We start from the raw sequence: 55,027 nt of genomic DNA on the forward strand, positions 1-55,027 counted from the left end.
TCTTTGGAAATGGACTTCACCGCCTCGTCACGGCTGACACGGCGGGTATCCAGCCCCCGCGACAAATGCCAAAGCCGGTCACCCATACTGCCGAAACGCGCCGACAGGTCCACCCGGTCCCAACGCTTGAGGTCCGCAATCGTCCGTATCCCCGCCTTTTCCAGCGCCGCCCGCGTGGCGGTTCCCACCCCCCACAGGATCGACACGGGCTTGTCGTGCAAAAAGGCCTCAGTCTCCTCCTTGCCGATCACGGAAAAACCCCGCGGTTTATCAAGGTCGGATGCGATCTTGGCCAGGAACTTGTTATGCGATAACCCGATTGATCCGGTGATGCCCAAACGCTCCTCCATCTCCTTGACCAGACGGGCCAACAAGACCGCAGGTGGCGCGCCATGCAGCCGCGCGGTGCCTGTCAGATCCAGAAACGCCTCATCCAGCGACAAGGGTTCAATCGCGGGGGTCAGCGCCTCCATCATCGCGCGGATCTCGCGGGACACGGCGACATATTCGGCCATGCGCGGCTTGACCACCACCGCCTCGGGGCACAGCTTTAGCGCCTGAAACATCGGCATGGCCGAGCGGACCCCCTTGATTCGCGCGATATAGCAACATGTAGACACAACCCCCCGCGTGCCGCCGCCAACGATTAGCGGCTGGTCACGGTATTCGGGATGGTCACGTTTTTCCACGCTCGCATAAAACGCATCACAATCCATATGGGCAATGGAAAGCTGATCAAGCTCGGCGTGGGAAATTATTCTTGGCGAGCGGCACGCCGGGCAACGTTTCAGGCCCGGGCCACCACCGGACACAAAAGGACTAAGACAGGTGCGACAAAGGGCAGGCATAAAAAGTGCATAGCATCCCGGTATCCGCGGGGGAATAGGATGCAAATGCACAGCCACCGCATTTTGGATGCGGCATCCGGAAACGTCTCCGCGAATCCGTTTTACCGGCCCTGCCCGCGAGGCAAAAAAACCGGCCTATCAGTCGACGCAACTATCGTAAAAATTGTGCAAAATCCGTCCTTTTGGGCACCAAACACCGCCTTGATCGCCATATAACGCCCGACCAGCGCTAGGAGTGTTGCCAATTTGACGAAACCGCGCCCGCGTAATCCAGTTTTTTACGTCCCAGATTGCATTTCTTTGCGCAAGCTGGTTAGAAAACAGCACGAGGTATAGTCTTGGGTGCGCATTATCTTCCTCTGAAAATGTGATGGCGCGCGAAAACTGGAGGTTACTATGAAGAAACTTGCACTCGCAGCGGCTCTGACCGTTGCTGCATCGACTGCTTTTGCTGGTGGCATGGCTGAACCGATGATGGAACCAGCTGTTGTTGAAGCGGCGACTTCGTCGTCCGCTGGCGGCATCGTCGTTCCTTTGCTGCTCCTGCTCGTTGTAGCAGCTGCTGCATCGAACTAATCCTTCTTGGATTGGAACGAATTAGGACGGTAGGGTTAAACCTACCGTCCTTTTTTTATGCACGGATCATTTCACCCAGCCCGCAAGGTTTTCGCGGATGATTGTGACCAGCGCGTCGATATGCGCAGCGTCATCATTGAGGCAGGGGATATAAGTAAATGTCTCGCCGCCCGCATGTTCAAAGGCCTCACAGATTTCGCCGTTGATCTCTTCCAGCGTTTCGATGCAATCGGCCGAAAAAGCAGGTGCCACCACGGCGATGTTCTTTTTGCCTTGCTTGGCAAGTTCGGCCACATGCTCCACCGTATAGGGCTTGAGCCATTCCTCGCGGCCAAACACCGATTGGAAGGTCGTATCGATCGCGTCCTTGTCCCAGCCCAGCCGTTCGCGCAGCAACCGCGTGGTTTTGGCGCATTGGCAATGATAGGGGTCGCCCTCCATCAAATAGCGGATCGGCATCCCGTGATAGCTGGCGACCAGCACATCGGGCTTTTGCGGCATCGCGGCATAGGCCCGCTCCACCGATCCGGCCAGCGCCTCGATATATTTGGGATGGTCGAAATACTCTGGCACGATGCGCGCGGCGGGTTGGCGCTTTTCCTTCATCAGGGCCGCGAAAAATGCGTCATTTGCCGTGGCCGAAGTGGCCCCCGCGTAATGGGGATAAAGCGGAAAGAACAGGATCTTCTCACATCCGGCCGCGACCATCGCCTTGACCTTTGATTCGGTCGACGGGTTGCCATAGCGCATGCTGAAATCCACCAGCACCTCCCCGCCATAAGCCGCCTGCAACGCATCGCTGATCTTGGCCGTCTGGTCCTTGGTGATCGTCAGCAGCGGGCTTTCGTTTTTCTCATGGTTCCAGATCAGCTTGTAATTCGCCCCCGAGGCAAAGGGCCGTTTGGTCAGGATCACCAGTTGCAACAGCGGCTGCCAAAGCCAGTCAGAAATGTCGACGACACGTTTGTCCGACAGAAACTCGTTCAAATAACGCCGCATGGACCAATAATCATAGCCGTCAGGCGTGCCGAGGTTGGCAACCAGAACGCCAATTTTGGGCGCTTTGACCTTTGGGTGATCGGCCGGTGCATGGGCCAGTCGCCCTTGGCCGGGCGTAATATCAGGTTGGCTATACGGTGCATCCGGCATCATTCGCTCCTTATTCTTTGTCACGGCAGATAACGCTTAAAAGCGTGGGGTCAAGTTTCGTCCTTGGTTGCGGGCAATATGATTTCCGGCGCGTTCAACACATCTGCAAGGCGGTGTGTCGCAGAACCGGGCCGCAGCGGCTTTTGCTGGCTTTCATGCGGGGACCAGCCGGTCAGAAAAACCATCTCGAAACTTGCGGCAATACGGCCGCCTTCCACACCAAAGCTGCGGGCATAACGTTCTGCGGCATCCTCAAAAACCTTGCGGCGTGTGGGCCTGCGGAGGCGGGCGTCCAATGCGCTGGCCTCACCCATTGCGCGCAGATCGGTCATCAGGTGCCACATATCGCGGTAATGGACCGTGCGGGTAAAGCTGTCAGCGACCGGCAAGGCAAAGCCCGCACGCTGCAACAGCCCGCCCAGATCCCGAATTTCCCCCATCGGCAACACGCGTGGCGAAAGCCCGCCTGTCACGGCGGCCTCAGCCTCGGCCAGACAGGCGCGCAATTCATGCAGGGTTTGCCCGCCAAAGAACGCCGCCAGAAAAAGGCCATCGGCCCGCAAGGCGCGTTTGCATTGGATAATCTGCCCCACCGGATCGTTCGCCCAATGCAACGCCATCGCATGGATCACCAGATCATGGGCGCCCGGCTCCAGCGCCAACATTCCCTCATCGGCCACGATATCTGCCTCGGGGAAGGCTTCGCGCCACAGATCGGGAAAACCTGTGACGATCGCCAGCTTCGTAAAGGTTCTGTTAACCTCTATGAGTCTTTCCTTAACCTCGGCAATAATATCCTCGTGCAGGAACAGCGCGGGGGCGGGCAAGGCCATGGCGCGGGCGCGGTTTCGGGTCAGGGCGCGGGTATCGGTCAATCTGGGCGTTTTCATGCGCCGGACAATAGGAGGGATGCATGGGATTGCAAGCCGTGCTGCACGCAATTTACCCGCCGAAATGCCTTGGCTGCGGCGAATTGGTGACCTCTGATTTCGGTCTGTGCGGGAAATGCTGGCGCGAGACGCCTTTTATCGCAGGGCTGGTCTGTGACAGTTGCGGGCAACCTTTGATGGGTGAGGATGATGGCGGGGCGGTGCAATGCGACGAATGCATGACAGTGCCACGGCCCTGGTCGCAAGGGCGCGCGGCGCTGATGTACCAAGATAACGGGCGCAAAATCGTCTTACAGCTCAAACACGGCGACCGGCAGGATTTGGCCAGACCTGCGGGCGCATGGATGTTTCGTGCCGCCCGGCCGATATTGCGCCCCGATATGTTGGTGGCCCCGATCCCGCTGCACTGGTTTCGCCTGCTGCGCCGTCGCTATAATCAGTCGGCTTTGCTCAGCGCCACGGTCGCCAAGCTGGCCGGTCTGGACCACTGTCCCGACCTGTTGCAACGCCGCCGCTCTACGCCCACCCAAGGCGGGCGTGGACAGGCTGCACGGTTTGAAAACATGGAACATGCGATCACCCCCCATCCCCGCCGCATGGCAAAAATGCAGGGGCGGCATGTCTTGCTGGTCGACGATGTGTTCACCTCGGGCGCGACTTTGGCCGTCGCCGCCGATGCCTGTCTGGCGGCGGGCGCGTCGGATGTTTCGGTTCTGGTACTGGCACGCGTTGCGAAGGACGCCTAAATCCCTATAGTTGCGCTGTCACAAGGGAATGCGGAAATGAAACCTGTTGAAATCTATACCTCGCCTTTTTGCGGCTATTGCCACGCCGCCAAGCGCCTGCTTCAGGCCAAAGGTGCGGCGTTCACCGAACATGACGTTGCGCGGGATCCATCCTTGCGGGCGGTCATGATGAAACGGGCGAATGGCCGGCGCACGGTGCCGCAAATCTTTATCGGCGAAACCCATGTCGGCGGCAGCGATGAGTTGCACGCGATGGAAAAGGCGGGCAAACTTGATGCCCTTTTGGCCGATTAGATGCTGCGGGTCGGCCTTGTTCAGCTGAACGTCAGCGATGATCCGGTGGCAAATCTGCCGCAAACCGTGGCGATGGTCCGGCAGGCGGCGGCAGGCGGTGCGCAATTCGTGCTGACGCCGGAATGCACCAACGGGCTGTCTTCCAGCCGCCGTCATCAGGCGCAGGTGTTCCACCATGAAGCTGACGATCCGACTTTGACCGCACTGCGGGCCGAGGCTGCAGATCTGGGCGTTTGGCTGTTGATTGGGTCTTTGGCCTTGTTGACCGGCGATGCGGACGGGCGTTTTGCCAACCGCTCTTTCCTGATTGATCCGCAGGGCGAAATTGTCGCGCGCTATGACAAGGTGCATATGTTCGACGTGACGGTTTCCGCGACCGAAAGCTACCGCGAATCCGAAGGCTACCGTCCCGGTGATCGTGCTATTGTGGCGCAAACCCCGTTTGGCGCGTTGGGGATGAGCATCTGTTATGACGTGCGCTTTGCCTACCTCTATCGCCGACTGGCCCAAGCCGGTGCGCAGATTCTGACCGTCCCTGCCGCCTTCAATGACACCACCGGCGCCGCCCATTGGGAGGTGCTCTTGCGCGCCCGCGCGATTGAGACGGGCTGCTTTGTTCTGGCACCTGCACAAACCGGCCATCATCCGGAAACCGCTGGCGGCAAGGGACGGCGCACTTGGGGGCACAGCCTTGTCGTTGCCCCATGGGGGGAGGTGCTGGCCGATGCGGGCACCGAACCGGGCGTTTGCCTTGTCAATATCGACTTGGCGCAGGTGGAAAAGGCGCGCGCGCGTGTGCCCGCGCTAACCCATGATCGGTCGATTACCGGACCAAGCGGCCAAGAGGGCGGACATGTCTGACAAGGCCGAAGACCTCGCCGTCACCCTCTTCGGAGAGCTGTTCATGGCCGATCAGCTGGCGCGCAACCGCATCTCCAAGGTACTGCCGCGCGGGATGGAGCTTTCGCATTTCGCTGTGTTGAACCATTTGGCGCGGGTCAATGACGAACGCTCCCCCGCACAGCTGGCGCGGGCCTTTCACGTCACGCGCGGGGCGATGACCAACACGCTAAGCAAACTGGAATGGGCGGGGCATGTGCATATCCGGCCCGACTGGGATGACGCGCGGCGCAAGTTCGTCGCGATAAGCCCCTCTGGTCGGTCTGCCCGTAATGCCGCCGTACAGGCCGTAGCCCCCCTGATCGCAGAGTTTGTGACTGATCTGGGGGCCGAACGGGTCAAGGCGTTCATGCCGGTTCTGCGCGAATTGCGGGTCCGGCTTGAGGGGAATGAATAGCCCGCGATGTCAGTTCCGCTTTTGGTGATGGGGGCCACAGGCCGGATCGGCCGCGCCTTGCAAAGCGAGCAAGCGGCCCTGACGGGTCTGCGGCCCATCTGGCAATCACGCCGCCCCGCGCCGGGCTTTCAGGCATGGGATGTGCTTGCCGAACCCTGCCCGAAAGGGGTGGCGGGGGGAGCTGTGCTCTGCCTGTCCGGCATAATTCGCGGCACCAAGGCAGAGCTGGCCTTGAACGTCGACCTCGGCCTTGCCGCCTGTCGGGCCGCGATGGACCAAGGCGCGCGGCATGTATTTCTGGCATCCTCGGCGGCGGTCTATGGTGCCTCGGACGGGACATTGACTGAAGAGGCCCCACTGCGCCCTGCGGGGGCATATGGAGAGGCCAAGCAAGCGATGGAGAGGGCAGCCCGCGCAATGATGCCGGACCGGCTGACGATTCTGCGAATCGGCAATATCGCGGGGTTTGATGCGCTGTTGGGCGGAATGACATCGGGCAAGGCGGTGCGGCTCGACCCGGTTGCGGGGCAGCCGGGCGGGCCTGTCCGGTCCTACATCGGGCCGGTCACGCTGGTGCGGGTCTTGGCGAAATTGGCACAGATGGCCGCCTTGGGTCGTGATTTGCCACCCGTCCTGAACATTGCCGCAGGCCCCGTCGCCATGGGCGATTTACTGAATGCTGCAGGGGCCGAATGGGGATTTGGCCCGCCCAACCCCGATGTTATTGCGCGTGTCGAACTGGACATAACCCGACTGCTATCCTTAGTGGCTCTGCCCGCACCCCAAGCCACCGAAATGGTCGCGCAATGGAGGGGGTTACCCACATGAGGCCAAGCAAAAGGATTCTCGATCTTGTGCTGGTCGCGATGCTGTCGATAATCCTGATCCTGCCCTTTTCAATTCTGTTGGTTGTGATGCTGATCCGCGAAGGGCGACCCCTGTTTTATGTTGCCGAACGGATGCAGGCACCGGGGCAACCCTTTTTGCTGTGGAAGCTGCGCACGATGACAGTGGCGCAGGACGATTCCGGCGTATCCGGCGGGAACAAGCACGGCCGCATCACACCGCTTGGCGTTTTTATCCGGCGCGCGCGGATGGATGAGGTCCCCCAGCTCTGGAACGTGTTGAAGGGCGAGATGAGCCTTGTTGGCCCCCGCCCCCCCTTGCGCGATTATGTGGAACGCTTCCCCGATCTATACGCCGAGGTCCTCAAGAGCCCGACGGGGATCACCGGCCTTGCCAGCCTGCGTTTCCACGACCGCGAAGAGGCGCTTTTGGCCGCCTGCCGTGATGCTGCAGAAACCGACCGCGTTTATGCCACCCGCTGTGTGCCGCAAAAGGCGCGGCTGGACCTGATCTATCAGCGCAACTGGAGCCTTTGTTTCGATCTGGCGCTGATCTGGGAAACCGGCACCAGAATCCTGATCCGCCGTTTTTTCAAGGGTCGGCGTGATTAGCGCCGCTCCCGTATTTTCTCGCGCACCCGTTCCCAGCCCCCGGGGCTGACGACAAAGGACAACAAGAACCCCGCAAAAAATCCCGTCAGCTCTGCCACCCAGTCCCAGCCGCCGCCAAAGATCAGGCCGAACACCAACTGGATGGCCATTAACATGCCGATCAGCGAAAACGCGCGGTATTGGCTGGCCCCGCTGCCCGCAAGGTTGGTCCAGAGCAAAAAGGTGAACGCCCCGATCAACCCGTAGACCGCCGGATAGCCCCCGATCAGCGCTGCATGGATAAACGGCAGCGCCGTCATCATCCCCGCACCCGCAAGGGTCGCGCCGAAAAACACCACCAGCACGGCCCAGGGGCGAAACACCTCACCCACCATTTTGCCAAGGGCAAGCAGGAACACCACCACGAAAATCGCATGGGTAAAGCTGACATGCACAAGCGGATAGGTGACCAGCCGCATCAGATGCTCAAGCGGGTAATAGTTGTTGGCGATCATATCACGCATGAAATCGGGCGAGAAGGCAAAGCGCTGCACCGCATCCTGCCGCCAGCCGATACCTTGTGCCCCCCCCACGACCCCCGCAGAGGCAAGGTTCATCACCACCTCCATCGCGATTATCGGCAGCGCCAACAGCCACACAACAGCGGGCAACGGGTTGATCGGGGCGGCGTTCGGGTCTGTGTGCATTCTACCTCATATCCGGGGCAATGATTGACGCCCCTTTGCGCCAAGGGTAAGCGAGTTACAACGCAGTTTCCAGATGGAGTATTCCCATGGCCGAGCCGGTCCAAACGCCTCATGCCTTTCAACAGCGCATCTTCTCGGGGATCCAGCCTTCGGGCGGGTTGACCCTTGGCAATTATCTTGGCGCGCTAAAACGTTTTGCCGAAAAGCAGGATGAGGGGATCGAGACGGTTTACTGCCTTGTCGATATGCATGCGATCACCGTCTGGCAGGATCCGGCCCATTTGCGCCAGCAAACACGCGAGGCGGCGGCGGCCTTTATTGCTTCGGGGGTGGATCCGGTACGGTCGATCCTGTTCAACCAAAGTCAGGTCAGCGCACATGCCGAACTGGCCTGGATTTTCAACTGTGTGGCACGAATGGGCTGGATGGGTCGCATGACCCAGTGGAAGGATAAGACCGCGGGCAAGAACTCGGAAAATGCCTCGCTCGGGCTGTTTGCCTATCCGGCGCTGATGGCCGCCGATATTCTGGCCTATAAGGCGACGCATGTGCCGGTGGGTGAGGACCAGAAACAGCATCTGGAACTTTGCCGTGATATTGCGACCAAGTTCAACAATGACTTTGGCGTGGATTTCTTTCCCATCACCGAGCCGATGATCGAAGGGGCCGCAACACGTGTGATGAGCCTTCGCGATGGCAGCAAGAAGATGTCGAAATCCGACCCGTCGGACCAAAGCCGCATCAACCTGACCGATGACGCCGATATGATCGCGAAAAAGATCAAGAAGGCCAAGACCGACCCCGAGCCTTTGCCAAGCGAGATGGACGGCCTTGCGGACCGGCCCGAGGCGCGCAATCTGGTGAATATCTATGCGGCTTTGGCGGGTATTTCGGCCGAACAAGTCTTGGCCGATCACGGCGGCGCGCAATTTGGCAGCTTCAAACCCGCCTTGGCGGAGCTGGCCGTGTCCGTGATGTCGCCGATCACCACCGAAATGAACCGCCTGATGCAAGACCCGACCGAGATCGACCGGATTTTGGGAGAAGGCGCGCTGCGTGCCAATACCATCGCCCGCCCGATTGTTGATGAGGTTTATGATATCGTGGGGATGATCCGCTCGCGTCAGGTCTAAGCGCGGCCTTTACACCCCTGCCAAACCACCCTAAACCCCGCGCCTTTCAAGAGGCAAAGGGCGCAAGATGGAAATGGCAACGCAAGTCTGTGGTGTGGATTTCGGCACATCCAATTCCACCGTCTCTGTCATGGCGGGGGGCGCGTCGCAGCTGATCCCCCTTGAGGGATCGGCCATGACCATCCCCTCGGCCGTGTTCTGGGAAAGCGATGGCGGTGCGCCCGTCTTTGGCCGCACCGCTATGGCCGCCTATACGGACGGCGACGATGGCCGGTTGATGCGCGGGCTGAAATCGGCGCTCGGGTCGTCCCTGATCAACGAGAAAACCCGCGTGGGCAACCGCGCCCTGGCCTTTACCGATATTCTGGGCCGGTTTTTCGGCCATCTGCGCGCGCAACTGGATGCGGTGCAACCCGGCACGCGGCACGCCGTTCTGGGCCGCCCTGTGCATTTTGTCGACGACAATCCCGCAGGCGATCAGGCCGCCCAGGATGTGCTGGAAACCATCGCCCGCGCCAACGGGTTTGAGCATATCGCCTTTCAGTTCGAACCCGTCGCGGCGGCGCTGCACTACGAATCCACCGTTGCCGCCGAGGAGCTGGTTCTGATCGTCGATATCGGCGGCGGTACCTCGGATTTCTCGATCCTGCGGGTCTCGCCCGAGGGGCGCAACAAGCCCGACCGCGACGATGACATTCTGGCCAGCCACGGTATCCGCGTCGGCGGGACCGATTTCGACTGTCTGTTTTCACTGGCACAGGTGATGCCGCTGCTGGGTCTTGGGTCCTTGATCAACAAGGGCAAAACCCCGATGCCCCTGCACTACTACCATGATCTTGCGACATGGCACCGGATCAACTTTCTCTATGCCGGCCGCGCCCTGACCGAGATCAAACAGATCCGCTATGACGCCGCTGCGCCAGAACTTCTGGACCGGCTGCTCCATGTCATCGCCGAACGTCAGGGCCACGCCATCGCCATGGCGGTTGAGGCCGCCAAGATCGACCTGTCTGACACGCTGGCCACCCCGATCCACCTGCAACAGATCATCGGCACCGATGCGGGGGCAAGTCGGGGGATGTTTGATGCAGTGGTGGAAAAGCCGGTAACGCGAATCGCACAGGCCATTGATGTGGTGCTGGCACAGGCGGAAGTTGATGCAGGGCAGATCGGCACGGTGTTCATGACAGGTGGTTCTGCCAGCCTGCCGATTGTGCAGGCAGCAGTGCGCGCGCGGTTGCCTGATGTGCGGCTTGCCCTTGGCGATGTTTTGGGCAGCGTCGGCACCGGCCTTGCTCTTGATGCCGCACGCAGGTTCGCTTGACTGGACGCGATCCCGCGTTGCTGCTTTAACGGTCACAACATCGAAAGGGCATCCAATGGTAATCGGCACAAACATCCGCACCTATTTCAACGGCAAATGGCATGAGGGCGACATCCCCGTTATGCGCGCCGCCGATCACGGGATCTGGCAGGGGTCGTCAATCTTTGACGGGGCGCGGTTCTTTGATGGCGTGGCGCCGGATCTGGCCAACCATTGCGCCCGTGCCAACCGCTCTGCCAAGGCGCTGATGATCACACCCACTGTCGGGGATGACGAGATGGTGGCGATTGTCCGCGAGGGATTGCGCGCTTACGGGCCCTCACAGGCGGTTTATATCCGGCCGATGTATTGGGCACTGGACGGGTCTGATCTGGGGGTTGCTCCCAAAGAAGGCTCTACCGGCTTTGCGATCTCGCTGGAACAGGTGCCGATGCCCAGCTTTGACAATGCCACCACCTTGACCCGCACGCAGTTCCGCCGTCCGGTGCTGGAGGATAACGTCTGCAACGCCAAGGCGGGATGTCTTTATCCAAATAACGCGCGGATGCTGGTCGAGGCGAAATCCAAGGGCTTTGCCAATGCACTGGTGGCAGATGCGATGGGCAATGTGGCCGAAACTGCAACGGCTAATGTGTTCATGGTAAAAGATGGCGTGGCCTATACCCCGATTCCCAATGGCACCTTCCTGTCGGGCATCACCCGCGCGCGCCACATCGCCAACCTGCGCGCCGATGGCGTTGAGGTGGTGGAAACCGTGCTGACCTTTGATGATTTCCACGGCGCGGATGAGGTGTTCCTATCGGGCAATTTCGCCAAGGTGACACCCGTCAAAGCCTTTGACGACACCGCATATGAAACCGGTCCCGTCACCCGCCGCGCATGGCAGCTCTATATGGATTGGGCGCATAGCGACGGCAATTAACCTGCCCCCTCAGCTTCGGGCTTGTCAGCGATAGGGCAAATACTGCAATATCTGCGGGTAAATGCGGGGGACAAGATGCGCAAGTTTATGGTGGTGCTGGATGACAGCCGCGAATGTCTGAACGCGATGCGTTTTGCAGCGCTTAGGGCTGCGCGTACTGGTGCGGGGGTTCAGATCCTCTCCGTTATTCCGCCAGAAGAGTTTCAGCACTGGATGGGCGTTGCCGATCTGATGCGCGCCGAGGCCCGCGAACGGATCGAGGCACATTTCGAGGTATTCGCGAAATGGATGCGTGACAAACAGGGCGTGGACCCGGAACTGGTCATCCGCGAGGGCGACCCTTTGGCAGAGATTTTGGCCCAGATCAGTGATGACCCGGAAATCGGGGTTCTGGTGCTTGGCGCGGGGCATGATAAATCCGGCCCCGGCCCGTTGGTCTCGCAACTCAGCCGCAGCTCGGGCGGCTTGCCAGTGCCGATCACGATTGTACCGGGCGATATGTCCAAGGAACGGCTGGAAAGAATTACCTGAGCCCCCGACCAACATCGTAAGACCAACCCAAAAGATAGGTCCGCGGCAGCGCCGTTTCGGGGGGCTCGATGCCCCCTGAAACGGCTGTCCCCTTATTCGGCGTCGGTGTCCCAGCCGGAAATGGCCTTGGCTTCCAAAAACTCTTCCAGACCCCAGTGACCACCTTCGCGCGCACGGCCCGATGCCTTCACCCCACCAAAGGGCGCACCGGCCCCGCGGGACTGGCCGTTCATCTCAACCATGCCCGAACGCAGTTTACGCGCCAGGCGGTTGCGCCGCGCCCCATCCGAGGATTGAACATAGTTTGTCAGCCCGTAGGGCGTGTCATTGGCGATGCGAACACCGTCTTCCTCGGTCTCAAACGGGATGATCGACAACACAGGACCAAAGATTTCCTCACGCTCGATCGTCATCCCCGGTTTCACATCGGCAAAGACCGTCGGCCGCACATAAAACCCCTTGTTCATCCCCTCGGGCAAACCCGGCCCACCGGCCACCAGCCGCGCGCCCTCATCGATACCCTTCTGGATAAAGCCCTGGATCTGGTCCCACTGACGACGGTTCACCACCGGCCCGATGTGTTTGCCCTCTTCGGATGCAGGACCGACCTTGACGGCGTTGGCCACCTCGGTCGCGATCTCCACCGCCTTGTCGTAATAGCTGCGCTCCACCAGCATCCGGCTTGGCGCATTACACGACTGGCCAGAGTTGTTCATCATATGCAGAACACCGCGTTTCACGGCCGAGTCGTCAGCATCGGCAAAGATCAGGTTGGCACCCTTGCCCCCCAGTTCCAGCGTCACGCGCTTCATCGTTTCCGCCGCAGCGATCGAAATCGCACGCCCCGCGCGGGTCGATCCGGTAAAGGAGATCATCTCGATATCAGGGTGACTGGAGATCTGGCTACCCACACCCGCACCATCACCGTTCACAAGGTTGAACACGCCCGCAGGCACGCCCGCATCATGACAGAATTCGGCAAAGAGCATCGACGAAAGTGGGCTTTCCTCGGATGGTTTCAACACACAGGTACAGCCCGCCAAAAGCGCGGGAATCACCTTCAGGGTGACTTGGTTCATCGGCCAGTTCCAGGGCGTGATCAGACCAACGACGCCGATCGGCTCCATCGAGATCCGGTCATTCGGGGCATGGGGGCCAAGCGGACGGATCCATTCCATCTGGTCAAAAGCGGTCAGAAAATTCTGCGTGTGCCACGGCAAGGCCGGTGCCTGACTGCCGCGCGCCAGATCAATCGGGGCGCCCATCTCAAGGCTGATCGCCTGGGCCATTTCTTCAGCGCGGGCTTCATATTGTGCCAGAATGGCTGCCACCACCTTGCGCCGCTCGGCAGGCGGGGTAACCGACCAGCTTTCAAATGCGGTTTTCGCGGCGGCCACGGCGGCATCGGTATCGGCCTGCGCGCCCAGCGAGATTACGGCACAGGGTTCCTCGGTCGAGGGGTTGATCACTTCACAGTCATTCGGTCCCGAGGGGGCGACCCATGCGCCATTAATAAGAACTTGCGTTTATCGAGCATTACAGCCTCCTGAATTTCCTGCCATACCGTGGCACCGGAAATGCGCCGCCGCAAGCCTTGCGCAAAGGCGCGCCTCCTCACCAATCCGCGAGTTCCTGTTTCTTTTTATCGCGAGCAGCGCCTTGGGGGGTGTAAACATGCGTCCATTGGCATATGTCAAAGGGACCAAGGTCACAATTTGGAGAAATATATGTCTGTTCGTATCAACGATATCGCCCCCGATTTCACCGCCGACAGCACCGCCGGCAAGATCAGCTTTCATGACTGGATTGGTGACAGCTATGCCATCATCTTCAGCCACCCGCGCGATTTCACGCCGGTTTGCACCACCGAATTTGGTGCCGTGGCCCAGCTTGCAGGCGAGTTTGCCAAGCGTAACACCAAGGTTATGGGTGTCTCGGTCGATTCGGTCGAAGAGCATGTGAAATGGAAAAACGACATCGCCGCCGTTGCCGGTGCGCCTGCGGATTTCCCGATCATTGATGATACGTCGCTGGCCGTTTCCAAGGCATTCGACATGCTGCCCGCCGACTACTACTTGCCCGGCGCGGACCGCACGCCTGCCAATACCGCAACCGTGCGCGCCGTCTATATCATTGGGCCGGACAAGAAAATCCGCCTGACAATGACCTACCCCATGTCCGTTGGTCGCAACTTTGCCGAGATTCTACGCGCTTTGGACGCAGTTCAGGCCACCGATGGCGCCCCCATTGCCACGCCTGCCAACTGGTTGCCGGGTGAGGATGTGATCGTCGCCCTGTCGCTGGATGACAAGGCCGCCGAGGATAAGTTTGGCAAGCTTGACGTCAAGCTGCCTTACCTGCGCTACGCCAAAGCGCCGAAATAAGCGGTACGGCCCCCGCACAATTGGGGGCCGCACGTTTCGCTTTCCTTTTGCGCCAATTCCGCCTATATCCACGCGATCCCGAGCCGTTCGGGGCACCAAGGGCCTTGCTGGACGACATCCCGGCCTGTGCCGTCACAATTCATAATGGAGAACCCGATGTCGATTACGCCAGAAGAAAAAACCCGCCTGATCAAAGAATATGCAACCAAAGAAGGCGACACCGGCTCGCCCGAAGTACAGGTTGCCATTCTGACCTCGCGCATCACGACCTTGACCGAACACTTCAAGGGCCACAAAAAGGATAACCATTCCCGCCGTGGTCTGTTGATGATGGTTGCTCAGCGCCGCAAGCTGCTGGACTACACCAAAGCCAAGGACGAAGCACGCTATCAGTCGCTGATCAAGCGTTTGGGCATCCGCCGCTAAGGCCGGACCCACAAAAGACCGCAACGCCCGTGTCCCAGACGCGGGCGTTTTGCTTTGTGTCCGGCGGCTTCGGGAACGCAAACCTTGTTGGGGCGTTATACCGTCAACGAAACGGAATGGAGCATCACGATGACTGATCTGCAAAATGAATTCTGGGACCGGATAGAAGACGTGCGCACCGCGATGCTTGGCATCAAGGGCCAAGGCCGTTTGGTCGCGATGTCACCGCGGGTCGACGACGACCTGCCGGGGCATGTGTGGTTCATCACTGCCAAGGGCACCGATCTGGCCAAGGGTACGGCAAACGGCCCGTGCGACGCCCAGTTGGTGATTGCCAGCGACAGCGAAGGGCTTTACGCCGATATCGATGGCACGTTGTCCCATTCGGCCGACCGCGAAGCCTTGGACGAAACCTGGAGCTTTGTCGCCGACGCCTGGTTTGAGGGCGGCAAGGCCGACCCGGACGTTCAGCTTTTACGCTTCACCCCCCGCAGCGCAGAACTGTCTGTGACGACCACCAGCAGCCTGAGCTTTTTCTACGAGATGGCAAAGGCGCAGATGGCCGGCGAAAAGCCTGACCTTGGCGCACAGGGCGTGGTGACATTCTAGCCGTCAGGGGCCGCCCGGGGGCATCGCCACGGGCGGTCTTAGCGCACCACGAACACCGATATTGTAGCATGGGATGCAAGATACCCTGCATTTGAAGCAAAGAAATACTCGGCGAAACCCGGCACATGGCTGGCCATTACGATCAGATCTACCCCCAGCGTCTTGGCCGCGGTTTTCAGCAGATCATCAAGATCCACCGAAGGGTCATGGCTGATCTCGGCGTGCGGCTCCAAGGTAATGCCAAGTGCTGCGGAACGTTCACGCGCAAAAGCAGCCAGCTTTGCTGTAAACTCTGCGGGTGTGCGCGACACTTCGTTCGGCACTGTCTGGCCCACGCCAACAATGGTTACCTTGGCACCGTAAAGCTTGGCCATATCAGCCGCCACCGTCAAAGCTTTGTCGGTTTGGGCCACCTGCGCAAGGTTGACCGGAATCATTATGCTTGAATACATGCTGTTCTCCTTTATTCCGATGCCTACCCTAACATAGCTGTCGCAGATCACGCTTTGCCTTGGATCAACCCCACCCCTTCCCAAACAGCCTGTTTTCCTGTAAGGGCGACACATCTGTGACGTGAAGGCCTGCCCTCGGCCGCATGCAAAGGATAGGGGGCGGCGGCAATGGGGCCGCTATGCAACGGGGGGCCCGGAACGCCGGGATGCCCCCATATAGGAAACGATGAATGTTTAACGTAACGAAAAAAGAAATCGAATGGGGCGGTGAAACGCTTACCTTGGAAACAGGTAAAGTGGCCCGCCAAGCCGATGGTTCGGTTATCGCCACTTTGGGCGAAACCTCGGTCATGGCCAATGTGACCTATGCCAAAGCGCAAAAACCCGGCCAGGACTTCTTTCCCCTGACAGTGCATTATCAGGAACGCTATTACGCCGCCGGCAAGGTGCCAGGCGGCTTTTTCAAACGTGAGGCACGGCCTTCCGAAAAGGAAACGCTGACCTCCCGTTTGATCGACCGCCCGATCCGTCCGCTGTTTGTGGATGGCTTTAAAAACGAAGTTCTGGTGATCTGCACCGTTCTTTCGCATGACCTCGAAAATGAGCCGGACGTGCTGGCGATGATCGCCGCCTCTGCTGCGCTGACGATTTCCGGCGCGCCGTTCATGGGGCCAATCGCTGGCTGCCGCGTCGGCTATGTCGGTGGCGAATATGTGCTGAACCCAAGCTGTGACGACATGATGAAGCTGCGCGACAACCCCGAGCAGCGTCTTGATCTGGTTGTGGCCGGCACCAAAGAAGCCGTGATGATGGTCGAATCCGAAGCCTATGAGCTTTCCGAAGCGGAGATGCTGGGTGCGGTGAAATTCGCCCATGACAGCATCCAGCCTGTGGTCGACATGATCATGAATTTTGCCGAAGAATGCGCCAAAGAGCCGTTTGATTTCACCCCGCCAAACTATGACGATCTTTCGGCCCGCGTCAAAGCGGCTGGTGAGACCGCCATGCGCGCCGCTTTTGCGATCCGCGACAAGCAAGAGCGCACGACCGCAATTTCGGCCGCTGTTGCCACGATCAAGGCAAGCCTGTCCGAAGAAGATCAAGCCAATGAAAACCTTGGCGCCGCGATCAAGGATCTGGAAGCAGGCGTCTTGCGCGGCGATATCATCAACGGTGCCGACCGGATTGATGGCCGTAACACCACGACCATCCGCCCGATCGTGTCAGAAACCGGCATCCTGCCACGGACCCACGGTTCCGCCCTGTTTACCCGCGGCGAAACCCAAGGTCTGGTTGTGACCACTTTGGGCACAGGCGAGGATGAGCAGTTCATCGACGCGCTGACCGGCACCTCCAAATCCAACTTCTTGCTGCACTATAACTTCCCTCCCTATTCGGTTGGTGAAGTTGGTCGTTTCGGCCCTCCCGGGCGTCGTGAAATCGGCCACGGCAAGCTGGCTTGGCGGGCGCTTCAGGCGGTTCTGCCTGCGGCAACCGACTTCCCCTACACCATCCGCGTGGTGTCGGAGATCACTGAATCCAACGGTTCGTCCTCGATGGCGTCGGTTTGCGGTGGCTCCCTGTCCATGATGGATGCGGGTGTGCCATTGAAGGCCCCTGTTGCCGGTGTGGCAATGGGTCTGATCATGGATGATGACGGCAAATATGCGATCCTGTCGGATATCCTTGGTGACGAAGATCACCTTGGCGACATGGATTTCAAAGTGGCCGGTACCGAATCCGGGATCACCAGCCTGCAGATGGACATCAAAATCGCAGGCATCACGCCCGCGATCATGGAAAAGGCGCTGGCACAGGCCAAAGACGGCCGGATGCACATCTTGGGCGAAATGTCCAAGGCGCTGACATCTGCGCAGGCATTCTCGGCCTATGCGCCAAAAATCGAAACCATGTCTGTGCCAACCGACAAGATCCGTGAAGTGATTGGTTCCGGTGGTAAAGTCATCCGCGAAATCGTCGAAGTATCGGGCGCCAAGGTCGATATCAACGACGATGGCGTGATCAAGATCGCCTCCAACAACGCCGAGGCCATCAAGAAGGCCTACGACATGATCTGGTCGATCGTGGCAGAGCCTGAAGAAGGCAAAGTCTATACCGGCAAGGTCGTGAAGCTGGTTGATTTCGGTGCTTTCGTGAACTTCTTTGGCAAACGTGACGGCCTGGTGCATGTCAGCCAGATCGCCAACAAGCGTTTGCAGCACCCGAATGAGGCATTGAAAGAAGGTCAGGAAGTCAAAGTGAAGCTTCTCGGCTTTGACGATCGCGGCAAGGTACGCTTGGGCATGAAAATGGTTGACCAAGAAACCGGCGAAGAGATCAAAGAAGCCGCCGCAGAGGCCTGATCCGAACACCAGTCCCCCCGGCGCTCACGTCGGGGGGATTATTCTTTACGCTGCCGCATTGCCTGCATATCACTGCACGGGGTGGTGGCTTTAGGTGTTGAATAGCGTCGGCCGCCAATTCACGCAAAGGCGCAGGCCGGATATGACCGATATGATCATCAAACATTTCACCAAAGGCGATGCTGAAAGCGTGGCCGAGTATTCGCCTTGCGAACAGTACCGCTATGCCCTGACGCGGGTTTGGGACCCGCAGGGGGGCAAGGTCGCTTTTATGATGCTCAACCCCTCAACCGCCACCGAAGTGCAAAACGACCCCACGGTGGAACGCTGCGAGCGCCGCGCGCGTACGCTTGGGTTTGGCGCCTTTCGGGTGGTGAATATTTTTGCTTGGCGCGCCACAGATCCCAAGGTGATGCGGGCCCAAACCGATCCTGTCGGCCCCGAAAACGATGCGGCCATCATAGAGGCTGCAAGCTGGGCAGACCGCGTGGTTTGTGCATGGGGCGCGCATGGGGCGCATCTTGATCGCGGGGCCAAGGTAGAGGCGCTATTGCGCGCCTCGGGACGGCCGCTCTATCAACTCGGGTTGACCAAGACCGGGCAACCCAAGCATCCGCTCTATATCAGTTATAACCAACAGCCAGAGCTATGGACCTGACCCCCAAGCCTAAAAGTTGTTGGAAGGTGTCAGTTTCAACGCATCAATCGTAAGATTGGCACCATTCGCAATAACGGCCAGAGGAACGCCATCCAGCATAATCGTCGCGTCTTCCGAATCCTCGTCGGTCAGCAGTTCGACATGCGGATCAGGGTGCGCTTCGGCATCGTAAAGCACAACGATTTCATCTTCGGACGGTTTATAATCCAATATATGGGCCAGGTTGTCCGAACCAAGCCAGCTGTTCAGGGCAAAGCTGTCCTCACCCTCACCGCCATGGGCCCAATCCCCCGCGCCAATCATCAACGTATCATCACCCGCGCCGCCATTCAAAAAGTCGGTGCCCAAGCTGTCATTTGGGTTTTCCGCATCCACACCCCAAAGCGTGTCGTTCCCGTCATTCCCGTCCAGCGTATCCGCACCTTCATCACCGAACAGCGCATCATCATCAAAGCCGCCTGCCAGCCAATCGTCGCCGTCGCCGCCCTTGAGCATATCCGAACCGGACCCACCCAAAAGCGTATCATCGCCCTCGTCTCCGCTCAGGGAATCATCCCCCATATGGCCCGACAGGGAGTCATCCCCGGTTCCGCCAGCCATCAGGTCGTTGCCATCATGGCCGTCGACAACATCATTCCCGGCACCGCCGCGCAGGTCATCATTGCCCGCACCACCACCGATGTAGTCATGACCGTTGCCGCCACTGATCACATCGTCACCATCACGCCCGTCCAGCAAATCATCACCGTCCTCACCATCTATGGTATCCGCACCGGCCTCACCGGCCAAAATATCATCATAGCTGCTGCCGGTTAATTCAATGTCAAGCGGCGGCGGGACGGGCGCATCGCTGGATTCAGTGCCAGAGGCATCAACATAGGGGTCCGAATTCTGGTTGGCGATATCCAGAAGGTCGACGGTATCACTGTTCTCATCGCCAGATTCAGGCGCGTTATCCTCGGGGTCGGCGGAATCATCGCCGTCAAGCTTTGCCTTGGTCGCGATTACACCATCGGCCATAAAGCCGGCAAAAACCGCACCGAACAGACCCAGAATTCCCAACATGACCACAGCCCCCGATTCCCAATCCTGATATACCCATCACGGGCCTTAACCAAGGGATTGGCTAACCCCCTGTAAGCATTAGGATTAGCGGAGGATCGTGGCATAAAAGTGCATAAGCGGTTCTCGAACCGGTGCGGAACTGCGGCAAATTTCGCCAATTTTATTTAAATGTTATGCGAAATGCCAAGGCTGCAAAACGGCGCATAACAAGGCCAGAACCCTGCCACGCGACGCCGTTTAGTCGACAAACACGCGTGAGGGGTGCAACTCACCGGCCTTATAGATACCCACGGCAACGGCTTTACCCATATAGCTGGCCCAAGCCTCTTCGCCATAGTCCGCATCAGAGGTCAGAACCATTCCGGGATTGCCGTTTTTCAACCGTGTGACCCCTTCGGGCGTGGTCGGCAATTCGGGCAAGTCGGTCAGCCCAAGCTCCAGCGGCAACAAATGGGCATCCAGCGCTTCGGTCTTGGCACCGGCGTCCAGGGTTTCAATGCTGATCCCCTGCTCGGCCTGAAACGGACCGGACCACGTGCGCCGCAACCACAAAACATGCCCAAGGCAACCCAGAGCCTGCCCCAGATCCCGCGCGATAGAGCGGACATAGCCACCCTTGCCACAGACCATCTCCAACTCCACATGATCGGCATCGGGCCGGGCGATCATCTCCAGGCTTTCGACCCAAAGCGGACGGGCCGCCAGCGCCATCTCGCCACCGGCACGCGCGATGTCATAGGCGCGTTCACCTTCAACCTTCACGGCAGAAAACTGTGGCGGCACCTGCATGATATCACCGCGGAACGCGTCCAGTGCCTCGGCAATCGCCGCATCCGAAGGACGCGCATCGCGTGTCTCGATCACCTCCCCTTCGGCGTCATCGGTGCGGGTAGAAACGCCCAAGCGCATCACAAAGCGGTAGCATTTCAATGCATCGGTAATATATGGCACGGTCTTTGTCGCCTCACCCAGCGCCACGGCCAAAACGCCGGTTGCATCTGGGTCAAGCGTGCCTGCATGGCCCGCCTTTTGCGCGTCAAACGCCCATTTCACCTTGTTCACAACAGCGGTAGAGGTAACGCCCGCAGGCTTATCCACCACCAACCACCCGGAAATCGCGCGACCCTTGCGTTTGCGTGCCATGATGCCCCCAATTGGAAAAATCTGTGGCTACCCCGCACGGCGCGGCGCGTCAAGCGGCGCTATTTCGGAACGACGAGCCCCACGATCGGCCCCATCTGGAACCCGAAATCATTGCGCCCCAGTTCGGGCGAAAACAAGCGGCTGATCTTGCCATCAAAATAAAGCGCATTCGGCACCCCCAACTCATCGCGGAACAACCGCCCGAAGGTGTCAAAATTCACCGCCTGCCCCGAGATCGCGAAATAGGCCGTCTTGCCATCGCCCGACACGCCAACCCCGTTGCGAATAAAGCGGCTGTCGCTGTCAGGCAGGAAACGCGGGTGCAGGGCACCGTCAATCACCAGAATCGGGCCGGATTGTGTTGCAAAATGACAGGACGGGCGCGCGGCCTTGAATGCCCGCGATTCGACAACCGAAAAATCCTTGCCTATGCAAAAAACACCATTGGGCAGCAGGCCAAAATTACCCGGCCCCTCTTGGGTGACAATGCCCGCACGTTCCTGCCCTTCGGTCACCAGCAGGCCAACGGGCGCGCGGTCATCGTGGTACATTCCAGCGTTCATCGCAAATTTCAGGGTTTTGCCCTCGGCTGCAAGAACCTCATCCACCTTCGCAAAGCTGCCAAGCACTGCCCCTTGCGCATCGGCATGGAACAGCCGCAGGTCGGCATCCGCGCCAACCTCGCACACCGTAAACGGCAGATCATCAAATTGAACTTCACGACAAGAGGCTTGCGCAGGCAGCGCATAGGCCAGCGCAAATGCGCAAGCCGCAAGCAACCTAAGCATCGTCATCCGGCGCAGCATCAACATCGCGGCGCACCCGTTCGTCTTCCAAAAGGCGGCGGGTTTCGTCCAGCTGATCAAAGGTGATGTCGGGGCGAAAGCGCAGCTCCGGTATATGCTTGATGATCATCTGCTTGCCGATCAGGTGGCGCAATTCGCCCTGATGCTTGGCCAGAAGGGCGATCGCACCCTCAACATCCTTGCCGCCCAAAGGCATCACATGGACGGTGGCGACGCGCATGTCCTTGGACATCTGCACCTCCCCCACAGTGATGTAGAAACGGTTCAGATCCGGGTCATGCACCTCGCCACGCGAAAGCACTTCGGATAAAATCCGGCGGATCAATTCGCCAACCCGAAGTTGACGCTGCGAAGGGCCCTGGGCCGAGGTGTAGCTTTTATGTGCCATCCTTCCCACATAGGCGTTTCCAACCGCGCCCGCAACGGGCATCACAGTAAAATGGGCGCTTGGGCCTTTGTGACACATGCGATAAGCAGACGCGAAAGCACGAAAGGGGATTTAAGAACATGGCCGACCTTCCGGGACTCGTCGTAACCGGCGCCTCAGGGCGCATGGGGCAAATGCTGATCCGCACGATCACCGCATCGGATCGCGCGCGTCTGGTCGGCTGCATAGAACGCGCAGGCCATGACTGGATCGGCCGCGATGTGGGCGAATGCATCGGCGGGCCTGCGATGGGCGTGATCGTCAGCGATGATGCGCAGGCGGTCTTTGCCAAGGCCCAGGCCGTGATTGACTTTACCGCCCCCGCCGCCACCGTTGCCTGTGCGGCACAGGCGGCCGAGGCCGGAATTGTCCATGTGATTGGCACCACAGGGATGGAGGCGGGCGACATCGCAAAGCTCTCCCCCGCCGCGACCCGTGCGGTGATCGTGCGGGCGGGGAATATGTCATTGGGTGTAAACCTTTTGACAAGGCTGACCCAAAAAGTCGCCGCTGCACTGGATGCCGATTGGGATATCGAGGTGGTCGAGGCCCATCACCGCATGAAGGTCGATGCGCCTTCGGGGACCGCCCTGATGCTGGGCGAGGCCGCCGCACAGGGGCGCGGTGTCTCGCTGGACGAGGTACGCGATTCGGGGCGTGACGGCATTACCGGCGCGCGCAAACGCGGTGATATCGGCTTTGCCGCCATTCGCGGCGGGGATGTGGTTGGGGAACATGATGTGATCTTTGCCGCCGATGGCGAACGCATCGTGCTGCGCCACCTTGCCACGGATCGCGCCATCTTTGCCCGCGGTGCGCTGCGCGCAGCCCTCTGGGGTATCGGACAAAAGCCCGGCGAATATGACATGATGGATGTGCTGGGCCTGTAATCAGCGGATAAAACGGCGATAGGCCTCGGATGCCTCCAAAAAGCCTTGGTCGACCAAAACCTCCGGGCCGGCATAGACTTCCGCCCTTGCCGGGGCGATCCGGAAGGCATCGCCCCCCGTTGCTGCGGCCAGACGCTTGGCATCCTCGGAATGTTCCCAGGTTCCATTGGCAACCGAGGCCCGATCCCGCGCCAGATAATCCCCCGCCAGCTTGTAATGCCGCAAAAGCCCGGTCACATCCGCCACCCGAACCCGGCTGGCACAATGCGGGTGGACCATCGGCTGAACCCTGGTGATGTTGCGCACCAACGAGTGCTTGGACAAAAAGCATGCCTCGCCAAAAACCTCGGCACGAATGCCACCGATTTTCAGGGCAACATCGCCTTCGTTCCTATCAGAAACCAGCTAAAGCCGATGGCTTTGCGGTCATGGTAGGCGATTGATTTCACCTGCCCCAAACTATAGTGGTCCGCCTGCTGCAAGACATGGCCATAGGTCCAATCCTTGCCGTCACCATAGCAAAGCGGCGAAAACAGATCGAGCATCTGTGTCACCATCGCCGTATAGCCATGTTTGTTCAAATAGCCCAAAAGCTGCGGCAAAGCGGCATCCAGCGGCACCTCGAACATCTCATCCGCGTCGGCAAATAGAAACCAGCCGCCCCGCACCACTTGGCGCGCGGCCACCACACGCAGCAATACCTCATACTGCTTGGCGGGCAGCGTGTTTTGCAAGATTGTCACACTGTCGAAACGCTTGGCGATTGCAATGGTATCATCCGATGACCCGTTATCCACCAACACAATATGGCGTACCCCAAGCGCGTGATGATGCGCCAGAAATGCCTCAATGAAATAGGCAGCATCCTTGACCAGACAGATCACCGCGACCTCATCCCCGGCCAGTTTCACCCGGGCCGGACCATGGACCAACGCCATATTCGTTGCCACAGCGCGCCGCGTCGAAAATTCGCCCCAACGCCGCGTCACAGCATCCACCATCCGCCCAATCACGTCGTCTCTATCCCTTAAACCAATGCAGTATTACCAAAATAATCTTCGTCCACGGTTTTGAGAACATAGCGCATCCGCCCCCGAACCCCAATATCATAGCGGATCATCAAGCGCGCCAACTCTTGCCCGTTAATCAAAACGATCCGGTGCTGCACCTTGTTCAAAAACCCTTTTGCCTCGGCCGAAAAATCCGAGGTGGTCACGAAAACCCCTTTTGTCGCGCCTTCGCCGTTCAACGACCCCACGAATTGCTGAATGGCAGGCCGCGATACCTTATTATCCGCCCCATAGCGTTTCGCCTGAATATAAACAGCGTCCAGCCCGAGGGCATCCTCATAGATAATCCCGTCAATCCCGCCGTCGCCGCTGGCCTTGGTCATATGGCTGTTGGACAGATCCCCCTTGCCATAGCCCATCGCCGTCAGCAAATCGAGGATCAACCGCTCAAAGCGGATCGGGTTCATCTCATAGAGCAGCGCCAAAAGTTCATCACGCAGGGCCGCCGTAAGCACGCCAAAGGCCACCTCAATCGTATCCTCGGGGGTTTTATCGGCCGCAGGCACCGTGGGTGCAGTCGAGGGGGCGTCGTCACCTTCCTGCTTTCTGCTTCCACTTTTCCATTCAATAAATGCCGGAAACTGCTCGAGTGTTTTATTGGAAATCTCATCCGGATTGCTTGCCAACACTTTGCGCCCAAGCTCCGTAATCTCATGAAACCCCCTTTTGGGGGAGGCCAAAAGCCCCGCTTTGCCCAAATAGGTCCGCGCCCAGTTGGCACGATTGAGAAGCAGCGGGCCACCGTTTGGCAAAAGCTCTTCTGCCTCTGCGTCGGTAATCAAAAATTCTCTCTGCAATGCAGGAAGGCACTCCACCACCCGCGCTTTTCCTGCCGCGAATTCCCGCAGCAGGGGCAGCATCATCGTTTGATAGTCAGGAATGGCCATTCAAATCCCCCCGCGATCTGAAACTTTTTGCAAATTCCGTAAAACGGGTTCGAATTGCCCATGTCGGATACTCTGGCGGGCAAGCCCCTCTCACGCCCGTTTTCCCACAACGGAAACGCCCAGAACCTCCAGAACTTTGCCTTCGATCTGTGCGGCATCCATGCCCGCAACCTCATACATCCGTTCGGGGCTGGCTTGGTCGATAAAGATGTCCGGCAATACCATAGAGCGGAATTTGAGGCCGCTATCAAACACGCCCTCCTCCGCCAAAAGCTGGGCAACGTGCGATCCGAAGCCGCCAATCGCGCCTTCTTCTACCGTGATCAGAACCTCATGCCGTGCGGCCAGATCAAGGATCATATCGCGGTCCAGCGGCTTGGCGAAACGGGCATCGGCAACCGTCGGATCGATGCCCTTGGCGCTTAGGTTTTCCGCCGCTTTCATCGCCTCGGACAGTCGGGTGCCAAACGACAGGATCGCCACGCGCGCGCCTTTCCGCATCATCCGGCCCTTGCCGATTTCCAACGGCACGCCGCGTTCAGGCATCTCGACGCCCTCGCCCTCACCGCGCGGAAAGCGGAAGGCGATGGGGCCGTCATCATGGGCAGCGGCAGTGGCAACCATATGGACCAGCTCTGCCTCATCGGCGGCGGCCATCACCACCATATCGGGTAGGTTGGCTAGGAAGGCCACATCAAACGCGCCAGCGTGGGTCGCGCCATCAGCGCCCACTAGCCCCGCGCGATCAATCGCAAAGCGCACCGGAAGCCGCTGGATCGCGACATCATGCACAACCTGATCGTAACCACGTTGCAAAAAGGTCGAATAAAGCGCGCAAAAGGGTTTCATCCCACCCGCCGCCATCGCCGCCGAAAACGTTACTGCGTGTTGCTCGGCAATCCCGACATCAAAACACCGGCGCGGGAAGCGTTCGGCAAAAAGGTTTAGCCCTGTCCCATCCGGCATCGCCGCGGTGACGGCCACGATTCTATCATCGCGCGTGGCCTCATCGACCAAGGACTTGGCAAAAACCGAAGTGTAGCTGGGCGCGTTGGAGGGGGCCTTTTTCTGCTCTCCGGTCAGCACATTAAATTTGGCCGTGGCATGGCCCTTGTCACGTGCAGCCTCGGCGGGGGCATAGCCTTTGCCCTTTTTGGTGATCACATGAATCAATATTGGCCCCGTGGCGCGGTCATGTACGGTACGCAAAACCGGCAGCAACAGGTCAAGGTCGTGGCCATCAATCGGGCCAACGTAGGAAAAGCCAAGCTCCTCAAACAATGTGCCGCCGATCGTCATGCTTTTCAGCACCTCTTTGGCCCGCCGCGCACCTTCTTGGAACGGGCCGGGCAAAAAGCTGACAGCGCCTTTGGCAACGGCCTTGAGGTCCTGGAACGGCGCGCCGGCATAAAGACGGCTCAGGTAGGATGACATCGCCCCCACCGGCGGCGCGATCGACATCTCGTTATCATTCAGGATCACAAACAGCCGTTTTTTCAAATGGCCCGCGTTGTTCATTGCCTCATAGGCCATGCCCGCACTCATCGAGCCATCCCCGATCACGGCAACCGCATCGCCCGCGTCACCGCCCAGATCGGCCGCCACGGCAAAGCCCAGCGCCGCACTGATCGAGGTCGAACTATGCGCCGCACCAAAGGGATCAAAGGGGGATTCGCTGCGCTTGGTAAAACCCGAAAGCCCGCCTTCGGTACGCAAGGTGCGGATCCGGTCGCGTCGCCCCGTCAGGATCTTATGCGGATAGCATTGGTGCCCCACATCCCAGATAATCTTGTCACGCGGTGTGTCAAAAATCGCGTGCAGGGCCACGGTCAGTTCCACCACGCCAAGGCCCGCACCCAAATGTCCACCCGTCACGGATACGGCCGAAATCGTCTCCGCGCGCAGCTCATCTGCGACTTGCCGCAATTCGCGGTCGGACAGGGATTTCAAATCCGATGGCAAAGCCACGCGGTCAAGCATCGGGGTGTTGGGCCTGTTATCCGTATGATCTGTCATGGTGCCCCCTTGGGCCTAGCTTTCGCGCGCGATCACGAAACGTGCCGCCGCTGTCAGATTATCTGCCTTTGCACCATATGGCGCAAGGGCGGTGGTCGCCTCGTCAATCAGGGTGGCGGCACGGGCCTTGGCACCGTCCAGCCCCAAAAGGGAAACGAAGGTGGCCTTGCCGGCATCGGCATCCTTGCCCAGCCGTTTGCCCGCCTTTGTCGCATCCCCAGTCACATCCAGAATGTCATCGGTGATTTGAAACGCAAGTCCGATGGCTGCGGCGAAACGCGCAAGTGGGGCGGGATCAGCGCCCGCCAGAACCGCACCCGCAGTGGCCGACCATTCAAACAAAGCGCCGGTCTTGCCGCGCTGCAGACGGGTGATCTGGTCCAATGTCAACGGCGTGGTCGCGGTTTCAGCCGCGATATCCAGCGCCTGCCCCAACACCATACCACGCGCACCCGCCGCACGGGCCATGACAGCCACCAGATCAAGCCGGTTGGCACCAAGGGCAGGATCGGTCAACAATTCAAACGCCAGTGATTGCAGCGCGTCACCGGCCAGAACGGCAACCGCCTCATCCCATTTGCGATGAACGGTGGGCAAGCCGCGACGCAGGTCGTCATTATCCATACAGGGCATATCATCATGCACCAATGAGTAGGCATGCATCGCCTCAATCGCTGCCGCAGCCGCAACCGCGTTTTCAGGCGCGATCCCGTGCAGCGCCGCCGATTCCAACACGAAAAACCCGCGCAGGCCCTTGCCGCCAGTACAGGCATAGCGCATCGCGTGGATCACAGGCTCATCATCAAGCCCTGCCAATGCGGTATCAAGCCGGGTTTGCACGCAGGCCGAAGAGGCCGCAAGCAGCGCCGGAAAGCTCACATCCCCTCCGCCGGGGTGGCGCCGACGGCCTGGCCATCCTTGGCGCGGATCATCTCGACCTTATCCTCGGCCTCTTTCAGCTTGGCCGCGCAGTGCGCCTTAAGGGCAGCGCCGCGTTCATACAGCGCAATCGAGGCCTCTAGCGGCACTTCGCCCCGTTCAAGCGAGGTGACGACCTGCTCCAGCGCGCCCATCGCTTCTTCAAAACTCATTTCTGCCACTGGCTTATCGGTCATTCCCGCGTTCCTTCAATACTGCCACATGTGCGGCGGTAGAGGCCGCCAGCGCATCCAGATCATAACCGCCCTCAAGGGCCGATACCACCCGCCCCGCGCAATGCCTGTCGGCAAGATCACAAATTCTGTGGGTGAGCCACGCGAAATCATCCTCATCCCAGCGCAACCCCCCCAATGGATCGGCATGATGGGCATCGAAACCGGCCGAGATAAGAATAAGATCGGGCGCAAACGCATCAATCGCGGGAAAAAGCTGCGCCTCATATGCCGCGCGCATTTCGGCCCCCGTACAACCCGCAGACAGGGGCAGGTTGTGGATCTGACCATGCGCGCCTTTTTCCGATGCCGCCCCCGTACCGGGATATTGCGGCATTTCATGCGAAGAAGCGAAAACCACGCGCGGCTCATCCCACAAAAGGCTTTGGGTGCCATTGCCGTGATGCACGTCGAAATCCACAATCGCCACCCGCGAAAGCCCGTGATGGTCCAACGCATATTTGGCCGCAATCGCGATGGTACCAAAGAGGCAAAACCCCATCGCGATCTCGCGCTCGGCATGATGGCCCGGCGGGCGTGTGGCCACAAAGGCATTCGCCGCCCCGCCCGACAACACCAGATCAACCGCCCCGCACGCACCGCCCACGCCCCGCAAGGCCGCGTCAAAACTGCCGGGGGCCAGATAGGTATCGCCCGTCAGCCCAACCCAGCCCTGCGACGGGATCGCGGCACGCAGCATGTCGATATGGCGCGCCGAATGGCAGCGCAGGATATCCTCTGCACGCCCCAGGTCCGCATCACGCCGCAACAAATCCATCCCCGAAAGTGCCGCGGTAACGGCATGAAGCCGCGCGACCTGCTCAGGATTGCCCGGCGGCTCAATGTGCAGATCGCAGTCGGGATGGGTAAAAAAGGCGGTTGTCATCAGGAGGCTTTCACGGCTGCAACAAACTCAGGTCTCGGCTGGGAATTTTTCAGTCCGGCGCCAGCATATAGCCCTCACCGCGCACGGTTTGAAGATAGCGCGGCTGCTTGGGGTCACGTTCGATCTTGCGGCGAAGGCGGGTGATCTGCACATCCACCGCGCGCTCTTGCCCGCTGCTTTCCTCGGTCCCATCAGTGCGGCCCAGATCGCCGGCAAGGGTTTCACGGCTTATCGGCTCTCCCGGTTGGGCGGCGAACACGCGCATCAACTGCGCCTCGGTCGCGGTCAGCCGCACGGGGTCACGCCCCTGCCACAGCTCTGCCCGATCCACATCATAGCGAACAGTGCCAAGATGCAGCACTTTTGGACCAACCTCGGCCTGCGCCTGCGGGACACGGCGCAAAATGGCGTTGATGCGCAACAACAGCTCTTTTGGTTCAAAGGGTTTGACGAGGTAATCATCCGCCCCGGCCTCCAGCCCCTCGATCTTGCTTGTGGATTCGCCCCGTGCCGTCAGCAACAGGATCGGCACACTTAGCCGCTCACGCAATTCACGGGTCAGGGCGATACCATCAACGCCGGGCATCATCACATCCAGCACGATCATATCAAAGTCCAACCCGTCCAGCAGACGCCGCGCCTGCGCGCCATCCCGCGCGATTGTGACTAAAAAGCCATTACGCATCAGGAACTTTTGCAAAAGCCCGCGAATGCGTTCGTCATCATCAACCACCAAGAGATGGGCCTGCGGATCAGGGATCATATGTTCGCCTCCTTCAGGCTTTGATACTGACGATTGGCATCCTCGTCCATCATCGCCTCAAGCACCAACCGAAATCCCTGCACCGCCCCCGGCCCCGCCGCACGGTAAGCGGCCCGCAAACGAGCCCGCTGGGCATCCGACAAACGACGTTCCAACGCGGCACCCTTCTCGGTCAGGTGTAAATGGCGTTCGCGCTTATCGGAATGGCCTACACGGCTTTCCACCAGATCATCTGCGATCAGGCTGCGCAAAACCCGGTTGAGCGATTGTTTCGTCACCCCCAGAATCGCCAGAAGGTTATTCACCGTGGTCCCAGGGCTGCGATGAATGAAATGCAATGCGCGGTGATGGGCGCGGCCATAGTCCATCCCCTCCAGAATGCGGTCAGGATCAGCGGTAAATCCGCGATAGGCAAAGAACATCGCCTCGATCCCCTTACGCACCTGATCATCGGTCAGGAACAGCAGGTTTTCACCCGTCTGCAAATGATCCATAGCCTGCTCCCCTTTATTGCTTGCCGGATTTTACGTCAGCCTTGTTGACTTTCCAAGCCTCGAATGCTAGCAAATCGACGTGGTATACGCAACTTTATGACCTAAGCGGCCCTAAATTGCGCAATTAATGCAAATTTACTTACGGAGAGCGCAGATGGCCGGATATGATGATCGCGATGGCAAGATATGGATGGACGGGGAATTGGTCGAATGGCGCGATGCCAATGTCCATATCCTGACCCACGCGCTGCACTATGCCTCCTCGGTGTTTGAGGGGGAGCGTTGCTACAACGGCAAGATCTTCAAATCGGTGGAGCACTCTGAGCGGCTGCGCAAGTCAGGGGAATTGCTGGATATGCCCCTGCCCTATTCGGTTGCCGAAATCGAGGCCGCCAAGGAAGCCACACTGAAGGCAAACGGGTTCACCGATGCCTATGTGCGCGTAATCGCATGGCGCGGTGCCGGTGAGGATATGGGCGTCGCGGCCAAGCGTAACCCGATCCGCATGGCCATTGCGGCATGGGAATGGGGCAACTACTACGGTGATGCAAAGTTCAAGGGCGCCAAGCTGGACATCGCGAAATGGAAACGCCCCAGCCCCGAAACCATCCCCCATGCCGCCAAGGCCTCGGGGCTTTATATGATCTGCACCATGTCCAAACATGCAGCAGAGGCAAAGGGCTGTTCGGACGCGATGATGTTCGACTATCGCGGCTATGTGGCCGAGGCGACGGGGGCGAATATCTTCTTTGCCAAAGACGGTGTGGTTCATACACCGCTGGCAGACGGTATCCTGAACGGCATCACCCGCCAAACCGTGATCGGCATGCTCAAGGCCAAAGGGGTCGAAGTGCAGGAACGCCGGATCGAGGCGGCCGAACTGGAAGATATGCAGCAATGCTGGCTGACCGGAACGGCGGCCGAGATTACGCCAGTAGGCCAGATCGGGGATTACACCTTTGAGGTCGGACAGATGATCAAGGACCTGTCCACCGAATATGAGGCCTTGGTCCGCGCCTGATCCCAAGTCAAAAGCCCGGTGCCAAGCGCCGGGCTTTTTAAATCAGGCCATATGGCCGCGCGCGATTCGCAGGTATTGCTGAACGCGTGTACCGCTGTGACCTTGCGAGCGCTGCACCAGCGTGCGGATGGCCGGATGCGGCGTTTCCTCTCCTGAACGCTTCTCCATCGCCCAAAAGTGCTTTTTGCGCGGGGTATCAGAAGGCTTGCGCTTGTCTGCGATATGCTTGGTCATAGTCTCCTCCCTCAAGGTCTATGAGGGGATCATAACACATCCGCTGGCCTGCGTCACGACAGTCGGGCGATGGCCCAGGCAGCCGCATCGACAACGGTTTCATTCGGATCGGCCAACAACGGCGTGGCCGCATCGCGCAATGCCGGGTTGCCGGAATTGCCAATGGCGTAAAGAACGTTGCGGATAAAACGGTTACGCCCGATCCGCTTGACCGGGCTGCCCGAAAAACTGGTGCGGAAACTGGCATCATCAAGTGCTGCCAACTCTGCCAGCGGCGGCGCGCCAACGCGGTGGGCATAGCCATTCTCAGAGGCTGAAACCGCGAATTTATTCCACGGGCAAATGGCAAGGCAATCATCACAGCCATAGATGCGATTCCCCAACAACGGACGCAGTTCGGGGTCAATCGGGCCGTTATGCTCAATCGTCAGATAGGAAATGCAGCGTCGCGCATCCAGCTGATAAGGCGCCGGGAACGCCTTGGTCGGGCAAATATCAAGACAGGCGGTGCAATTGCCACAATGGCTGGTTTCCGGCCCATCGCGCGGCAATTCCATCGTGGTAAAGATGGAACCGAGGAAGAACCAGTTCCCCAGATCGCGCGACAAAAGGTTGGTGTGCTTGCCCTGCCAGCCCAAGCCCGCCGCCTGCGCCAAGGGTTTTTCCATCACGGGGGCGGTATCGACGAAAACCTTGATCTGCGCGCCGGTCTGTTCAACCATCCAGCGGCCCAACCGTTTCAGACGCTTTTTCACCAGATCATGATAATCACGCCCCTGCGCATAGACCGACACAGCCGCCTGTTCGCGCAACTCCAGCACCGGCAGCGGATTTTCGGGGGGGGTATAGACCTCAGCCAACATGATGACCGAACGCGCTTCGGGCCAAAGTGCGGCAGCAGAACCCCGCCAGCCCATGCGTTCCGCCATCCAGCCCATCTGCCCGTGACGGCCCAGATCAACATATTGCGTCAGCCGCTCTGCCGTATGGGGCGTGGCATCCGGCGTGCAAATGCCCATGGCCGAGAACCCCTCGGCCAGCGCGCGATCATGCAGCACTGCGCGAAAGGCGGCGGCATCCATGGATCAGGCCGCTTTTGAGGTGCGTGCTTCGGTCAAAATGGCGTGCAGTTTGGCAGGGTCATTATTGGCGCGCAGCTTGGCCACCACACCCGCATCGCGCATCGTCCGCGAAACCAGCGCCAGCGCCTTGAGGTGGTCCACCCCGGAATCCTTGGGCGCAAACAGCGCAAACACCAGATCGACGGGCAGCCGGTCGACCGAATCATATTCCAGCGGTTTTTCCAGACGAAAGAACACACCGATGATCTTATCCAGCTCTTCCAGCCTTGCATGTGGCAAGGCGATGCCATGGCCCACACCAGTCGGGCCAAGGCTCTCGCGTTCCTGAATGCCATCCACCGCAATAGAGGCATTCAGGCCATGGACAGAGGCCACCACCTCACCGATCTCTTGAAAGAGACGCTTCTTGCTGGTGAGATGGTTGATGATGCGAACAGCACCAGGCTCCAAAAGGCTTGCTATGTCCATGACCCGCTTTATCCCGCGCCAAGGTTGGGCGCTTTACTTTGTGTGCCGCGGGTCAATCCAGCCGATGTTACCGTCATCGCGACGATATACGACATTCACCCCGCCATGTTTAGAGTTCCGAAAGACCAACATGCGTTGCTCTGCCAGTTCCAGCTGCATGACTGCCTCACCAACCGAGACCGTGGGGACCTTGGTCTCCATCTCGGCGATGATCATGGGCTGGAGTGACTCGGGCTCTGCGTCTCCATACTCTTCATTCGAGGCGAGGATATAGGACGAACCGCCGTCAAACTCAACCGGGGTCGAGCGATCACGGTGATGATCGCGCAAACGCCGCTTGTAACGGCGCAATTGTTTGTCGAGCTTTTCACGGCAAGACTCAAAAGCGGCATAGACTTCACTCGCCTGCCCGCGTGCTTGTGCGGTCAGACCTGTGGAAAGGTGGATTGTCGCCTCACAGACCAGTTCATGTGCGTTGCGTGAAAATATCACAAGGGCATCCGTCGGGCGCAGGGCATATTTTTCAACCGTCTCGCCAAGTTCGGCCTTCACATGGGTTTGAAGCGCCTCGCCAATTTCGATTTGTCTACCGCTGATCTGATACCGCATAGTCCCTCCTTCGTGGTCCGGCATAGGGGTGGCCCTGCACTGTGCAAGACGCCTTGCCGATGGGTTTTCGGCACCGGGGCAACCGGTTAATACCTTTTGTTAATGGGCAGTTAACCCTTGGCATCACTAAAATCCGATTGGTCCGGTTCACGCTTGTATCCAAGGTATTTGGCGACACAGACGGGCAACTTGTCAATGGGGTCGTAGCAAAACTGTCAGATTTGTCACGGTTTCGGCGCACCGGTTGCGATAAAAAATTTTCAAGGGGGCGGCGATCAGAAAATCTTGAAGTTTTGGCCCAAATAAACGCGGCGCACGTTTTCATCGCGCACGACCTCTTCGGTGGTGCCGCTCATCAAGACGGTACCATCATGCAAGATATAGGCGCGGTCCACGATATCCAGCGTTTCGCGGACGTTGTGATCGGTGATTAGCACACCAATCCCGCGCCGTTTCAGATCGCTGACCAGATGACGAATCTCGCCCACGGCAATCGGGTCCACCCCCGCAAAAGGTTCATCCAACAGCAGATATTTCGGATCGGCGGCCAAACAGCGCGCAATCTCTACCCGCCGCCGTTCGCCACCCGACAAGGCCAGCGCAGGTGCGCGGCGCAGGTGGGTGATCGAGAACTCCAGCAACAGCTCTTCCAGCCGCTCACGCCGCTTGTGGCGGTCATCCAGCGTAATCTCCAACACCGCAAGGATATTATCTTCAACGTTCAAGCCACGGAAAATGCTGACCTCTTGCGGCAAATAGCCAATGCCAAGCCGCGCGCGGCGGTACATCGGCAAGCTGGTGACGTCCGTGCCGTCAATCAACACACGCCCACCCTCGGGTGAGATAAGACCCGCAATCGCGTAAAAGCAGGTGGTCTTGCCAGAACCATTCGGCCCCAAAAGGGCGACCACCTCGCCACGATTAAGCTGCATCGAGACATCGCGGATCACGGGCCGCTTTTTATAGCTTTTGCGCAGACCTTCGATGCAAAGGCCGGCTGTCCCGTCGGTCACAGATAGATCAGGTTTGGACGCCATCAGTTCTGGGCCTTGCCCGGCTGAAAGACGGTCTGAACCCGCCCCTCCATCACGCCGGTTCCGGCCTTCAGATCAATCACCAGCTTTTGCCCCGACAGCGCATTTCCGCCTTGGGTCAGCAAGACATCGCCGGTCATCACCACAGTGCCGCTGTCGATGGTATAGACCGCCGCACGCGATTCGGCAGCATCCGTGGCATTGATCAACGTCACGCCGTCGCTTGCATAAAGCTTGGCGATCCCGGTGCCATCGGCGGTATATTCCACCTTCACCTGCCCCGCAGACAGGCGCATTTCGCCCTGACCCACCAGAACATTGCCGGTGAACATCGCCGTGCCATCCGCCTGACTGACCGCAAGCTGATCGGCGGACACTTCAACCGGAAGGGTGGTGTCTTGCTTTAACCCGCCAAAGGCCACACTCGCGCCTTGCGCGCTGGCGATGGCCGGAAACAGGGCAAGCGATGCCAAAACGACGGTAACCTGAAACACCTTTAACATGGCTTGTCCTGAACTTTATTTACCTGTGGGAGTATATAGCAGCCTAACACCATTCTTGAAAACAAGAAGATACTGGCCGGGGGCATCGGGTTGCTGGGAAATCTCCATCGCGCCTGCGGTAATCTGCCCCGCCGGTGCCGTGCCTGTCACAGGCGTTTCGCTGATCAGAGAGGTGCGGTCCAGCGCTGCACGCATCGCATCAGTCGTCACCTCATAGCCGGTCGAAGTGGTCACCGTCACGCCCCCGTCCACCAACAGCACCCCCTGATCGGAATCGAGCATGCCGCGACCGGCAACCAGATTGGCACGGCCGCCGTCTGGTGTCTGCAAATCCAGAACCAACGCATTGGCACTGGCGCCAAGAGCATCCCCCTGCTGTGGACGGGCCTCATCGGCGGAAATGGTCAGGGCGGCACCATCGTCGGTTACACCGGCCCATGTCGGTTGGGTCAAACGCGGTTCACGCACGCGGTCCTCGATATCCACCTCGGCAAAGGGAATCGCATCGGAAGGGTCCACCGTGCGCGCCACCAGAAACAAGGTCGACAAAATCGCAAGCGCCAACAAGGGCAAGGCGACCTTGAGCCATGCCACCGCGGTCGAATGGAAATTGTCATCCCGCCTCATCGTGCCCCTGCTTTCGCCAATATCTGCTGTTTAGTGGTGATAAATATCTACCGGCGTATCATATCCCATCAGGTCCAGCTCGGCCCGTGTAGGCAGGAAATAGAACAGCCGATTGGCAAGATCCATCCGGTCCTCGCGGATCAAACGCGCCTCCAGCGCCTCTTTGAGCCGGTGCAGATACAGCACATCCGAGGCCGCATATTCCTTTTGCGCCTCGGTCAGCTTCACAGCACCCCAATCAGAGGATTGCTGTTGTTTGGATACATCGACCCCCACCATTTCCGACAGCAATATCTTTAGCCCGTGCCGGTCGGTAAAGGTCCGCACCAACCGCGAGGCAATCTTGGTACACCAGACAGGCGCCGTCACCACCCCAAAGGCATTTTGCAGCGCGGCAATATCAAAGCGGCCAAAGTGGAAAAGCTTGGTCACATTCGGATCGGTCAGCAGCCGTTCCAGATTGGGGGCCGCGGTTTGCCCCTTGGCGATCTGCACCAGATGCGCATTCCCGTCCCCTGCCGAAAGTTGCACAACACACAGCCGGTCACGGCGTGGATCAAGGCCCATCGTCTCGGTATCAATCGCGACGAGATTGCCAAGGTCAAGCCCGTCGGGCAGGTCGTTGCGATGCAGGTGAATGGTCATCAGGTCATGCTTTCGGCTGGTGCGGTTAGAGGTCTGCTTATACGCGCGGCACCCCCATATTGCCAAGCCATAGCGATCGCTTTGTGATCGCCCGCCTGTCACCAAACATCGCCATGAGATCCTCGGCCAAGGTCGTCGTCGTAACATTCCAAATTGCCCAACCTATATTGCATCCCCCGCGCCAGGTTTTGACAATTGCTTGCAGAGGAAGCGCACAGCAAAACTCATCACCGCCCGCCCAATCAAAGCGCCCCCCAAGCTTAGGGCAGGCCTTGTCGCAGTGCGGCGGCCAGGTCGATTTAGGATTGGGTCATGGCGCATACGCCCCCTGCGGATTGGTGTTGGGGCCGAATGATGCAGGGCAGATCGTAGCATGTCGATGATGGCAGGCCTCTGGCCCATTGCAGTTTCTTTGCAGGGCTGCTTTGTTAGCGGCAACCTGCCGCTCGGCATGGGTCAAATAAAGGGATGGCTATGGGATTTACCGAAGACACAAAAACACTGCGCAACGCCGCGATCATCACGATGCTGGACGCAGGCTGTGCCAAGGCCGAGGCGATGGGCCAGCCGCAATGCCTCGTGATCGTGGATGCCTCGGGCGTTGATCTGGGGGTTTTGCGGATGCGCGGGGCCAAGTTTCTGTCGCTGCGCTCGGCCCGTGCCAAGGCACAGACAGCGGCCAGCACCGGCGCCCAAAGCGCCAATATCCCCGAGGGGATACGCACAGCACTTGCACAGGCCAGCAATGGTGCCGTGACCGGACTTGCGGGTGGTTTGCCGATTTATATGGGCGGGATGCTGGTTGGCGGTGTTGGCGTCGGCTCTGGCACCGGCATTCAGGATATCGAGGTGGCAGAGGCGATGCTGGCCGCGATTGGCGCAGACCCGGCCTAGATCTTGCGGATGCGATTGGCAAGCGGGCGCTATGTGCTGATGGGGGTCGCGGGCTGCGGCAAATCCTCGGTCGGGGTGGCGCTGGCGCGGGCCATTGGCACGAGATATCTTGACGGCGATGATCTGCATCCGGCGGCCAATATCGCCAAGATGGCTCGAGGCGAGGCGCTGACGGATGCTGATCGCTGGCCTTGGCTGGCAAAGGTTGGCGCGGCCTTGGCCGATCCGGGGATCCTGGGCTGTTCGGCCCTGCGCAAAAGCTATCGCAACCGTATTGCCGAACATGCAGGCGGGCCGGTTTGCTTTATCTACCTAAAGGGCAGCCGAGACCTGATTGCCGCGCGTATGGCGGCGCGGTCGGGGCATTTCATGCCCGCGACCCTGCTGCAAAGCCAATTCGCCACCTTGGAGCCCCCAACCGCCGAAGAACCCGCAATCACGGTGGACATCGACCAGCCGGTCCCCCGGATCGTAGCCGAAATCACCCAAAAGCTGCACGGCTAGGGCCTGACCCCGCAATCACAACCCGAGCCGGTCAAAAGCTGCATCCAGCACCGTCCAATCGGTCAAACGCAGCCGGACCGGCAATGTCAGCACCTTGGGCCGGAAAACGGCGGGCAGGCGTACCGCGTCTTTTTCCGTGGTGACAAGCTGCGCCCCCAAGCCTGCCGCATCATGCGACAGCCGCCGCAGCAGCGCATCGGTAAAGGGTTGGTGATCGCTCAACCCTTCTGCCCGCAGCAGGTTGGCCCCCGTGGCCCGCAGGCTGGCAAAGAATTTCTCTGGATGGCCGATACCGGCAAAGGCCAGAACCTTTTCGCCGGTCCAGTCCATGCCCATCTGCAAGACCTCCAACCGGCCGGTCACATGCGGCAGATGCAGGGCATCACCCCAAATGTCGGCAAAACCGAGCTGGGCCTCATCCCCCCCGATGGACAGCACTAAATCCGCGCGGGCCAATCCCACAGGCACCGGCTCTCGCAACGGGCCTGCGGGCAGGCAGTGGCCATTGCCAAAGCCGCGCGCGGCATCGACCACGACCAAGGACAGATCCTTGGCAACTGATGGATTCTGAAATCCGTCATCCAGCAAGATCACCTGCGCGCCCGCCTCTTGCGCCGCCATAACACCCGCCGCACGGTCGCGCGCCACCCAAGTGGGTGCAAAGGCGGCAAGCAACAGCGGCTCATCACCCGTATCCGTGGCGGTATGGAGCCGCTCTGAAACCCGCACTGGCCCCCGCAACTGCCCGCCATAGCCGCGCGAGACCACATGCACCGCAACACCGCGCGCCAATAACCGTTCAATTAAGGCGATGGTTGTTGGCGTTTTGCCGGTGCCGCCCGCGTTCAGATTGCCCACACAGATCACCGGAACCTGTGCCTTGAACCCCGCGCCTTTGCGCAACCTTCGTGCCGTGGCCGCACCATAGGCCCAGCCAAGCGGCGCCAACAGCCGCGCACGCCATCCCGGCGCATCGGGCGCAGTGTACCAAAAACCGGGGGCCTGCATCAGCTTTGCCTTTCCAGCAAGTCACATATCACTTTGATCGCCGTATCGGTCGCCTCTGCCCCGTCGGATTCCACGGTCCAAGCCGCTTGTGCCAAACGAGCGGAACGGTCGGGGGACAACAGCTCTATCAACCCGCGGCGCAATTCGGCGGCGTTGCGCACAAGGCTGGTGGCCTGCGCCGAGGCAAGCCGCCCCAGCGTGGTCCCGAACCGCCCAGCGCGCGGGCCGTGCAATATCGCAGAGCCAAGTGCAGCGGCCTCCATCGGATCGCGGTTGATGCCGCCTTCTCCCATGCCACCGCCAAGATAGGTGACCGGGGCAAGCCTGTACCACAGCCCGTATTCCACCCCCGGCTCGGTGATATAGACCTGCACATCCGCCTCCAGATCGTCGTCATGGCAACGGCAGGCAACGACCCAGTGCTCATCCTGTTCCAGATCGGCGGCCAGCGCCGGTATGCGGGCCGCATCTTGCGGGGATAGGATCAGCAATAGCCGATGCGCCACCCTCAGCGCGCCACGGTGGGCGGCGATGACGGCGGCCTCTTCTGCTTCTGGTAGGCCGGCCGCAAACCAGACGGGGCGGGTTGCCAACTGGGTGGCGATATAGGCGCGCTCCGCCTCAGCGCAGGGCAAAATCGCACTGGGGGTTTCCATTCGTCCGGTCACCTTCACAATGCTGGTCGGCGCCCCTGCCCGGCGAAACGCACGCGCAGAGGGGCCGTCAACCGTCAGCACGGCATTCATTGACCCTAGCAGCCCGCGCACCAGACCCGGCCACCAGCCCTCATTCCCCTGCATGATGGCGGGCGTGCGGGCATCAACCAAAACCGAAGGAATGCGCCGCTCATATGCCCCATGGAGCAAGGCGGGGCGCAACTGCCCTTCGGCCAGCACGATGGCATCGGGGCGCCAATGATCAAGCATCCGCCTTACCTCTGCCGGGTTATCGGCGGGCGTGGGCTGCCAGATCACCCCAGGATGGGACAGGTCGGGTGCGGCATCACTGGTCAGCAGGATATTCAGATCGTGCTCTTCCTCCAGCCTGCGGGCCAACCCGGTGATTTGCGGCAGATTGTTTCGCGCGGGCGCATGTAGCCACACCAGCCGCCCCGCAGGTCGGGGCGGGCGCGCAGCATCAGAGGCCGCGGCCCTGCGGTTCGCAAGATTATAAAGCGTCAGGCCAAGGGAATAGGCCATCGCCGACCATCACGCGCCAAGTTCTTCGGTCGGAGAGCCTGGCTGGTCCTCATCACGAAGGCGGTGGATATGGGCGATGAAATAACGCGTCTGCGCCTCATCCACGGTGCGCTGCGCCTCGGCTTTCCACGCGGTATAGGCCGTTGCGTAATTGGGGAACATTCCGACAATGTGGATATTGTCAGGATCTTTGAAGGTCGTGCCTTCGGTGCTGATCAGTTCGCCGCCAAAGACGAGGTGAAGACGTTGGGTCATTACGATGCTCCGCATGCGTTATTTCGATCGTTCCAAACTAGTTTGTTTACGGCCAAGGGGAAAGGGGGTGCCTTTCGTGATCGCCCGAAACCTCGTTTGGTCAATAGTTTTCATGGACTCTTGGCCGGTTTGGCGTTATCAGGCGCGCTTGGCCCAAAGATATTCCGGTGCTGTCAGGCGAGGAGGCCTGTGTCAGTCAGGGGTGTGGCGGCCGTTTAACGGGCAATATCGCCCCTCTGATTAGGCAGAATACATGATCGAAAATATGAATATCGCCGCGCCATTGGCTGCGGCGCTGGATGCCAAGGGCTATGCAAGCCTTACCCCCGTACAAGAAGCCGTACTGGCCGATGAGGCCGCAGGGCGCGACCTGTTGGTTTCGGCGCAAACCGGATCCGGCAAAACCGTGGCCTTCGGGATCGCCATCGCGCCAGATTTGCTGGCGGGTGCCGACCGCTTTTTGTTCGCCGATGTGCCCGCCGCACTGATTATTGCGCCAACGCGCGAACTGGCATTGCAGGTCGCCCGAGAGCTGGAGTGGCTTTACGGTGAGGCCGGCGCCAAGATCGCCACCTGTGTCGGTGGTATGGATTACCGCACAGAAAAGCGCCGACTGGATCAGGGCGCGCATATCGTTGTGGGCACGCCAGGCCGTTTGCGCGACCATATCGAACGCCGCTCGCTTGACCTGTCGGGGCTGAAGGCCGCCGTGCTGGATGAGGCCGATGAAATGCTGGACCTCGGGTTCCGCGATGATCTGGAATTCATCCTGTCCCAAGCGCCAGAAGAGCGCCGCACGCTGATGTTTTCAGCCACCGTGCCAAAAGCGATTGCAGCCTTGGCCAAGGATTTCCAAGTTGACGCGCTGCGCATCCAGACCGCTGGTGAGGCCAAGCAGCACGTCGACATCGAATACCGCGCCCTTTCGGTTCAGGTCCGTGACCGCGAACATGCGATCTTTAACCTCTTGCGTTTCTATGAGGCGCAAACCGCGATCGTATTCTGCAAAACCCGCGCCAATGTGAACCATCTGATGGCACGCATGGGCAATCGCGGCTTTGCGGTTGTGGCCCTGTCAGGTGAGCTGTCGCAGCAGGAACGCACCAACGCGCTGACCGCATTGCGGACCGGGCGCGCGCGGGTTTGTATCGCCACGGATGTGGCCGCACGCGGCATCGACCTTCCGGGGTTGGAGCTGGTGATCCACGCCGATTTGCCAAGCAACTCTGACACATTGCTGCACCGTTCGGGCCGGACAGGCCGCGCCGGTTCCAAGGGTGTTTCGGCGCTGATCGTTGCCCCGAGTGAATTCCGCAAGGCACAGCGTTTGCTGCAAGGTGCCAAGGTTGTGGCCGAATGGGGGGCCGCCCCTTCTGCTGAGGAAGTGCAGGAACGCGACGACCAGCGCATCTTGGAGCATCCCGCATTGGGGCCTAATGACGGTGAAAACGCCGAGCTGGGGGCCTTGTTGCTGGACCGGTTCGGACCTGAACAGGTGGCCTCGGCGTTTGTATCGCTCTGGCGTCAAGGCCGGTCCTCGCCCGAGGTTCTGTCCGATGTGGCAAAACCCGGAGAACGGCCAGAACCAAAACCACGCGGCGAATTCGGCGCATCGGTCTGGTACACGATCTCGGTCGGCCACACAGGCCGCGCCGAGGCACGCTGGCTTTTGCCCAAAATCTGCGAAGCAGGCGGCATCACCAAGGACGGCATCGGCGCGATTCGCGTGCAGCATGACCTGACATATGTGCAGATCGGCAAGGGCGTGGCCGATAAATTCGGCAGCGGTGTTAACCTTGAAGAAGGTGTCTCGATGACCCGCATGGACGGTGAACCATCGCTTGAGCGTCCCGAACGCCCTGCTCGCGCGCCCCGTGAAAAGCCTGCCTATAAGCCAAAACCATCCCGTTTTGTCGAAGATGACGCCCCGTTGCCAGAGCGCAAACCCTATACAAAGCGTGAAAACGCCCCCAAACCCGAGAGCAACTGGAAGCCCGATACCGGCGCGCCCAAAGGCTATGAGGCCTATAAGGACGATAAGCCAAAGCGCGGCCCAAAACCTGACGGGGCCAAAAAGCCCCATGCCGCCGATGGTGCCAAAAAGCCATGGGTAAAACGCGAACCAGGTGACGGTAAACCTTGGGAAAAACGCGACGCGGCGCCGCGCAAACCCTATGCCAAAAAGGCCGAAGCCCCCGAGGGCGCGAAACCCCATACCAAACGTGCCGATGGTGCCAAACCTTATGCGCCACGTGGCGCCAGCCCTGAGGCGGGCGGCGAGCGCAAGCCACGTTGGAAAGCCGACGCAGCGGCGCCCAAATCACGCTCGGCAGGGTTCAAGTCGCAAGGCGGAAAGCCCGGAGCTGGCAAACCCTTTGCCAAGCCGAACAAGCCAAGAGCAACAGATACCAGCAAACGGTTCGTCCCGCCGAAAAAGGGCTGATCCGGGCGGCCGGGGCACCACATCCCCGCACAGCTTGGCAAAAACTCTACAATGGCCGCGCCCCACCCGTCGCGGCCATTTTCTATTGTACATTCGGCGTCAACCCACAGGCATATTACGCCGAATTCTGTCGATCCGGCCTTTCCAATCCGCCGTCTTAATCGTACCACCTTTTGCAATGCACCTGCATAAGCTATATGAGACCAGTCTAAAAATGGGTTGAGGCGGGATAGAACCGGCCGCTTCCCCCGCTGCACGATAAAAAGGGCTCTGCCATGAAATTCACCCTGTCCTGGCTCAAGGATCATCTGGAAACCACCGCATCGCTTGATGACATTCTATATGCCCTCACCGATCTGGGCCATGAGGTGGAGGGCGTCGAGAACCCCGCAGATACGCTGGGCGCATTCCGCATCTGCCGCGTGATTGAGGCGGTGCAGCACCCCAATGCCGACCGTCTGCGTCTGTGCCGTGTCGAAACCTTTCCCGGCGGTCCCGGATCTGCGCCCGAAGAGGTGCAGGTTGTTTGTGGCGCGCACAATGCGCGCACCGGTCTGGTTGGTGTCTTTGCCCCCGTTGGCACCCATGTGCCCGGCACCGGCGTTGACCTGAAGCCCGGCAATATTCGCGGCATCGACAGCAACGGGATGCTGTGTTCGGAGCGTGAGCTGATGCTCTCGGATGATCATGACGGCATCATTGACCTGCCCGAAGACGCACCTTTGGGCGAACGCTTTATCGACTACCGCGGGCTGAACGACCCGATGATTTACGTAAAGATCACCCCGAACCGTCCTGACGGATTGGGTGTGCGCGGCTTGGCACGCGATCTGGCGGCACGCGGTCTGGGCACGCTCAAGCCGATGGATGTATCGGAGATCAAAGGTGATTTCCCTTGCCCCGTCACCGTCACGATCGATGCCGACCTCAAGACCAAGGCCGCGCCGCATTTCACCGGCCGCGTAATCCGTGGCGTGAAAAACGGCCCCTCCCCTGCGTGGTTGCAGGCGCGTCTGCGGGCCATTGGCCTGCGCCCGATCTCGGCTTTGGTGGATATCACCAATTATTTTACCGTGGGCCTCAACCGTCCGCTGCATGTCTTTGATGTGGCAAAACTCTCGGGCGGGTTGCAAATTCGTATGGCGGCTGAGGGGGAATCCCTGTTGGCGCTTGACGACAAGACCTATGCCCTGCGCGCGGGCCAGATGGTCATTGCCGATGATACTGCGCCGGTATCGCTGGCAGGTATCATGGGCGGAGAGACCTCGGGCTGTACAGAGGTGACCAATGATGTATTCCTCGAATCCGCCTATTGGGACCCGATCACCATCGCCGCGACGGGCCGGGCGCTGAAAATCAATTCCGACGCGCGTTACCGGTTTGAACGGGGCGTGGATCCGGCCTTTACCCTGCCGGGACTACATCTGGCGACACAGATGATCCTCGATCTTTGCGGGGGTGAGGCGTCCACCGTTGTTACCGACGGGGCCGCAATCGACACCGCGCGCAGCTACAAATTCGATGCCGCACGCACCGGCTCGCTGGTCGGGATGGAGATTGCGGAATCCGAACAGCGCCAAACGCTTACGGCACTGGGCTTCACCCTGAACGGCGATCAGGCCATACCGCCCTCTTGGCGCCCCGATGTGCAGGGAGAGGCCGATCTGGTTGAGGAAATCGCCCGCGTTGCCTCCTTGTCAAAACTGGTGGGTAAGCCCCTGCCGCGCACACAGGCAGGCGTGCCTGCCCCCATTCTGACGCCTGCCCAGATCCGGGAACGCAGCGCACGGCGCACTCTTGCGGCTTTGGGCTATAACGAATGTGTGACCTACAGCTTTATCGATCAAACCTCGGCCACATTGTTCGGCGGCGGTACGGATGCGGTGCGGGTGGACAACCCGATCTCCTCCGAGATGTCGCATCTGCGCCCTGATCTTTTGCCCGGCCTCTTGCGTGCCGCGGCCCGCAATCAGGCGCGCGGTTTTATGGATATGCAACTGGCCGAGGTTGGCCCTGCCTTTTCGGGCGGCGAACCCGGTGAGCAACACACCCAGGCCGCCGGTATCCTTGTTGGCCATAACGCGCCGCGTGATCCCTATGGCTCTCGTCGTCCGGTCGATATCTATGATGCCAAGGCCGATGCCGAGGCGGTTCTGGCCGCCCTCGGTGCGCCTGCCCGTGCACAGATCAACCGCAAGGTTCCCGCATGGTTCCATCCGGGCCGTGCCGGTACCATCGCGCTGGGACCGAACGCCTTGGCGACCTACGGTGAGCTGCATCCAAAGATCGTCACCGAAATGGGGATCAAAGGGCCAGTCATGGCCTTTACCGTCTATCCCGCCAAGGTGCCGCAACCAAAGGCCAAAACCACCACGCGTCCGGCCCTGACGATCAGTGACCTGCAAGCCGTCGAACGTGATTTCGCCTTTGTCGTGGATAAGGGGGTTGAGGCGCTGACCGCGCTGAACGCCGCCCAAGGTGCCGACAAAGCCCTGATCGCCGAGGTGCGCCTGTTCGACCAGTTCACCGGCGAAAAGGCCGAGGCCCAGATGGGTGAGGGCAAGAAATCCATCGCCCTAACCGTGCGCCTGCAGCCGACCCAGACCACGCTGACCGATAAGGATATTGAGGCAGTAAGCGCCAAGATCATCGAAAAGGTCAGCAAGGCGACGGGCGGCACCCTGCGCGGATAACCCTTTAGGGGGGCGGCAAAGCCCCCCTATTCCGGCTGGAACCCGCCGATCAAGCGGCGCAGCCCGAACATTGCCCCCAATGCAATCGCGGCCAATGTCACCGGCCCGGACCACGCCAGCGTGGCAAAGGCCGAAACCCCTTGCCCCACCGAACACCCCAGCGCCGTCACACCGCCCACGCCCATCATCGCAGCGCCCGAGACCTGACGGCCCAATTCGCGCGGGTCCTCACAGGCCTCCCAGCGGAACAGCCCGCGCCAAAGCGACCCGGCCAAAGCACCCAGCATCACCCCGCAAACCGTCCCCACCGAAAAGGAAATCCCGCCGGCGGTAGAGGTCATCAGCCAGATCAGCGTCCGGCCAAGCGGTGCGGTGAAGGACAACCCTTCAACCTGCACCGCGCCAAAGCTTTCATCCGCAAGCCATGTCGTCGCTGCAAAGGACCAGACCACAGCCGCCCCCGCCGCCACGCCCCACATCAACTGTCGCGGTGATCCGCGCAGGCCCGGATGCGCCAATGCCCAGATCAACAGGCCAAGCGACACCACCCCCGCCGTAATCAATGGCGGCATCCCCAAGGTATGGGTAATCCCCTGCGGGCCGGTCGCATCCATTTGCGGAAACAGCGCGTCACGCATCGGGGCCAAGGGGCCGGACAGCGCGACAAAGGCAAAAATCCCCATCACAACGACCACGACAAGCGACCGCAAATCCCCACCGCCAAACCGCACCAGCGCGCCAAAGCCACAGTTCCCCGCCATCGCCATCCCATAGCCAAACAACAACCCGCCCGCGATAGAGGCCAGCGGATTCCACGCGATCTGATGGTAAAACGTACCGCCGATGTCGATCATCCCCGCAGCAGCCGCCAGATGGGTGCCAAAAATCGCCACGGCCAGAACCACACCCCAAAGCCGCAAGCGACGCTGATCTTCACCATAAAGCGCCGATTCCAGCGCGCCTAACGTACAGAAATCCCCCAAGCGTGCCGAAAGCCCCAGCACCACACCGGCAATCAAACCTGCCAAGGCTGCCCAAACGCCAAATGGTATCTCTTCCATGTCACAGCCCCTTTAACATGCGGGGCTCAGCCCGGTTTGCAAAACATATCATAGACAAGGGCCACGGCCCGGGTGACTTTGGGATCATGCAGAGAATAAAAAATCGCCTTGCCATCACGCCTTGCAGAAACCAGCCCCTCCAGCCGCAACCGCGCAAGCTGCTGGCTTACGGCCGCTTGGCGCGACGAGAGCAAGCCTTCCAGCTCTGTCACGCTTTTTGGCCCCGATGACAGGTGGCACAAGATCATCAAGCGCCCCTCATGCGCCAGCGCCTTCAGAAAATTGGCCGCCTCATAGGCGTTCTCCAGCATTTTCTCAGGCGGGATCGCGGCGCAGGTGGCGTCCTGCGCTTGGGTATCGTCTGATCTCGCTGTGTCAGATGGCACGCCTTGCATTCCTCATCCGCGGGCCCTTATTTGTCATGGGCCGTTATTTCCTGTTGTGCTTATTGCACATGCCAAGACAGCTTCGCAAAGAAAACCGCCACAGTTACTCCAACGTCGCCCCGGCCTTTTCCAGCATATCTGCCAGAAGGACCCAAAAGAATTCATCCCCCGCATAGCCCTCAAGTCGGCCCACTTCCTGACCGTCTTTGATCAGCACAAAGGTTGGCGTAAAGGCAGCGCGGCGGGTGAATGTAACCCCCTCGGGGATCGGGTCGCGCAGATCGATCCGTTGCAGGGGCGCGGCGCGGCCTTCGGCGGTCAGCGGATAGGCCTCACCCACCTCTTCATTCCAACGCTCACAATAGATGCAGCCCGCCTGTTCCACCATATAAAGCGTGAAATCCTGCGCCCAAGCCGCACTGCCGACCGCGCCAAGGCCCAGCGCCAGGGCCAGGGCAAGCGTCATCACGACATGGTGGAGGCGGGAAAGAAAAAGTCGCGCAGGGATGAGCATGATTGACGGCCTGTTAAAATATATTCACATTGTAATATGAATCATCACTGGCGCAAGCCCCTTCGGGGGGACCGCCCCTGTCGCCTGCAGGGGGCTGTTATGTCAAGGATCGGTCTGGGAGAGGTCAGATATGTTTGAGATCAGTTACGGCGGGGCGGCCTTGGCCGGTATATTAAGCTTTCTATCGCCCTGCATTTTGCCGATGGTGCCGTTTTACCTGTCCTATATGGCGGGCATCTCGATGCAGGAATTGCGCGGCGACGGTGAAATCGCGCCCGGTGCGCAAAAACGGTTGGTGGGATCGGCGATTGCCTTTGCGCTTGGGGTGACCTCGATCTTTGTGCTTTTGGGCTTGGGGGCGACGGCGCTTGGCACCGCGTTCATCCAGTGGAAAGAGCAGCTTTCCTATGTCGCGGCGGCGGTACTGTTTGTGTTTGGCCTGCATTTTCTGGGCGTCATCAAGGTGCCGTTCCTGTACCGAGAGGCGCGGATCGAGGCGAAAACAGAACCCTCCAGCCTGATAGGCGCCTATGTGATGGGGCTTGCTTTCGGCTTTGGCTGGACACCTTGCGTAGGCCCGGCCCTGGCTGCGATCCTGTTCATGGCCTCGGGATCGGGGGATCTGTGGCAAGGCGGTGGCTTGTTGCTGGTTTACGGGCTGTCGATGACCTTGCCCTTTGTGATTGCCGCATTTTTCGCCAAGCCGTTTCTGGCCTGGGTCGGGCGCAACCGCAAATATCTTGGCCATGTGGAAAAGATCATGGGGGCGATGCTGGTGCTCTTTGCCATCCTCATCGCGACCAATTCAGTGAATTATATCGCCGATTTCATGATCCGGCATTTTGACTGGTCCGCCACGCTTAAATAAATCAGGAGGATTTTATGACCCGCATTTTCGCCACGCTTGCAACCTTGCTTGCCCTTGCCCTGCCGGTTTCGGCGGCCGAATTGGGTGATGACGGGCTGCATAAGCCCGAATGGCTGCGCGATACCTTCAAGGATCTACGTGACGATCTGGCCGAGGCAAATGCCGAAGGCAAGCGCCTGTTGGTAATCTGGGAACAGCGCGGCTGCATCTATTGCAGCAAGATGCATGAAGAGGTCTTTCCCGACCCCGCCATCAATGGGCTGATCCGCGATAACTATTTTGTGGTCCAGTTGAACCTTTTTGGCGATGTCGAGGTGACCGATTTTGACGGCACCGCCCTGCCGGAAAAAGAAATGGCACAGCGCTGGGGCGTGGTCTTTACCCCCACAATGATGTTCTTCCCCCAAGAGGTGACAGAGGGCCAAACCGCACAGCAGGCGGCCATCGTCTCTATGCCCGGAGCATTTGGCAAGGGCACAACTGGCGCTCTTTTGACTTGGGTCAAAGACAAAGAGTACGAATCCGGCGAACACTTTCAGAAGTATCTTGCCCGCACACTGGTTGTTCCAGGCCAGTAACACCTTGCTTTGCAACCGTGATTGCGAAGATATGCAATAATTTAAATATCATTATTGCGCAAAGCGCCAAGCTTGGTCTATCCTTGGATTCGGAGGAAACAGGGAGGACTTCGAATGAAGCGCCAAATTTTATTTGGTATGGCTGCTGCTGTGTTTTGCGCAGGCGCTGTCACAGCTCAGACTGCGCCGGCTGACGTGGAATTCACGGATGGCGCAATTACACAATCATTGTCCGGCAATCCCGGCAACCCGGAGGAGGGCAAGCGGGTCTTTAGCACGGCCGCCTTGGGCAACTGTGTGGCGTGCCATGCGGCCGAGATCACCAAGGATATTCCCTTTCCAGGTGATGTGGGTCCCGCCCTTGATGGTGCCGCAGACCGCTGGACCGAAGCCCAGCTTCGTGGTCTTGTCGGCAATGCCAAAATGACCTTCGAAGGGACGGTCATGCCGGCCTTTTACAAATCATCCGGCTATATCCGCCCCGGTGACGACTACACCGGCAAGGCGGGCGCAGAGCCGCTTGCACCGATCCTTAACGCCCAGCAGGTCGAAGACGTTGTCGCCTATCTGCTGACGTTCAAAGAATAACCCAACACCCCTGTCCGGCACGATCCGGACGTGACTGAGGAGTGAAAAGATGAACTTTTCCAGAAGAGAAGCCCTGGCGCTGGCCTTGGGAAGCGTGGCCGCCGCCGCGATCCCCTCGCTTGCACTGGCAAGCGTTGACGAGGCTGTTGCGGCCTTTACCGGTGGTGCCGAGGTTGGCACCGGACCCGGCGTTACCCTGACCGCCCCGGAAATCGCGGAAAACGGCAATACGGTTCCCGTATCTGTTGATGCCCCCGATGCCGTCGCCATTCTGGTGCTGGCCGCCGGCAACCCGACCCCTGCGGTCGCAACCTTCAAGTTTGGCGAATTGGCAGGGGCGCATATGGCCTCGACCCGTATTCGTCTGTCCCAGACACAAGACGTGATCGCCATTGCCCAGCTGGCAGATGGCAGTTTCGTACGCGCGTCTTCGGAAGTGAAAGTCACCATCGGCGGCTGCGGCGGCTGATTTAGGGAGATATTGACATGGCAGATAATGTAAAACCCCGCGTAAAAGTGCCGAAATCAGCTAAGGCTGGCGAAGCGATTGTACTGAAAACGCTGATCAGCCACCCGATGGAATCCGGTCAGCGCAAGGACAAGGAAGGCGCTGTTATCCCGCGGTCCATCATCAACCGTTTCACTTGCGACTTTAACGGCAAGAACGTGATTGACGCGACGCTGGAACCAGCAATTTCCACGAACCCCTATATCGAGTTCGAGGCCGTGGTTCCCGAAGCGGGTGAATTCAAGTTCACTTGGTATGATGATGACGGCTCTGTCTATGAAGAGAGCAAGTCAATCGAAATCGCCTGATTTCCGCAGCCACATAGAGGGAGGAGACAATATGAAGCCGCGGAGAATCAAGACGGCACTAGCCGCAACCGCACTCTTTGGCCTTGCCTTAACCGGCATGGCCATCGCAGACCCGGTCGATGACAAGCTCGTCATCGACGGTGTCGAAATCAAGACCACAGCCGAGGCGCCAGCCCATCTTGACGGTGCGCTGCCAGAACTGATTTCCGGTTGGCATTTCCGTGATACCGAAACCCGCGCCATGCAGGCCGATGATTTCGACAATCCCGGCATGATCTTTGTGGATCGCGGGCTTGATACATGGAACGCTGTTGACGGGACCGAGGGGAAGTCCTGCGCGTCTTGTCATGAAGGCCCCGAAAGCATGGCGGGCCTGCGCCCTGTCATTCCGCGCGTCGATGCGGAAACCGGCAAGCTGATGAATATAGAGGCTTACGTCAACAACTGCCGCACCACCCGTATGGGTGCCGAGGCATGGAACCCCAAAGGCGGTGACATGACGGATATGATGGCGCTGATCTCGCTGCAATCGCGCGGCGAATTGGTGAATGTGGCCATCGACGGTCCTGCCGCCCCGTTCTATGAATTGGGCAAGGAAATCTACTATACTCGTTATGGCCAGTTGGAGCTGTCTTGCGCCAATTGCCATGAGGATAACAACGGCAACTACATCCGTTCGGATCACCTGTCGCAAGGCCATACAAATGGCTTCCCTCTGTACCGTTTGAAAGATGCAGGGCTTGTGACCGCTCAGGGTCGCTTTGTCGGTTGTGTGCGTGATACCCGCGCCGAAACCTTTGCGATCGGTTCGGATGAATTCAACGCGCTTGAGCTCTATGTCGCATCGCGTGGCAATGGTTTGGCCGTCGAAGGCGTTGGCGTTCGTCACTAAACGCGCCGGGCGCCTTTGATCGGGGCGCCCGGACTCTTGAAACCAGTTAAAACCCGAAACGACCTTCCCGCCTTTTGGGCGCTTGGCTTGGTCATGTCTGTTTGAAAGGATCACCCTATGATCTCTCGGCGCGAGTTTCTTCAGGCCTCGGTGGCCGCATCCGCCCTTTATGGCGCATCTGGCGTTGGCAATTGGTCCCGTCTTGCAGCACAGCAGGCCTTGACCCAAGACCAGCTTTTGCAGTTTGACGCCTTTGGCAATGTCACGCTGATCCATATCACCGATATCCACGCCCAGCTCAAACCGATCTGGTTCCGCGAGCCGGAGATCAATATCGGTGTGGGCGATGTCAAAGGTATCCCGCCCCATATCACCGGCATGGATTTCATCAAGGAGTTCAACCTGCAACCCGGCAGCGCTGAGGCCTATGCCCTGACCCATGAAGATTTCATCGCCCTTGGCAAGACCTATGGCAAAATGGGCGGCATGGACCGTGTGGCGACGGTCGTCAAATCCATCCGCGCCGAGCGCCCCGAGGCGATTATTCTGGACGGTGGTGATACATGGCATGGCTCCATGACCTCACTTTTGACCAAGGGTCAGGATGTGGTCAATGTGATGAACAAACTTGGCGTCGAGGCGATGACCTCGCATTGGGAATGGACCTTGGGCACTGAGCGCGTGAAGGAAATCGTCGACGCGTTGCCCTTCCCATTCCTTGGGCAGAATATCTTTGATGCCGAATGGGATGAACCCGCCTTTGAGCCCTACACTTGGTTTGAGCGTGGCGGCGCGAAAATTGCCGTTATCGGGCAAGCCTTCCCCTATATGCCGATCGCCAACCCCGGCTGGATGTTCCCTGAATACAGCTTTGGCATCCGTGATGAGCGTATGCAGGAAATGGTCGAAGAGGTGCGCGCTGCGGGGGCCGATCTGGTTGTTGTGCTGTCGCATAACGGCTTTGACGTGGACCGCAAGATGGCGTCGCGCGTCAAAGGTATCGACGTAATCCTGACCGGCCACACCCATGATGCGATCCCCGAGCCGGTGCTGGTCGGTGAAACCATCCTTATCGCCTCGGGCAGCCACGGGAAATATGTGTCCCGCGTCGATCTGGATGTGCGTGACGGCAAGATGATGGGTTTCCGCCACAAGCTGATCCCGATTTTCGCGGATGTGATTACGCCCGATGCCGAGATGGCCGCGCTGATCGACGCCGAACGCGCGCCCTTCAAGGACCAGCTGGAAGAGGTGATCGGCAAGACCGAAAGCCTGCTCTACCGTCGTGGCAATTTCAACGGCACATGGGATGACCTGATCTGCGATGCCATGCTGTCAGAGCGTGACGCCGAGATCGCCATGTCCCCCGGTGTGCGCTGGGGTGCCAGCGTGATGCCCGGCGAAAACATCACCCGTGAGGATATCCACAACGCCACCTCCATGACCTATCCCAACTGTTACCGCACCGAGATGACGGGGGAGTTCCTGAATGTCGTGCTGGAGGATGTGGCCGACAACCTGTTCAACACCGACCCCTATTACCAGCAGGGCGGCGATATGGTGCGGGTCGGCGGTCTTGGCTATTCCATCGATGTCTCCAAGCCCATCGGCAGCCGGATCTCCAATATGACCCTGCTGAAAACCGGCGAGGCGATTGACCCTGCGCGGACCTATATCGTGGCCGGCTGGGCATCAGTGAATGAAGGCACCGAAGGCCCGCCGATCTGGGATGTGGTCGAGGACCATATCCGCAAGATCGGCACCGTCAAACTTGATCCCAATACCTCGGTCGATGTGACCGGCGTCTAAACCCAACCGCTTCAGAAAGGTTTCGTCATGACAAACGAACCCACCAACGGCACAACCCGCCGCGGCTTTCTGGCCGCAAGTGCTGCGACAGGCACCGCCTTTGTCGCGGGCGGCGCGGCTGCACAAATCCCCGATCCCCTGATTACCGAGGTACAGGAATGGGCCTCCGGCCTTGGCCTTGGCGTCGATGATGCGCCCTACGGCATGCCCATTCGTTTTGAGGGGGACGTGGTGCGGCGCAATGTGGAATGGCTGACGGCGGATGTGATCTCCTCGATCAACTTCACGCCAATCCACGCGCTGGATGGCACGATCACACCGCAGGGCTGCGCATTCGAGCGCCACCACTCCGGCGCGATAGAGCTGGCCAAGGAAGATTACCGGCTGATGATCAACGGGCTGGTCGAGACGCCCTTGATCTTCACCTATGAGGACTTGGAACGCTTTCCCCGCGTCACCCGCACCTGTTTTCTGGAATGCGCGGCAAATTCGGGGATGGAATGGGCCGGCGCACAGCTTAACGGGTCGCAATTCACCCACGGCATGATCCATAATATGGAATATACCGGCGTCACCCTGCGCACATTGCTGGATGAGGCGGGCATCAAGCCCGAAGGGAACTGGCTTTATGTCGAGGGGGCCGATGCATCATCGAACGGGCGGTCGATCCCAATGGAAAAGGCGCTGGACGATTGCATGATCGCCTTCAAGGCCAATGGTGAGGCCCTGCGGATGGAGCATGGCTATCCGGTGCGGCTGGTCGTTCCGGGCTGGGAGGGCAACCTCTGGGTCAAATGGCTGCGCCGGATGGAAGTGACCGATGCCCCGGTGGAAAGCCGTGAGGAAACCTCGAAATACACCGATACGATGGAAAACGGCACCTCGCGCAAATGGACATGGGTGATGGATGCGAAATCCGTGATCACCGCCCCAAGCCCGCAAATGCCGATCAAGCACGGCCATGGTCCCCTGGTTATCACCGGGCTGGCATGGTCGGGGCGCGGTGCGGTTACGGGCGTTGATGTCTCGGTCGACGGGGGCAAGACATGGGCCAAGGCGCGGCTTGCCGCACCGGGGCAGGAGATGGCCTTGACCCGTTTCTATTTCGATTACAACTGGCAGGGCGAAGAGATGCTGTTGCAATCACGTGTCACCGACAGCACCGGCTATGTGCAACCGACCAAGGCGCAGCTGCGCGAAGTGCGTGGGCTCAACTCTGTCTATCACAACAATGCTATTCAAACCTGGTGGGTCAAAACCAATGGGGAGGCTGAAAATGTCGAAGTTTCTTAATCTCGCGCTGGCTGCAAGCCTGCTCGCAACCCCCGCCATGGCGGATAAACTGGGCCTTGGCCGTGCCGCCCTGCCCGAGGAAGTCGCCGCCTGGGACAAGGATGTGCGCCCCGACGGCAAGGGCCTTCCTGTCGGGTCCGGCGATGCGCTGGTGGGGGAGGAAATCTTTGCCGATCAATGCGCCTCTTGCCACGGTGATTTTGCCGAGGGCATCGACAACTGGCCGAAACTTGCGGGCGGTATGAATACGCTGGACCGCAAGGACCCGCTGAAAACCGTGGGCAGCTATTGGCCGCATGTGTCAACCGTTTGGGATTACGTCAACCGCTCCATGCCCTTTGGCGCGGCGCAAACCCTGGCGCCCGATGACGTCTATGCCATCGTCGCCTATATCCTTTATTCCAACGATCTGATTGAGGATGATTTCGTTCTGTCGCATGAAAACCTTGCGGATTTTGAGCTGCCAAATGCGGGCGGGTTCTTCCTCGATGATCGGGAAACCACGGAATATCCGCAATTCTCGGCACCCGCCTGCATGGAAAACTGCAAGGAGAGCGTTGAGATTACCATGCATGCGACCGTGCTGGACGTCACACCAAATGACCTGACCGATGACGCGCCGGTTGAAGAAGCCGAAGCACCTGCCCAAGCACCCGCACC

The 55,027-nt window shown here is 59.5% G+C and carries 63 protein-coding genes and 1 pseudogene (2 of these 64 running past the window's edge); 31 read left to right on the forward strand and 33 right to left on the reverse strand.

The genetic code is table 11. The features are described from left to right. Positions 1-848 carry the 5' portion of a DNA polymerase IV gene (locus AKU94_RS08640; protein WP_083445009.1) on the reverse strand. Its footprint begins 421 nt before the window's first position, so only the first 848 of its 1,269 coding nucleotides appear in the window; it begins with the start codon at positions 846-848; the stop codon falls past the left edge of the window. 396 nt (positions 849-1,244) lie between these two features. On the opposite strand from AKU94_RS08640, the gene AKU94_RS08650 reads away from it, so the two are divergent. After that, positions 1,245-1,424, forward strand: coding sequence for a hypothetical protein (locus tag AKU94_RS08650; protein WP_050526893.1), 180 nt, complete (start codon positions 1,245-1,247; stop codon positions 1,422-1,424). A gap of 66 nt (positions 1,425-1,490) precedes the next feature. Here AKU94_RS08650 and hemH read toward each other — a convergent pair whose 3' ends face one another. Both hemH and AKU94_RS08660 read right to left on the reverse strand, forming a co-directional pair. Then, positions 1,491-2,573 carry a ferrochelatase gene (gene hemH / locus AKU94_RS08655; protein ID WP_232295730.1) on the reverse strand — a complete coding sequence of 361 codons (1,083 nt, stop codon included), beginning with the start codon at positions 2,571-2,573 and terminating at the stop codon, positions 1,491-1,493. 50 nt (positions 2,574-2,623) lie between these two features. Continuing rightward, entirely contained in the window at positions 2,624-3,463 is an 840-nt protein-coding gene (locus tag AKU94_RS08660; protein WP_050526895.1) for a methyltransferase domain-containing protein, read from the reverse strand. Positions 3,464-3,486: 23 nt separating this feature from the next. On the opposite strand from AKU94_RS08660, the gene AKU94_RS08665 reads away from it, so the two are divergent. Genes AKU94_RS08665 through AKU94_RS08690 form a run of 6 tightly spaced genes read left to right on the forward strand, consistent with a single transcriptional unit; the run spans position 3,487 to position 7,257 of the window. Next, a complete protein-coding gene (locus AKU94_RS08665) occupies positions 3,487-4,209 on the forward strand; it encodes a ComF family protein (RefSeq protein ID WP_050526896.1) in 723 nt (240 codons plus the stop codon). A gap of 36 nt (positions 4,210-4,245) precedes the next feature. Then, positions 4,246-4,503, forward strand: a complete 258-nt coding sequence (grxC, locus tag AKU94_RS08670; protein WP_050526897.1) for a glutaredoxin 3 — start codon at positions 4,246-4,248, stop codon at positions 4,501-4,503. Positions 4,504-4,506: 3 nt separating this feature from the next. Further along, positions 4,507-5,364: a carbon-nitrogen hydrolase family protein gene (locus tag AKU94_RS08675; RefSeq protein WP_050527112.1), complete on the forward strand. Its 858-nt coding sequence runs from the start codon at positions 4,507-4,509 to the stop codon at positions 5,362-5,364. After that, positions 5,357-5,800: a MarR family winged helix-turn-helix transcriptional regulator gene (locus AKU94_RS08680; RefSeq protein ID WP_050526898.1), complete on the forward strand. Its 444-nt coding sequence runs from the start codon at positions 5,357-5,359 to the stop codon at positions 5,798-5,800. The genes AKU94_RS08675 and AKU94_RS08680 overlap by 8 nt, the downstream gene beginning before the upstream one ends. Before the next feature lie 6 nt (positions 5,801-5,806). Next, entirely contained in the window at positions 5,807-6,628 is an 822-nt protein-coding gene (locus tag AKU94_RS08685; protein ID WP_050526899.1) for an NAD-dependent epimerase/dehydratase family protein, read from the forward strand. Beyond that, on the forward strand, positions 6,625-7,257 hold the full coding sequence (locus AKU94_RS08690; protein WP_050526900.1) for a sugar transferase: 633 nt from the start codon (positions 6,625-6,627) through the stop codon (positions 7,255-7,257). The genes AKU94_RS08685 and AKU94_RS08690 overlap by 4 nt, the downstream gene beginning before the upstream one ends. Here the strand turns inward: AKU94_RS08690 and AKU94_RS08695 are convergent. Next, positions 7,254-7,943, reverse strand: a complete 690-nt coding sequence (locus tag AKU94_RS08695; RefSeq protein ID WP_050526901.1) for a rhomboid family intramembrane serine protease — start codon at positions 7,941-7,943, stop codon at positions 7,254-7,256. The genes AKU94_RS08690 and AKU94_RS08695 overlap by 4 nt on opposite strands. Positions 7,944-8,029: 86 nt before the next feature. Here AKU94_RS08695 and trpS point away from each other — a divergent pair, with 86 nt between their 5' ends. From trpS to AKU94_RS08715, 4 genes are all read left to right on the forward strand, one after another. Further along, positions 8,030-9,076, forward strand: a complete 1,047-nt coding sequence (gene trpS / locus AKU94_RS08700) for a tryptophan--tRNA ligase (RefSeq protein WP_050526902.1) — start codon at positions 8,030-8,032, stop codon at positions 9,074-9,076. 67 nt (positions 9,077-9,143) lie between these two features. Beyond that, positions 9,144-10,400, forward strand: a complete 1,257-nt coding sequence (locus AKU94_RS08705) for an Hsp70 family protein (RefSeq protein ID WP_232295731.1) — start codon at positions 9,144-9,146, stop codon at positions 10,398-10,400. Positions 10,401-10,455: 55 nt separating this feature from the next. After that, positions 10,456-11,322 carry a branched-chain amino acid aminotransferase gene (locus tag AKU94_RS08710; protein ID WP_050526903.1) on the forward strand — a complete coding sequence of 289 codons (867 nt, stop codon included), beginning with the start codon at positions 10,456-10,458 and terminating at the stop codon, positions 11,320-11,322. A 75-nt stretch (positions 11,323-11,397) separates the two neighbouring features. Continuing rightward, positions 11,398-11,853 carry a universal stress protein gene (locus AKU94_RS08715; RefSeq protein WP_050526904.1) on the forward strand — a complete coding sequence of 152 codons (456 nt, stop codon included), beginning with the start codon at positions 11,398-11,400 and terminating at the stop codon, positions 11,851-11,853. Between the two features lie 92 nt (positions 11,854-11,945). On the opposite strand, the pseudogene AKU94_RS08720 reads toward AKU94_RS08715, so the two are convergent. Then, positions 11,946-13,390: pseudogene (locus AKU94_RS08720) on the reverse strand (aldehyde dehydrogenase family protein). Positions 13,391-13,580: 190 nt separating this feature from the next. On the opposite strand from AKU94_RS08720, the gene AKU94_RS08725 reads away from it, so the two are divergent. The 3 genes from AKU94_RS08725 (at position 13,581) to AKU94_RS08735 (ending at position 15,272) form a co-directional block, all read left to right on the forward strand. After that, a complete protein-coding gene (locus AKU94_RS08725) occupies positions 13,581-14,237 on the forward strand; it encodes a peroxiredoxin (protein ID WP_050526905.1) in 657 nt (218 codons plus the stop codon). A 156-nt stretch (positions 14,238-14,393) separates the two neighbouring features. Next, positions 14,394-14,663 carry a 30S ribosomal protein S15 gene (gene rpsO / locus AKU94_RS08730; RefSeq protein WP_050526906.1) on the forward strand — a complete coding sequence of 90 codons (270 nt, stop codon included), beginning with the start codon at positions 14,394-14,396 and terminating at the stop codon, positions 14,661-14,663. 129 nt (positions 14,664-14,792) lie between these two features. Further along, the gene (locus AKU94_RS08735; RefSeq protein WP_050527114.1) at positions 14,793-15,272 is read left to right on the forward strand and encodes a pyridoxamine 5'-phosphate oxidase family protein; all 480 of its coding nucleotides are present in this window, start codon (positions 14,793-14,795) and stop codon (positions 15,270-15,272) included. A gap of 38 nt (positions 15,273-15,310) precedes the next feature. Here the strand turns inward: AKU94_RS08735 and AKU94_RS08740 are convergent, their stop codons facing one another. Further along, a complete protein-coding gene (locus AKU94_RS08740) occupies positions 15,311-15,724 on the reverse strand; it encodes a universal stress protein (RefSeq protein WP_050526907.1) in 414 nt (137 codons plus the stop codon). Between the two features lie 230 nt (positions 15,725-15,954). Here AKU94_RS08740 and pnp point away from each other — a divergent pair, with 230 nt between their 5' ends. Together pnp and AKU94_RS08750 are read left to right on the forward strand one after the other, a co-directional pair. Continuing rightward, positions 15,955-18,087 (forward strand): polyribonucleotide nucleotidyltransferase, encoded by a 2,133-nt coding sequence (pnp, locus tag AKU94_RS08745; protein WP_050526908.1) that lies wholly within the window; start codon positions 15,955-15,957, stop codon positions 18,085-18,087. A gap of 151 nt (positions 18,088-18,238) precedes the next feature. Further along, entirely contained in the window at positions 18,239-18,745 is a 507-nt protein-coding gene (locus AKU94_RS08750) for a DUF1643 domain-containing protein (RefSeq protein ID WP_050527115.1), read from the forward strand. Between the two features lie 9 nt (positions 18,746-18,754). Here AKU94_RS08750 and AKU94_RS08755 read toward each other — a convergent pair whose 3' ends face one another. The 4 genes from AKU94_RS08755 to rbfA form a co-directional block, all read right to left on the reverse strand. Then, on the reverse strand, positions 18,755-19,810 hold the full coding sequence (locus AKU94_RS08755; RefSeq protein WP_050526909.1) for a calcium-binding protein: 1,056 nt from the start codon (positions 19,808-19,810) through the stop codon (positions 18,755-18,757). Between the two features lie 237 nt (positions 19,811-20,047). Next, positions 20,048-20,953: a tRNA pseudouridine(55) synthase TruB gene (truB, locus tag AKU94_RS08760; RefSeq protein ID WP_050526910.1), complete on the reverse strand. Its 906-nt coding sequence runs from the start codon at positions 20,951-20,953 to the stop codon at positions 20,048-20,050. 59 nt (positions 20,954-21,012) lie between these two features. After that, positions 21,013-21,756 carry a phosphodiester glycosidase family protein gene (locus AKU94_RS08765; RefSeq protein WP_408633689.1) on the reverse strand — a complete coding sequence of 248 codons (744 nt, stop codon included), beginning with the start codon at positions 21,754-21,756 and terminating at the stop codon, positions 21,013-21,015. Then, positions 21,734-22,147, reverse strand: coding sequence for a 30S ribosome-binding factor RbfA (gene rbfA, locus AKU94_RS08770; RefSeq protein WP_050527117.1), 414 nt, complete (start codon positions 22,145-22,147; stop codon positions 21,734-21,736). The genes AKU94_RS08765 and rbfA overlap by 23 nt, the downstream gene beginning before the upstream one ends. Before the next feature lie 119 nt (positions 22,148-22,266). Between rbfA and dapB the strand changes: the two genes are divergently transcribed. Then, positions 22,267-23,076 (forward strand): 4-hydroxy-tetrahydrodipicolinate reductase, encoded by an 810-nt coding sequence (dapB, locus tag AKU94_RS08775; protein ID WP_050526911.1) that lies wholly within the window; start codon positions 22,267-22,269, stop codon positions 23,074-23,076. Here dapB and AKU94_RS08780 read toward each other — a convergent pair whose 3' ends face one another. From AKU94_RS08780 to AKU94_RS08820, 9 genes are all read right to left on the reverse strand, one after another. Beyond that, complete coding sequence (locus tag AKU94_RS08780) at positions 23,077-23,400, reverse strand: hypothetical protein (RefSeq protein WP_157056479.1); 324 nt, start codon at positions 23,398-23,400, stop codon at positions 23,077-23,079. Positions 23,401-23,444: 44 nt separating this feature from the next. After that, entirely contained in the window at positions 23,445-24,089 is a 645-nt protein-coding gene (locus tag AKU94_RS08785; RefSeq protein ID WP_157056480.1) for a glycosyltransferase family 2 protein, read from the reverse strand. Positions 24,090-24,103: 14 nt separating this feature from the next. After that, positions 24,104-25,033 (reverse strand): restriction endonuclease, encoded by a 930-nt coding sequence (locus tag AKU94_RS08790; protein ID WP_050526914.1) that lies wholly within the window; start codon positions 25,031-25,033, stop codon positions 24,104-24,106. Positions 25,034-25,123: 90 nt separating this feature from the next. Beyond that, positions 25,124-27,049 (reverse strand): 1-deoxy-D-xylulose-5-phosphate synthase, encoded by a 1,926-nt coding sequence (gene dxs, locus AKU94_RS08795; protein ID WP_050526915.1) that lies wholly within the window; start codon positions 27,047-27,049, stop codon positions 25,124-25,126. A 15-nt stretch (positions 27,050-27,064) separates the two neighbouring features. Continuing rightward, on the reverse strand, positions 27,065-27,928 hold the full coding sequence (locus AKU94_RS08800) for a polyprenyl synthetase family protein (protein ID WP_050526916.1): 864 nt from the start codon (positions 27,926-27,928) through the stop codon (positions 27,065-27,067). Continuing rightward, entirely contained in the window at positions 27,925-28,164 is a 240-nt protein-coding gene (locus AKU94_RS08805) for an exodeoxyribonuclease VII small subunit (protein ID WP_050526917.1), read from the reverse strand. Before AKU94_RS08805 ends, AKU94_RS08800 begins: the two co-directional genes overlap by 4 nt. Continuing rightward, complete coding sequence (locus AKU94_RS08810; RefSeq protein ID WP_050526918.1) at positions 28,154-29,086, reverse strand: histone deacetylase family protein; 933 nt, start codon at positions 29,084-29,086, stop codon at positions 28,154-28,156. The genes AKU94_RS08805 and AKU94_RS08810 overlap by 11 nt, the downstream gene beginning before the upstream one ends. A gap of 49 nt (positions 29,087-29,135) precedes the next feature. Next, positions 29,136-29,846, reverse strand: a complete 711-nt coding sequence (locus AKU94_RS08815; RefSeq protein ID WP_050527118.1) for a response regulator — start codon at positions 29,844-29,846, stop codon at positions 29,136-29,138. Then, complete coding sequence (locus AKU94_RS08820; RefSeq protein WP_050526919.1) at positions 29,846-30,343, reverse strand: MarR family winged helix-turn-helix transcriptional regulator; 498 nt, start codon at positions 30,341-30,343, stop codon at positions 29,846-29,848. Before AKU94_RS08820 ends, AKU94_RS08815 begins: the two co-directional genes overlap by 1 nt. Positions 30,344-30,497: 154 nt before the next feature. On the opposite strand from AKU94_RS08820, the gene AKU94_RS08825 reads away from it, so the two are divergent. Continuing rightward, positions 30,498-31,364, forward strand: coding sequence for a branched-chain amino acid aminotransferase (locus AKU94_RS08825; protein ID WP_050526920.1), 867 nt, complete (start codon positions 30,498-30,500; stop codon positions 31,362-31,364). A gap of 42 nt (positions 31,365-31,406) precedes the next feature. Here AKU94_RS08825 and AKU94_RS08830 read toward each other — a convergent pair whose 3' ends face one another. From AKU94_RS08830 to AKU94_RS08865, 8 genes are all read right to left on the reverse strand, one after another. Beyond that, positions 31,407-31,598 carry a hypothetical protein gene (locus tag AKU94_RS08830; protein ID WP_050526921.1) on the reverse strand — a complete coding sequence of 64 codons (192 nt, stop codon included), beginning with the start codon at positions 31,596-31,598 and terminating at the stop codon, positions 31,407-31,409. A 53-nt stretch (positions 31,599-31,651) separates the two neighbouring features. Beyond that, complete coding sequence (gene queG / locus AKU94_RS08835; RefSeq protein WP_050526922.1) at positions 31,652-32,680, reverse strand: tRNA epoxyqueuosine(34) reductase QueG; 1,029 nt, start codon at positions 32,678-32,680, stop codon at positions 31,652-31,654. A gap of 3 nt (positions 32,681-32,683) precedes the next feature. Beyond that, positions 32,684-33,148 carry a PTS sugar transporter subunit IIA gene (locus tag AKU94_RS08840; RefSeq protein ID WP_050526923.1) on the reverse strand — a complete coding sequence of 155 codons (465 nt, stop codon included), beginning with the start codon at positions 33,146-33,148 and terminating at the stop codon, positions 32,684-32,686. Positions 33,149-33,181: 33 nt separating this feature from the next. Next, positions 33,182-33,757, reverse strand: a complete 576-nt coding sequence (gene hpf / locus AKU94_RS08845) for a ribosome hibernation-promoting factor, HPF/YfiA family (RefSeq protein ID WP_050526924.1) — start codon at positions 33,755-33,757, stop codon at positions 33,182-33,184. A 275-nt stretch (positions 33,758-34,032) separates the two neighbouring features. Continuing rightward, positions 34,033-34,794 (reverse strand): LPS export ABC transporter ATP-binding protein, encoded by a 762-nt coding sequence (gene lptB / locus AKU94_RS08850; RefSeq protein WP_050526925.1) that lies wholly within the window; start codon positions 34,792-34,794, stop codon positions 34,033-34,035. Continuing rightward, positions 34,794-35,294, reverse strand: a complete 501-nt coding sequence (locus AKU94_RS08855; protein ID WP_050526926.1) for an LptA/OstA family protein — start codon at positions 35,292-35,294, stop codon at positions 34,794-34,796. The genes lptB and AKU94_RS08855 overlap by 1 nt, the downstream gene beginning before the upstream one ends. A gap of 15 nt (positions 35,295-35,309) precedes the next feature. Beyond that, a complete protein-coding gene (gene lptC, locus AKU94_RS08860; RefSeq protein ID WP_050526927.1) occupies positions 35,310-35,921 on the reverse strand; it encodes an LPS export ABC transporter periplasmic protein LptC in 612 nt (203 codons plus the stop codon). Between the two features lie 30 nt (positions 35,922-35,951). Further along, positions 35,952-36,566 (reverse strand): ribonuclease D, encoded by a 615-nt coding sequence (locus AKU94_RS08865; protein WP_050526928.1) that lies wholly within the window; start codon positions 36,564-36,566, stop codon positions 35,952-35,954. 474 nt (positions 36,567-37,040) lie between these two features. On the opposite strand from AKU94_RS08865, the gene AKU94_RS08870 reads away from it, so the two are divergent. After that, entirely contained in the window at positions 37,041-37,460 is a 420-nt protein-coding gene (locus tag AKU94_RS08870; protein ID WP_050526929.1) for a GlcG/HbpS family heme-binding protein, read from the forward strand. A gap of 9 nt (positions 37,461-37,469) precedes the next feature. Then, positions 37,470-37,964, forward strand: a complete 495-nt coding sequence (locus AKU94_RS08875; RefSeq protein WP_198144878.1) for a gluconokinase — start codon at positions 37,470-37,472, stop codon at positions 37,962-37,964. A gap of 15 nt (positions 37,965-37,979) precedes the next feature. On the opposite strand, the gene lpxK is transcribed toward AKU94_RS08875, so the two are convergent. Genes lpxK through AKU94_RS08890 form a run of 3 tightly spaced genes read right to left on the reverse strand, consistent with a single transcriptional unit; the run spans position 37,980 to position 40,426 of the window. After that, a complete protein-coding gene (gene lpxK / locus AKU94_RS08880) occupies positions 37,980-38,972 on the reverse strand; it encodes a tetraacyldisaccharide 4'-kinase (protein ID WP_050526930.1) in 993 nt (330 codons plus the stop codon). Beyond that, positions 38,972-40,171, reverse strand: coding sequence for a 3-deoxy-D-manno-octulosonic acid transferase (locus AKU94_RS08885; RefSeq protein WP_050526931.1), 1,200 nt, complete (start codon positions 40,169-40,171; stop codon positions 38,972-38,974). Before AKU94_RS08885 ends, lpxK begins: the two co-directional genes overlap by 1 nt. A gap of 9 nt (positions 40,172-40,180) precedes the next feature. Then, the gene (locus AKU94_RS08890) at positions 40,181-40,426 is read right to left on the reverse strand and encodes a DUF4170 domain-containing protein (RefSeq protein WP_050526932.1); all 246 of its coding nucleotides are present in this window, start codon (positions 40,424-40,426) and stop codon (positions 40,181-40,183) included. A gap of 253 nt (positions 40,427-40,679) precedes the next feature. Between AKU94_RS08890 and AKU94_RS08895 the strand changes: the two genes are divergently transcribed. Together AKU94_RS08895 and pheT are read left to right on the forward strand one after the other, a co-directional pair. Next, positions 40,680-42,869, forward strand: a complete 2,190-nt coding sequence (locus AKU94_RS08895; protein WP_083445010.1) for a DEAD/DEAH box helicase — start codon at positions 40,680-40,682, stop codon at positions 42,867-42,869. A 275-nt stretch (positions 42,870-43,144) separates the two neighbouring features. Beyond that, positions 43,145-45,562, forward strand: a complete 2,418-nt coding sequence (gene pheT / locus AKU94_RS08900) for a phenylalanine--tRNA ligase subunit beta (RefSeq protein ID WP_050526933.1) — start codon at positions 43,145-43,147, stop codon at positions 45,560-45,562. Positions 45,563-45,588: 26 nt separating this feature from the next. Here the strand turns inward: pheT and AKU94_RS08905 are convergent, their stop codons facing one another. The 3 genes from AKU94_RS08905 to AKU94_RS08915 form a co-directional block, all read right to left on the reverse strand. Continuing rightward, complete coding sequence (locus AKU94_RS08905) at positions 45,589-46,623, reverse strand: YeeE/YedE family protein (protein ID WP_050526934.1); 1,035 nt, start codon at positions 46,621-46,623, stop codon at positions 45,589-45,591. A gap of 26 nt (positions 46,624-46,649) precedes the next feature. Continuing rightward, positions 46,650-46,934 (reverse strand): ArsR/SmtB family transcription factor, encoded by a 285-nt coding sequence (locus AKU94_RS08910; RefSeq protein WP_232295738.1) that lies wholly within the window; start codon positions 46,932-46,934, stop codon positions 46,650-46,652. Positions 46,935-47,112: 178 nt separating this feature from the next. Then, entirely contained in the window at positions 47,113-47,523 is a 411-nt protein-coding gene (locus AKU94_RS08915) for a thioredoxin domain-containing protein (protein ID WP_232295732.1), read from the reverse strand. A 130-nt stretch (positions 47,524-47,653) separates the two neighbouring features. Here AKU94_RS08915 and AKU94_RS08920 point away from each other — a divergent pair, with 130 nt between their 5' ends. From AKU94_RS08920 to AKU94_RS08960, 9 genes are all read left to right on the forward strand, one after another. Next, the gene (locus AKU94_RS08920) at positions 47,654-48,391 is read left to right on the forward strand and encodes a cytochrome c biogenesis CcdA family protein (protein WP_050526935.1); all 738 of its coding nucleotides are present in this window, start codon (positions 47,654-47,656) and stop codon (positions 48,389-48,391) included. Positions 48,392-48,405: 14 nt separating this feature from the next. Then, on the forward strand, positions 48,406-48,969 hold the full coding sequence (locus AKU94_RS08925; protein ID WP_050526936.1) for a SoxW family protein: 564 nt from the start codon (positions 48,406-48,408) through the stop codon (positions 48,967-48,969). Between the two features lie 114 nt (positions 48,970-49,083). After that, positions 49,084-49,557 carry a sulfur oxidation c-type cytochrome SoxX gene (gene soxX / locus AKU94_RS08930; protein WP_050526937.1) on the forward strand — a complete coding sequence of 158 codons (474 nt, stop codon included), beginning with the start codon at positions 49,084-49,086 and terminating at the stop codon, positions 49,555-49,557. Between the two features lie 49 nt (positions 49,558-49,606). After that, positions 49,607-50,026 (forward strand): thiosulfate oxidation carrier protein SoxY, encoded by a 420-nt coding sequence (gene soxY / locus AKU94_RS08935; RefSeq protein ID WP_050526938.1) that lies wholly within the window; start codon positions 49,607-49,609, stop codon positions 50,024-50,026. A gap of 17 nt (positions 50,027-50,043) precedes the next feature. Next, a complete protein-coding gene (gene soxZ, locus AKU94_RS08940; RefSeq protein ID WP_050526939.1) occupies positions 50,044-50,373 on the forward strand; it encodes a thiosulfate oxidation carrier complex protein SoxZ in 330 nt (109 codons plus the stop codon). Positions 50,374-50,404: 31 nt separating this feature from the next. Continuing rightward, entirely contained in the window at positions 50,405-51,265 is an 861-nt protein-coding gene (gene soxA / locus AKU94_RS08945) for a sulfur oxidation c-type cytochrome SoxA (protein WP_050526940.1), read from the forward strand. Between the two features lie 117 nt (positions 51,266-51,382). Then, positions 51,383-53,074: a thiosulfohydrolase SoxB gene (gene soxB / locus AKU94_RS08950; RefSeq protein ID WP_050526941.1), complete on the forward strand. Its 1,692-nt coding sequence runs from the start codon at positions 51,383-51,385 to the stop codon at positions 53,072-53,074. A gap of 27 nt (positions 53,075-53,101) precedes the next feature. Further along, entirely contained in the window at positions 53,102-54,367 is a 1,266-nt protein-coding gene (gene soxC, locus AKU94_RS08955) for a sulfite dehydrogenase (protein WP_050526942.1), read from the forward strand. Further along, positions 54,351-55,027, forward strand: partial view of a c-type cytochrome gene (locus tag AKU94_RS08960; protein ID WP_050526943.1) — the 5' portion only. The gene runs 349 nt beyond the window's last position; 677 of the gene's 1,026 nt are visible here — the first part of the coding sequence; its start codon is at positions 54,351-54,353; the stop codon falls past the right edge of the window. The genes soxC and AKU94_RS08960 overlap by 17 nt, the downstream gene beginning before the upstream one ends.

Origin of the sequence: Pseudorhodobacter aquimaris (assembly GCF_001202025.1) — a bacterium.
GTDB classification, from domain to species: Bacteria; Pseudomonadota; Alphaproteobacteria; order Rhodobacterales; family Rhodobacteraceae; genus Pseudorhodobacter; species Pseudorhodobacter aquimaris.

Bases quoted from the DNA above. Each gene is read 5' to 3' on its own strand.
- AKU94_RS08660 (WP_050526895.1), bottom strand. From the start codon at position 3,463: ATGAAAACGCCCAGATTGACCGATACCCGCGCCCTGACCCGAAACCGC.
- lpxK (WP_050526930.1), bottom strand. From the start codon at position 38,972: ATGCAGGCCCCCGGTTTTTGGTACACTGCGCCCGATGCGCCGGGATGG.
- AKU94_RS08895 (WP_083445010.1), top strand. From the start codon at position 40,680: ATGATCGAAAATATGAATATCGCCGCGCCATTGGCTGCGGCGCTGGAT.
- AKU94_RS08665 (WP_050526896.1), top strand. From the start codon at position 3,487: ATGGGATTGCAAGCCGTGCTGCACGCAATTTACCCGCCGAAATGCCTT.
- trpS (WP_050526902.1), top strand. From the start codon at position 8,030: ATGGCCGAGCCGGTCCAAACGCCTCATGCCTTTCAACAGCGCATCTTC.
- AKU94_RS08855 (WP_050526926.1), bottom strand. From the start codon at position 35,294: ATGTTAAAGGTGTTTCAGGTTACCGTCGTTTTGGCATCGCTTGCCCTG.
- AKU94_RS08680 (WP_050526898.1), top strand. From the start codon at position 5,357: ATGTCTGACAAGGCCGAAGACCTCGCCGTCACCCTCTTCGGAGAGCTG.
- pnp (WP_050526908.1), top strand. From the start codon at position 15,955: ATGTTTAACGTAACGAAAAAAGAAATCGAATGGGGCGGTGAAACGCTT.
- AKU94_RS08685 (WP_050526899.1), top strand. From the start codon at position 5,807: ATGTCAGTTCCGCTTTTGGTGATGGGGGCCACAGGCCGGATCGGCCGC.
- AKU94_RS08740 (WP_050526907.1), bottom strand. From the start codon at position 15,724: ATGTATTCAAGCATAATGATTCCGGTCAACCTTGCGCAGGTGGCCCAA.
- AKU94_RS08910 (WP_232295738.1), bottom strand. From the start codon at position 46,934: ATGCTGGAGAACGCCTATGAGGCGGCCAATTTTCTGAAGGCGCTGGCG.
- AKU94_RS08875 (WP_198144878.1), top strand. From the start codon at position 37,470: ATGCGATTGGCAAGCGGGCGCTATGTGCTGATGGGGGTCGCGGGCTGC.
- rbfA (WP_050527117.1), bottom strand. From the start codon at position 22,147: ATGGCACATAAAAGCTACACCTCGGCCCAGGGCCCTTCGCAGCGTCAA.
- AKU94_RS08725 (WP_050526905.1), top strand. From the start codon at position 13,581: ATGTCTGTTCGTATCAACGATATCGCCCCCGATTTCACCGCCGACAGC.
- AKU94_RS08885 (WP_050526931.1), bottom strand. From the start codon at position 40,171: ATGGCCTATTCCCTTGGCCTGACGCTTTATAATCTTGCGAACCGCAGG.
- AKU94_RS08695 (WP_050526901.1), bottom strand. From the start codon at position 7,943: ATGCACACAGACCCGAACGCCGCCCCGATCAACCCGTTGCCCGCTGTT.
- soxA (WP_050526940.1), top strand. From the start codon at position 50,405: ATGAAGCCGCGGAGAATCAAGACGGCACTAGCCGCAACCGCACTCTTT.
- AKU94_RS08915 (WP_232295732.1), bottom strand. From the start codon at position 47,523: ATGCTCATCCCTGCGCGACTTTTTCTTTCCCGCCTCCACCATGTCGTG.
- pheT (WP_050526933.1), top strand. From the start codon at position 43,145: ATGAAATTCACCCTGTCCTGGCTCAAGGATCATCTGGAAACCACCGCA.
- soxY (WP_050526938.1), top strand. From the start codon at position 49,607: ATGAACTTTTCCAGAAGAGAAGCCCTGGCGCTGGCCTTGGGAAGCGTG.
- AKU94_RS08920 (WP_050526935.1), top strand. From the start codon at position 47,654: ATGTTTGAGATCAGTTACGGCGGGGCGGCCTTGGCCGGTATATTAAGC.
- soxX (WP_050526937.1), top strand. From the start codon at position 49,084: ATGAAGCGCCAAATTTTATTTGGTATGGCTGCTGCTGTGTTTTGCGCA.
- AKU94_RS08755 (WP_050526909.1), bottom strand. From the start codon at position 19,810: ATGTTGGGAATTCTGGGTCTGTTCGGTGCGGTTTTTGCCGGCTTTATG.
- soxZ (WP_050526939.1), top strand. From the start codon at position 50,044: ATGGCAGATAATGTAAAACCCCGCGTAAAAGTGCCGAAATCAGCTAAG.
- AKU94_RS08905 (WP_050526934.1), bottom strand. From the start codon at position 46,623: ATGGAAGAGATACCATTTGGCGTTTGGGCAGCCTTGGCAGGTTTGATT.
- lptB (WP_050526925.1), bottom strand. From the start codon at position 34,794: ATGGCGTCCAAACCTGATCTATCTGTGACCGACGGGACAGCCGGCCTT.
- AKU94_RS08890 (WP_050526932.1), bottom strand. From the start codon at position 40,426: ATGACCCAACGTCTTCACCTCGTCTTTGGCGGCGAACTGATCAGCACC.
- dxs (WP_050526915.1), bottom strand. From the start codon at position 27,049: ATGACAGATCATACGGATAACAGGCCCAACACCCCGATGCTTGACCGC.
- AKU94_RS08810 (WP_050526918.1), bottom strand. From the start codon at position 29,086: ATGACAACCGCCTTTTTTACCCATCCCGACTGCGATCTGCACATTGAG.
- AKU94_RS08790 (WP_050526914.1), bottom strand. From the start codon at position 25,033: ATGGCCATTCCTGACTATCAAACGATGATGCTGCCCCTGCTGCGGGAA.
- AKU94_RS08715 (WP_050526904.1), top strand. From the start codon at position 11,398: ATGCGCAAGTTTATGGTGGTGCTGGATGACAGCCGCGAATGTCTGAAC.
- AKU94_RS08830 (WP_050526921.1), bottom strand. From the start codon at position 31,598: ATGACCAAGCATATCGCAGACAAGCGCAAGCCTTCTGATACCCCGCGC.
- rpsO (WP_050526906.1), top strand. From the start codon at position 14,394: ATGTCGATTACGCCAGAAGAAAAAACCCGCCTGATCAAAGAATATGCA.
- truB (WP_050526910.1), bottom strand. From the start codon at position 20,953: ATGGCACGCAAACGCAAGGGTCGCGCGATTTCCGGGTGGTTGGTGGTG.
- AKU94_RS08825 (WP_050526920.1), top strand. From the start codon at position 30,498: ATGGCCGGATATGATGATCGCGATGGCAAGATATGGATGGACGGGGAA.
- AKU94_RS08805 (WP_050526917.1), bottom strand. From the start codon at position 28,164: ATGACCGATAAGCCAGTGGCAGAAATGAGTTTTGAAGAAGCGATGGGC.
- grxC (WP_050526897.1), top strand. From the start codon at position 4,246: ATGAAACCTGTTGAAATCTATACCTCGCCTTTTTGCGGCTATTGCCAC.
- AKU94_RS08705 (WP_232295731.1), top strand. From the start codon at position 9,144: ATGGAAATGGCAACGCAAGTCTGTGGTGTGGATTTCGGCACATCCAAT.
- AKU94_RS08840 (WP_050526923.1), bottom strand. From the start codon at position 33,148: ATGGACATAGCAAGCCTTTTGGAGCCTGGTGCTGTTCGCATCATCAAC.
- AKU94_RS08690 (WP_050526900.1), top strand. From the start codon at position 6,625: ATGAGGCCAAGCAAAAGGATTCTCGATCTTGTGCTGGTCGCGATGCTG.
- queG (WP_050526922.1), bottom strand. From the start codon at position 32,680: ATGGATGCCGCCGCCTTTCGCGCAGTGCTGCATGATCGCGCGCTGGCC.
- hpf (WP_050526924.1), bottom strand. From the start codon at position 33,757: ATGCGGTATCAGATCAGCGGTAGACAAATCGAAATTGGCGAGGCGCTT.
- dapB (WP_050526911.1), top strand. From the start codon at position 22,267: ATGGCCGACCTTCCGGGACTCGTCGTAACCGGCGCCTCAGGGCGCATG.
- AKU94_RS08865 (WP_050526928.1), bottom strand. From the start codon at position 36,566: ATGACCATTCACCTGCATCGCAACGACCTGCCCGACGGGCTTGACCTT.
- AKU94_RS08710 (WP_050526903.1), top strand. From the start codon at position 10,456: ATGGTAATCGGCACAAACATCCGCACCTATTTCAACGGCAAATGGCAT.
- soxC (WP_050526942.1), top strand. From the start codon at position 53,102: ATGACAAACGAACCCACCAACGGCACAACCCGCCGCGGCTTTCTGGCC.
- AKU94_RS08750 (WP_050527115.1), top strand. From the start codon at position 18,239: ATGATCATCAAACATTTCACCAAAGGCGATGCTGAAAGCGTGGCCGAG.
- lptC (WP_050526927.1), bottom strand. From the start codon at position 35,921: ATGAGGCGGGATGACAATTTCCATTCGACCGCGGTGGCATGGCTCAAG.
- AKU94_RS08820 (WP_050526919.1), bottom strand. From the start codon at position 30,343: ATGGATCATTTGCAGACGGGTGAAAACCTGCTGTTCCTGACCGATGAT.
- AKU94_RS08735 (WP_050527114.1), top strand. From the start codon at position 14,793: ATGACTGATCTGCAAAATGAATTCTGGGACCGGATAGAAGACGTGCGC.
- AKU94_RS08650 (WP_050526893.1), top strand. From the start codon at position 1,245: ATGAAGAAACTTGCACTCGCAGCGGCTCTGACCGTTGCTGCATCGACT.
- AKU94_RS08925 (WP_050526936.1), top strand. From the start codon at position 48,406: ATGACCCGCATTTTCGCCACGCTTGCAACCTTGCTTGCCCTTGCCCTG.
- soxB (WP_050526941.1), top strand. From the start codon at position 51,383: ATGATCTCTCGGCGCGAGTTTCTTCAGGCCTCGGTGGCCGCATCCGCC.
- hemH (WP_232295730.1), bottom strand. From the start codon at position 2,573: ATGCCGGATGCACCGTATAGCCAACCTGATATTACGCCCGGCCAAGGG.
- AKU94_RS08870 (WP_050526929.1), top strand. From the start codon at position 37,041: ATGGGATTTACCGAAGACACAAAAACACTGCGCAACGCCGCGATCATC.